General features: G+C 71.6%; 55 protein-coding genes (2 of these 55 only partly in view). 24 read left to right on the plus strand and 31 right to left on the minus strand.

Annotated elements, in window-relative coordinates; genetic code table 11:
- Together ASD90_RS13170 and ASD90_RS13175 are read right to left on the minus strand one after the other, a co-directional pair.
- Positions 1-172, minus strand: the start of a protein-coding gene (locus ASD90_RS13170) for a phosphatidylcholine/phosphatidylserine synthase (protein WP_056757114.1). Its footprint begins 785 nt before the window's first position; the window shows 172 of its 957 coding nt (coding positions 1-172); it begins with the start codon at positions 170-172; the stop codon falls past the left edge of the window.
- Complete coding sequence (locus tag ASD90_RS13175) at positions 169-834, minus strand: phosphatidylserine decarboxylase (RefSeq protein ID WP_056757117.1); 666 nt, start codon at positions 832-834, stop codon at positions 169-171. Before ASD90_RS13175 ends, ASD90_RS13170 begins: the two co-directional genes overlap by 4 nt.
- Before the next feature lie 128 nt (positions 835-962).
- On the opposite strand from ASD90_RS13175, the gene ASD90_RS13180 reads away from it, so the two are divergent.
- The 7 genes from ASD90_RS13180 (at position 963) to ASD90_RS13210 (ending at position 6,924) form a co-directional block, all read left to right on the plus strand.
- On the plus strand, positions 963-1,673 hold the full coding sequence (locus ASD90_RS13180; protein WP_056757120.1) for an ABC transporter ATP-binding protein: 711 nt from the start codon (positions 963-965) through the stop codon (positions 1,671-1,673).
- Positions 1,670-2,449 (plus strand): ABC transporter permease, encoded by a 780-nt coding sequence (locus tag ASD90_RS13185; RefSeq protein ID WP_056757122.1) that lies wholly within the window; start codon positions 1,670-1,672, stop codon positions 2,447-2,449. The genes ASD90_RS13180 and ASD90_RS13185 overlap by 4 nt, the downstream gene beginning before the upstream one ends.
- 78 nt (positions 2,450-2,527) lie before the next feature.
- Positions 2,528-3,010: a DUF2231 domain-containing protein gene (locus ASD90_RS13190; protein WP_056757124.1), complete on the plus strand. Its 483-nt coding sequence runs from the start codon at positions 2,528-2,530 to the stop codon at positions 3,008-3,010.
- Between the two features lie 143 nt (positions 3,011-3,153).
- Complete coding sequence (locus ASD90_RS13195; RefSeq protein ID WP_056757699.1) at positions 3,154-4,083, plus strand: heme A synthase; 930 nt, start codon at positions 3,154-3,156, stop codon at positions 4,081-4,083.
- A gap of 76 nt (positions 4,084-4,159) precedes the next feature.
- Positions 4,160-4,873, plus strand: a complete 714-nt coding sequence (locus ASD90_RS13200) for a response regulator transcription factor (RefSeq protein WP_056757127.1) — start codon at positions 4,160-4,162, stop codon at positions 4,871-4,873.
- The gene (locus tag ASD90_RS13205; protein ID WP_082588736.1) at positions 4,870-5,898 is read left to right on the plus strand and encodes a cell wall metabolism sensor histidine kinase WalK; all 1,029 of its coding nucleotides are present in this window, start codon (positions 4,870-4,872) and stop codon (positions 5,896-5,898) included. Before ASD90_RS13200 ends, ASD90_RS13205 begins: the two co-directional genes overlap by 4 nt.
- Positions 5,899-5,907: 9 nt before the next feature.
- Positions 5,908-6,924: an NUDIX hydrolase gene (locus tag ASD90_RS13210; protein WP_056757133.1), complete on the plus strand. Its 1,017-nt coding sequence runs from the start codon at positions 5,908-5,910 to the stop codon at positions 6,922-6,924.
- A gap of 40 nt (positions 6,925-6,964) precedes the next feature.
- On the opposite strand, the gene ASD90_RS13215 is transcribed toward ASD90_RS13210, so the two are convergent.
- The gene (locus tag ASD90_RS13215) at positions 6,965-7,939 is read right to left on the minus strand and encodes a heme o synthase (protein ID WP_369793603.1); all 975 of its coding nucleotides are present in this window, start codon (positions 7,937-7,939) and stop codon (positions 6,965-6,967) included.
- A 189-nt stretch (positions 7,940-8,128) separates the two neighbouring features.
- On the opposite strand from ASD90_RS13215, the gene tkt reads away from it, so the two are divergent.
- The 6 genes from tkt to pgl are packed head-to-tail and all read left to right on the plus strand — an operon-like array spanning position 8,129 to position 16,967.
- Positions 8,129-10,492: a transketolase gene (gene tkt / locus ASD90_RS13220; protein ID WP_056757138.1), complete on the plus strand. Its 2,364-nt coding sequence runs from the start codon at positions 8,129-8,131 to the stop codon at positions 10,490-10,492.
- Between the two features lie 5 nt (positions 10,493-10,497).
- On the plus strand, positions 10,498-11,610 hold the full coding sequence (gene tal, locus ASD90_RS13225; protein WP_056757702.1) for a transaldolase: 1,113 nt from the start codon (positions 10,498-10,500) through the stop codon (positions 11,608-11,610).
- Complete coding sequence (locus ASD90_RS13230; protein WP_056757141.1) at positions 11,607-13,247, plus strand: glucose-6-phosphate isomerase; 1,641 nt, start codon at positions 11,607-11,609, stop codon at positions 13,245-13,247. Before tal ends, ASD90_RS13230 begins: the two co-directional genes overlap by 4 nt.
- Positions 13,244-14,785, plus strand: a complete 1,542-nt coding sequence (gene zwf / locus ASD90_RS13235; RefSeq protein WP_056757144.1) for a glucose-6-phosphate dehydrogenase — start codon at positions 13,244-13,246, stop codon at positions 14,783-14,785. The genes ASD90_RS13230 and zwf overlap by 4 nt, the downstream gene beginning before the upstream one ends.
- A complete protein-coding gene (gene opcA, locus ASD90_RS13240; RefSeq protein ID WP_200958619.1) occupies positions 14,782-16,236 on the plus strand; it encodes a glucose-6-phosphate dehydrogenase assembly protein OpcA in 1,455 nt (484 codons plus the stop codon). Before zwf ends, opcA begins: the two co-directional genes overlap by 4 nt.
- On the plus strand, positions 16,233-16,967 hold the full coding sequence (gene pgl / locus ASD90_RS13245; protein ID WP_056757147.1) for a 6-phosphogluconolactonase: 735 nt from the start codon (positions 16,233-16,235) through the stop codon (positions 16,965-16,967). Before opcA ends, pgl begins: the two co-directional genes overlap by 4 nt.
- A 132-nt stretch (positions 16,968-17,099) precedes the next feature.
- On the opposite strand, the gene ASD90_RS13250 is transcribed toward pgl, so the two are convergent.
- The 11 genes from ASD90_RS13250 to uvrA all read right to left on the minus strand — a co-directional run bounded on the left by ASD90_RS13250 (position 17,100) and on the right by uvrA (position 30,038).
- Positions 17,100-17,450, minus strand: coding sequence for an RNA polymerase-binding protein RbpA (locus tag ASD90_RS13250; protein ID WP_081633871.1), 351 nt, complete (start codon positions 17,448-17,450; stop codon positions 17,100-17,102).
- A gap of 12 nt (positions 17,451-17,462) precedes the next feature.
- On the minus strand, positions 17,463-17,708 hold the full coding sequence (secG, locus tag ASD90_RS13255; protein WP_020144105.1) for a preprotein translocase subunit SecG: 246 nt from the start codon (positions 17,706-17,708) through the stop codon (positions 17,463-17,465).
- A gap of 148 nt (positions 17,709-17,856) precedes the next feature.
- Positions 17,857-18,669 (minus strand): triose-phosphate isomerase, encoded by an 813-nt coding sequence (tpiA, locus tag ASD90_RS13260; protein WP_056757150.1) that lies wholly within the window; start codon positions 18,667-18,669, stop codon positions 17,857-17,859.
- Positions 18,669-19,877 carry a phosphoglycerate kinase gene (gene pgk, locus ASD90_RS13265; protein ID WP_056757152.1) on the minus strand — a complete coding sequence of 403 codons (1,209 nt, stop codon included), beginning with the start codon at positions 19,875-19,877 and terminating at the stop codon, positions 18,669-18,671. The genes tpiA and pgk overlap by 1 nt, the downstream gene beginning before the upstream one ends.
- A 105-nt stretch (positions 19,878-19,982) precedes the next feature.
- The gene (gap, locus tag ASD90_RS13270; RefSeq protein WP_056757155.1) at positions 19,983-20,987 is read right to left on the minus strand and encodes a type I glyceraldehyde-3-phosphate dehydrogenase; all 1,005 of its coding nucleotides are present in this window, start codon (positions 20,985-20,987) and stop codon (positions 19,983-19,985) included.
- 208 nt (positions 20,988-21,195) lie between these two features.
- A complete protein-coding gene (gene whiA / locus ASD90_RS13275) occupies positions 21,196-22,176 on the minus strand; it encodes a DNA-binding protein WhiA (protein ID WP_056757158.1) in 981 nt (326 codons plus the stop codon).
- A 78-nt stretch (positions 22,177-22,254) separates the two neighbouring features.
- Complete coding sequence (gene yvcK / locus ASD90_RS13280; RefSeq protein WP_157610840.1) at positions 22,255-23,241, minus strand: uridine diphosphate-N-acetylglucosamine-binding protein YvcK; 987 nt, start codon at positions 23,239-23,241, stop codon at positions 22,255-22,257.
- Positions 23,238-24,155, minus strand: coding sequence for an RNase adapter RapZ (gene rapZ, locus ASD90_RS13285; protein ID WP_056757161.1), 918 nt, complete (start codon positions 24,153-24,155; stop codon positions 23,238-23,240). Before rapZ ends, yvcK begins: the two co-directional genes overlap by 4 nt.
- The gene (gene uvrC / locus ASD90_RS13290; protein WP_056757164.1) at positions 24,152-26,200 is read right to left on the minus strand and encodes an excinuclease ABC subunit UvrC; all 2,049 of its coding nucleotides are present in this window, start codon (positions 26,198-26,200) and stop codon (positions 24,152-24,154) included. Before uvrC ends, rapZ begins: the two co-directional genes overlap by 4 nt.
- Positions 26,201-26,364: 164 nt before the next feature.
- Positions 26,365-26,880: a Rieske (2Fe-2S) protein gene (locus ASD90_RS13295; protein ID WP_082588712.1), complete on the minus strand. Its 516-nt coding sequence runs from the start codon at positions 26,878-26,880 to the stop codon at positions 26,365-26,367.
- The gene (gene uvrA, locus ASD90_RS13300; protein WP_056757171.1) at positions 26,877-30,038 is read right to left on the minus strand and encodes an excinuclease ABC subunit UvrA; all 3,162 of its coding nucleotides are present in this window, start codon (positions 30,036-30,038) and stop codon (positions 26,877-26,879) included. Before uvrA ends, ASD90_RS13295 begins: the two co-directional genes overlap by 4 nt.
- Positions 30,039-30,166: 128 nt before the next feature.
- On the opposite strand from uvrA, the gene ASD90_RS13305 reads away from it, so the two are divergent.
- Genes ASD90_RS13305 through ASD90_RS13315 form a run of 3 tightly spaced genes read left to right on the plus strand, consistent with a single transcriptional unit; the run spans position 30,167 to position 33,398 of the window.
- Positions 30,167-32,017: a glycoside hydrolase family 15 protein gene (locus tag ASD90_RS13305; protein ID WP_056757173.1), complete on the plus strand. Its 1,851-nt coding sequence runs from the start codon at positions 30,167-30,169 to the stop codon at positions 32,015-32,017.
- A complete protein-coding gene (locus ASD90_RS13310) occupies positions 32,014-32,715 on the plus strand; it encodes a maleylpyruvate isomerase family mycothiol-dependent enzyme (protein ID WP_056757176.1) in 702 nt (233 codons plus the stop codon). The genes ASD90_RS13305 and ASD90_RS13310 overlap by 4 nt, the downstream gene beginning before the upstream one ends.
- A 2-nt stretch (positions 32,716-32,717) precedes the next feature.
- Positions 32,718-33,398 carry an MBL fold metallo-hydrolase gene (locus tag ASD90_RS13315; RefSeq protein WP_056757179.1) on the plus strand — a complete coding sequence of 227 codons (681 nt, stop codon included), beginning with the start codon at positions 32,718-32,720 and terminating at the stop codon, positions 33,396-33,398.
- A gap of 74 nt (positions 33,399-33,472) precedes the next feature.
- Here the strand turns inward: ASD90_RS13315 and ASD90_RS13320 are convergent, their stop codons facing one another.
- The 3 genes from ASD90_RS13320 to ASD90_RS13330 form a co-directional block, all read right to left on the minus strand.
- Entirely contained in the window at positions 33,473-34,876 is a 1,404-nt protein-coding gene (locus ASD90_RS13320) for an ATP-binding protein (RefSeq protein WP_056757182.1), read from the minus strand.
- 24 nt (positions 34,877-34,900) lie between these two features.
- Complete coding sequence (locus tag ASD90_RS13325; RefSeq protein WP_056757714.1) at positions 34,901-36,559, minus strand: FAD-dependent oxidoreductase; 1,659 nt, start codon at positions 36,557-36,559, stop codon at positions 34,901-34,903.
- A gap of 163 nt (positions 36,560-36,722) precedes the next feature.
- Positions 36,723-37,040, minus strand: a complete 318-nt coding sequence (locus tag ASD90_RS13330; protein ID WP_056757184.1) for a hypothetical protein — start codon at positions 37,038-37,040, stop codon at positions 36,723-36,725.
- A gap of 271 nt (positions 37,041-37,311) precedes the next feature.
- Here ASD90_RS13330 and ASD90_RS13335 point away from each other — a divergent pair, with 271 nt between their 5' ends.
- The 3 genes from ASD90_RS13335 (at position 37,312) to ASD90_RS13345 (ending at position 40,432) form a co-directional block, all read left to right on the plus strand.
- Entirely contained in the window at positions 37,312-38,115 is an 804-nt protein-coding gene (locus tag ASD90_RS13335; RefSeq protein WP_056757185.1) for a C40 family peptidase, read from the plus strand.
- Positions 38,112-38,987 carry a DMT family transporter gene (locus tag ASD90_RS13340; protein ID WP_056757187.1) on the plus strand — a complete coding sequence of 292 codons (876 nt, stop codon included), beginning with the start codon at positions 38,112-38,114 and terminating at the stop codon, positions 38,985-38,987. The genes ASD90_RS13335 and ASD90_RS13340 overlap by 4 nt, the downstream gene beginning before the upstream one ends.
- 71 nt (positions 38,988-39,058) lie before the next feature.
- On the plus strand, positions 39,059-40,432 hold the full coding sequence (locus ASD90_RS13345; protein ID WP_056757190.1) for an MFS transporter: 1,374 nt from the start codon (positions 39,059-39,061) through the stop codon (positions 40,430-40,432).
- A gap of 78 nt (positions 40,433-40,510) precedes the next feature.
- On the opposite strand, the gene ASD90_RS13350 is transcribed toward ASD90_RS13345, so the two are convergent.
- Both ASD90_RS13350 and ASD90_RS13355 read right to left on the minus strand, forming a co-directional pair.
- On the minus strand, positions 40,511-41,434 hold the full coding sequence (locus tag ASD90_RS13350) for a phosphotransferase family protein (RefSeq protein WP_056757191.1): 924 nt from the start codon (positions 41,432-41,434) through the stop codon (positions 40,511-40,513).
- 100 nt (positions 41,435-41,534) lie between these two features.
- Positions 41,535-42,410, minus strand: a complete 876-nt coding sequence (locus ASD90_RS13355) for a helix-turn-helix transcriptional regulator (RefSeq protein ID WP_056757194.1) — start codon at positions 42,408-42,410, stop codon at positions 41,535-41,537.
- 152 nt (positions 42,411-42,562) lie between these two features.
- On the opposite strand from ASD90_RS13355, the gene ASD90_RS13360 reads away from it, so the two are divergent.
- The 4 genes from ASD90_RS13360 to ASD90_RS13375 all read left to right on the plus strand — a co-directional run bounded on the left by ASD90_RS13360 (position 42,563) and on the right by ASD90_RS13375 (position 46,063).
- Entirely contained in the window at positions 42,563-43,441 is an 879-nt protein-coding gene (locus tag ASD90_RS13360) for an aldo/keto reductase (RefSeq protein WP_056757196.1), read from the plus strand.
- 42 nt (positions 43,442-43,483) lie between these two features.
- On the plus strand, positions 43,484-44,239 hold the full coding sequence (locus ASD90_RS13365; protein ID WP_056757198.1) for an SDR family oxidoreductase: 756 nt from the start codon (positions 43,484-43,486) through the stop codon (positions 44,237-44,239).
- Positions 44,240-44,282: 43 nt separating this feature from the next.
- Complete coding sequence (locus tag ASD90_RS13370) at positions 44,283-45,272, plus strand: aldo/keto reductase (RefSeq protein ID WP_056757201.1); 990 nt, start codon at positions 44,283-44,285, stop codon at positions 45,270-45,272.
- A 152-nt stretch (positions 45,273-45,424) separates the two neighbouring features.
- A complete protein-coding gene (locus tag ASD90_RS13375; protein ID WP_056757204.1) occupies positions 45,425-46,063 on the plus strand; it encodes a VOC family protein in 639 nt (212 codons plus the stop codon).
- 137 nt (positions 46,064-46,200) lie between these two features.
- Here ASD90_RS13375 and ASD90_RS13380 read toward each other — a convergent pair whose 3' ends face one another.
- From ASD90_RS13380 to ASD90_RS13390, 3 genes are all read right to left on the minus strand, one after another.
- Complete coding sequence (locus ASD90_RS13380; RefSeq protein ID WP_056757207.1) at positions 46,201-46,758, minus strand: DUF664 domain-containing protein; 558 nt, start codon at positions 46,756-46,758, stop codon at positions 46,201-46,203.
- Positions 46,759-46,802: 44 nt separating this feature from the next.
- A complete protein-coding gene (locus ASD90_RS13385; RefSeq protein WP_056757209.1) occupies positions 46,803-47,510 on the minus strand; it encodes a VOC family protein in 708 nt (235 codons plus the stop codon).
- Between the two features lie 64 nt (positions 47,511-47,574).
- A complete protein-coding gene (locus tag ASD90_RS13390) occupies positions 47,575-47,904 on the minus strand; it encodes a hypothetical protein (RefSeq protein WP_200958620.1) in 330 nt (109 codons plus the stop codon).
- Between the two features lie 57 nt (positions 47,905-47,961).
- Here ASD90_RS13390 and ASD90_RS13395 point away from each other — a divergent pair, with 57 nt between their 5' ends.
- Complete coding sequence (locus tag ASD90_RS13395) at positions 47,962-48,393, plus strand: DUF1801 domain-containing protein (protein ID WP_056757212.1); 432 nt, start codon at positions 47,962-47,964, stop codon at positions 48,391-48,393.
- A 48-nt stretch (positions 48,394-48,441) separates the two neighbouring features.
- Here the strand turns inward: ASD90_RS13395 and ASD90_RS13400 are convergent, their stop codons facing one another.
- The 9 genes from ASD90_RS13400 to ASD90_RS13440 form a co-directional block, all read right to left on the minus strand.
- Positions 48,442-48,975 (minus strand): GNAT family N-acetyltransferase, encoded by a 534-nt coding sequence (locus tag ASD90_RS13400; protein ID WP_056757215.1) that lies wholly within the window; start codon positions 48,973-48,975, stop codon positions 48,442-48,444.
- An 81-nt stretch (positions 48,976-49,056) separates the two neighbouring features.
- Entirely contained in the window at positions 49,057-50,256 is a 1,200-nt protein-coding gene (locus ASD90_RS13405; RefSeq protein ID WP_369793604.1) for a TerC family protein, read from the minus strand.
- A 222-nt stretch (positions 50,257-50,478) separates the two neighbouring features.
- The gene (locus tag ASD90_RS13410; RefSeq protein ID WP_235506629.1) at positions 50,479-50,853 is read right to left on the minus strand and encodes an MmcQ/YjbR family DNA-binding protein; all 375 of its coding nucleotides are present in this window, start codon (positions 50,851-50,853) and stop codon (positions 50,479-50,481) included.
- 29 nt (positions 50,854-50,882) lie between these two features.
- Positions 50,883-52,997, minus strand: coding sequence for an excinuclease ABC subunit UvrB (gene uvrB, locus ASD90_RS13415; protein WP_056757217.1), 2,115 nt, complete (start codon positions 52,995-52,997; stop codon positions 50,883-50,885).
- A 40-nt stretch (positions 52,998-53,037) separates the two neighbouring features.
- Complete coding sequence (locus ASD90_RS13420) at positions 53,038-53,421, minus strand: YciI family protein (RefSeq protein ID WP_056757220.1); 384 nt, start codon at positions 53,419-53,421, stop codon at positions 53,038-53,040.
- Positions 53,422-53,498: 77 nt separating this feature from the next.
- A complete protein-coding gene (locus ASD90_RS13425) occupies positions 53,499-54,548 on the minus strand; it encodes a biotin/lipoate A/B protein ligase family protein (RefSeq protein WP_056757223.1) in 1,050 nt (349 codons plus the stop codon).
- A gap of 43 nt (positions 54,549-54,591) precedes the next feature.
- Complete coding sequence (coaE, locus tag ASD90_RS13430) at positions 54,592-55,800, minus strand: dephospho-CoA kinase (RefSeq protein ID WP_056757225.1); 1,209 nt, start codon at positions 55,798-55,800, stop codon at positions 54,592-54,594.
- Positions 55,801-55,928: 128 nt separating this feature from the next.
- Complete coding sequence (locus ASD90_RS13435; RefSeq protein WP_056757228.1) at positions 55,929-56,390, minus strand: PPOX class F420-dependent oxidoreductase; 462 nt, start codon at positions 56,388-56,390, stop codon at positions 55,929-55,931.
- A gap of 2 nt (positions 56,391-56,392) precedes the next feature.
- A protein-coding gene (locus tag ASD90_RS13440; RefSeq protein ID WP_082588715.1) for a TetR/AcrR family transcriptional regulator crosses the window boundary here: on the minus strand, positions 56,393-56,607 show its final stretch. Its footprint extends 445 nt past the window's final position; the window shows 215 of its 660 coding nt (coding positions 446-660); its start codon lies off the right edge, out of view — the gene reads right to left on this strand; it ends in the stop codon at positions 56,393-56,395.

Consider the following 56,607-nt stretch of genomic DNA (forward strand, 5'->3'; position numbering starts at 1 on the left):
ACAGCATGTTGCCCAGCGTGAAGAGGCTCGGGAGGGTCGCCCGGGCTCGGACACGCGGGTTGAGCCGGTCGAGCGGGATGACCCTGGCCCCGGTGGCCGACACGAGCCGGATGCGCCGGCTCACGCGGTCGCGCCGCCGCGGGCGCTCGTCGGAGGCCGCGTCGCCGGTCACGATGCGTCCGCCGCCGGGAAGCGGCCCAGGACCGTCTCTCCCCCGATGGCGCGCTTGCCCTTGCTGACCTCGAGCTGCACCTCCGGCGGCACGAAGACGTCCATGCGCGAGCCGAACTTCATCAGGCCCATGCGCTCGCCCGTGGCGATCTCGTCGCCCGGCTCGATCCTGGTGACGATGCGGCGCGCCAGCTGGCCCACGAGCTGGCGGTAGACGATGCGACGCGGTCGGCCCGCGACGACGCGCTCGACGATGATCTCGCTGCGCTCGTTCTTCGTGGCGCTCTCGGCGCGGTAGGCGGCGAGGAAGCGGCCCGGCGTGTGCGTGACGTCGATGACGCGGCCACCGTAGGGCGAGCGGTTCATGTGCACGTCGAGCAGGGACAGGAAGATGCTGACCTGCTGCCACTCACCGGGCGGGGCGATGCCCGGCTGCGGCTCCCCCACGTGCATGACGATCCCGTCGGCCGGGGCGAGCACGACGTCGGGGTCGGTCACGGGCGTGCGGTCCGGGGTGCGGTCGGGGTCGCGGAAGAAGAGGGTCACCCCCGCCGTCAGCAGGCCGAGGGCGGCGGTCGTACGCGGTCGGCGGGCCAGCGCAGCGATCACCGTGGGCGCGGCGGCCATCGCGGTGAAGGGCTTGGCGGCTGGGTCGATCTTCACGGGTGGGGTCTCCGTCAGGGTCGAGTCGGGCGGCGGGCGGGGCGGAGCGGGGACGGCGAGGGGGTACGCCGGTGGCGACCGAGGTGCGGTGACCGGGGTCGTCGGGACCGAGCCTAGACTCATGGGCCATGACCGCTGCGGTGACACTGTCCGACCTCCACCGCACCTTCGGTCAGGTCGCCGCGCTCGACGGGCTGACGTGGACGGCACCGGCGGGACGCATCACCGCGGTACTCGGTCCCAACGGCGCGGGCAAGACGACGGCCATCGAGTGCGCCGTCGGGCTCGGCCGACCCGACAGCGGCACGGTGAGGGTGCTCGGCACCGACCCGTGGCAGGCGAGCGCCGACCACCGTGCCCGCGTGGGCGTCATGCTCCAGGCGGGGGGTCTGCCCAACGGCACGAAGCCGCTGCGCCTCCTCCACCACCTCTCCCGGCTCTACGCCGACCCCGTCGACGTCGATGCGGTGGCGCGTCGCCTCGGCGTCACCGACTTCGCGTCGACGACGGTGCGCCGCCTGTCGGGCGGCCAGAAGCAGCGCCTCGCGCTCGCGGCGTCGCTGCTCGGTCGGCCCGAGGTCCTCTTCCTCGACGAGCCCGCCGCCGGTCTGGACCCGCACGGCCGGCTCGACGTGTGGGACCTCGTGGCCGAGCAGCGCGACGCCGGCACCACCGTCGTCGTGACGACCCACTCCTTCGAGGAGGCCGAGCGGCTCGCCGACCACCTCGTCATCATGAACGCCGGACGCACCGTCGCGGAGGGGACGCCCGCCTCGGTGACCGCCGGTCGCTCCCTCGAGGACGTCTACTTCAGCCTGACCCGCAAGGGAGCCGCGTGAGCACCTCGGCCGCCCCGACGACGCCGGGCACCTCCCGCGCCGCCGCCTCCCGCCGGCGCGTCCTGGCCCAGTCCGGCTTCGAGGTGGGGAGCCTGCTCCGCAACGGCGAGCAGCTCCTCGTCTCCCTCGTGCTGCCCGCGATGGCACTCGTCGGGCTCAGCGTGACGACGACCCCGTCCCTCGGCCCGGGCACGCGCATCGACGTGGCGACGCCGGGCGTCATCGCCCTCTGCGTCATCTCCGCCGCGTTCACCGCCCAGGCGATCTCGACCGCGTTCGACCGGCGCTACGCCGTGCTGCGCTACCTCGGCGTCACCCCCCTCGGACGGGGCGGTCTCGTCGCGGCCAAGGTGATCGCGACCCTGGCCGTCGAGGTGCTCCAGATCGGCGTCATCGCCGTGCTGGGTCTCGCGCTCGGGTGGCGGCCGGAGGTCTCCGGGATCCCGTATGCCGTCCTCTTCGTCGTCCTCGGCACGTGGGCCTTCGTGGCCCTGGCCCTCCTGCTCGCGGGCACCCTGCGGGCCGAGGCCGTGCTCGCGATCGCCAACCTCGTGTGGGTGCTGCTGCTCGCCGTCGGCGGTGTCATCGTGCCGCGGACCGAGCTCCCCGCGGGCGTGTCGCACGTCGTGGCCTACCTCCCCTCGGCGGGCCTGGCCGACGGGCTCCGGTCGGCCCTCGTCGACGGTGTGCTGAACCTTCCCGCGCTCGCAGTCGTCGTCGCGTGGGGACTGGTGGCGACGGTCCTCGCGGCGCGTCTCTTCCGCTTCGACGACTGAACCGACGAGACTGGCCGCAGCACGACCACAGGGACCATCCGTACCACCCACCCCACGACCCGATCGGCCGGAGGCGACGTGTTCGACTACATCTTCGGTCTCCCGATGCATGCCCTCGTCATCCACGCCGTCATCGTCCTCGTGCCGCTGTCGGCGCTGTGCGCGATCGCCTACGCCGTCCGCCCCGCGTGGCGACGGGTGCTGCGCTGGCCCACCGCCGCAGGTGCCGTGATCTCGGGGGCCTCGGCCTTCGTCGCGGCCGAGAGCGGCGAGGCCCTGCAGCGCCGGGTGTCCGCCGTGCGAGCGAGCACGACGGACTTCGACCTGCTGCGCGAGCACGTCGAGTGGGGCGACCGCGCCAAGCTGTTCTGCCTGCTGTTCATGGGGATCACGCTCCTCGCTCTCTGGTTCGCCCGGCCCCCGGACGAGGAGTCGCCCCGCGGGCACGCCCTCGACGTCATCGTCAGCACTCTCGTCGTCCTCGCCGCCGTGGCGGCCGTCGTCACCGTCGTCCTCGCGGGCCACGCCGGCTCGCAGGTCGTGTGGAACGACGTGGCCTGAACCCGGTGGCGGGCTTCGCCCCACGGCGCGCGCGGGCCTGACTCACACAGCCCCCGGCAGCTCGGGGCGATGCGGGGAGACCGGGCCCGGCGGCATACCCTTGCGGGGTGTCCTCCACGCCAACCGTGACCGACGCCGTCCCCCTGACCGGCCAGAGCCGGCTCGCGCGGGCTGCAGGTCATCTCCCCGCCGTCCGCTCCCGCTGGGTGCGGCCGCTCCTGCTCGCCAACCTCGTCGGCGAGGTCGGCATCGTCGTCACCGGCGGCATCGTGCGCCTCACCGGCAGCGGGCTCGGGTGCAGCACGTGGCCGGAGTGCCAGCCGGGGTCGTTCACACCGGTGCGCACGCCCGAGAGCGAGTTCCACGACCTCGTCGAGTTCGGCAACCGCATGCTGACGGGCGTCGTCACCGTCCTCGCGCTGGCCTCGCTGTGGGTCGTGCTCACGCACTGGCCGCAGCGCCGCCGGCTCCACCGCGTCGCGATCGGCGTCCTCGCCGGCATCCCCGCCCAGGCGGTCCTCGGCGGCATCACCGTCCTGACCGGCCTCAACCCGTGGACCGTCATGTCGCACTTCCTGCTCTCGATGGTGCTCGTCGCGCTGTCGACGGCGCTCGTGCGCGGAGCCCGCGACGACGTCTCGGGCCCGGGCGAGCTCGTCGTCCACCCGCTCGCCCGGACGCTGGCCCTCGGCACGAGCGCCGTGGGCGCGGTCGTGCTGCTCCTCGGCACCATCGTCACCGGCTCGGGGCCGCACTCGGGCGACGCCGACCGGCCCGCCCGCACGGGCTTCGACCCGCGCTTCGTCTCGTGGATGCACGCCGACGCCGTCATGCTCTTCTGCGGTCTCGTCATCGCGACCCTCGTCGCGGTGCGCATCACGGCGACCACCGACGAGGCCCGCCGGGCCTGGACCATGGTGCTCGTCGTCACCCTCGCCCAGGGGCTCATCGGCTACATCCAGTACTTCACGAAGCTGCCCGAGCTGCTCGTCCTGCTGCACATGTTGGGGGCCAGCCTGCTCGTCGTCGCGCTGACGTTCGGCGTCCTGGCCACGAGACGCCATCCGGTCTGACGACCACGCGCCGACGTCACCGGACCACAAGGACTTTCGCCGCTCCGGAGGGCGCGCCGCTGCCTAGGCTGGTGGCGTGCCCACCGTCCTCGTCGTCGACGACGACCCCACCCTGCGCGAGGTCGTCTCGGGCTACCTGACCCGCGCCGGACTCGACGTGCTCGAGGCCGGCGACGGGCTCGACGCGCTGTCCGTGGCCCGGACCCGCTCCCCCGACCTCGTCGTGCTCGACCTGACGCTGCCCGGCCTCGACGGCCTGGAGGTGTTCCGCCGGCTGCGCTCGGAACGCGGCGACCTGCCCGTCGTCATGCTGACGGCCCGGGGTGAGGAGTCGGACCGCGTCCTCGGCCTCGAGATCGGCGCCGACGACTACGTGACGAAGCCGTTCAGCAGCCGCGAGCTCGTGCTGCGCATCCAGTCGATCCTGCGCAGGGCCGCACCGCCGACCGCGGTGGCGGAGCCGGCGGTGACGACCCTCGTGGACGACGACCTGCGCGTCGACACCCGACGCCACCAGGCCTGGCTCGGCAACGCACCCCTCGCGCTGACCAGCCGCGAGTTCGACCTGCTCGCCCACCTCATGGCCCACCCGGGCACGGCCTTCTCCCGGCGGGAGCTGATGGAGCAGGTGTGGGGCTGGGAGTACGGCGACGAGTCCACGGTGACCGTGCACGTACGCCGTCTGCGCGAGAAGGTCGAGACCGACCCCGCGCGGCCCGTCCGGCTCCAGACGGTGTGGGGTGTGGGCTACCGGTGGGACGGCGTCGCCCCCGCGGCGGCGGGCCCGTGATCGCCGAGGCGGCCCTGTTCGCCGCGCTCGCTGCCGTCGCGGTCGGGACCGTCGGCGCGCTCGTCGTCCGGGCGCTCGCCGCCCGCTCCCTCGTCGCCGCCGCGGTGGTGGCCCCCGTCGTCGTCATCCTCACCGTCGCCCTCGGGGTCGTCGTCACGGCGCGGGCGATGTTCATCAACGAGCACGACCAGCTCGTGGTCCTCGTCGTCACCGCCACCTCGCTCCCCATCGCGGCCGTCTTCGGCTGGCTCATCGCCCGACGGGTCCAGGAGCTGATGCGCGCCTCCGCGGAGGAGGCGGCCGAGCGCGACCGCGACCGACAGGTCGAGGAGAGCCGGCGCGAGCTCGTCGCCTGGGTGTCGCACGACCTGCGCACCCCGCTGGCGGGCATTCGGGCGATGGCGGAGGCGATCGAGGACGGCCACGCCCCCGCGGACGGGTCGTACCCGGCGCGCATCCGCTCGGAGGCCGACCGGATGTCCGACATGGTCGGCGGGCTCCTCGCACTCTCCCGCCTCCAGTCCGGCACGCTGCGACTCGACCGGGCACCCGTCGACCTCGGCGACCTCGTGTCCGACGCCCTCGCCTCCGCGCGCGTCCTCGCGGACGGACGCGGCGTCCACGTCGCAGGCTCGGCCCCGACCGGGTCCGTCACCGCCTCGGCCGACGCGGGTGAGCTCTCCCGCGCCCTGTCCAACCTCGTGACGAACGCTTTGACCCACACGGACGCCGGCGGCAGCGTCGACATCTCCCTCACGGCCGACCACGACGTGGCCCGCGTCGCCGTCGCGGACGGCTGCGGCGGCATCCCTGCCAGTGAGCTCGACCGGCTCTTCGAGCCGGGCTGGCGCGGCACGAGTTCGCGGACCCCGGCCGCGGGGGTGGGCGCCGGCCTCGGGCTCGCCGTCGCGCGTGGCATCGCCCGGGCCCACGGTGGCGACGTGACCGTGGCCAACGCCGGCCCCGGGTGCCGCTTCGAGCTGACCCTGCCCCTCACCGAGCCGACGCCGGGCGGTCATCCCTAGGCTGGGGCGGTGACCGACCAGCCGACGCTCCGCGAGGGCGAGCTCGTGCTCCGTCCGTGGACGCTCGACGACAGCGACGCCACCCGGACCCTGCACGACAGCGAGATCGCCCGCTGGTTCGACTTCCCCGTGGCGCCGCCGCCCGTCGAGGAGCACCGGGCCTGGATCGAGCGGACGCGCACCGAGTGGAGCGACCGGTCCAAGGTCACCTACCTCGTCGAGTGGCGCGGGCGAGCCGCCGGCACCGTCGACGTCCGGGTCCAGGAGCCACGCGTCGGCGTCCTGTCGTGGGCCGTCTTCGCGCCGTACCGCGGCCGGGGGCTCGCGTGGCGGGCCGTGCGACTGCTCGTCGAGTGGGCGTTCGAGGCGCTCGACCTCGAGCGGGTCGAGGCGCACGTCAACCCCGACAACCGGGCCTCCGTGCGCACGGCCCTGCGGGCCGGGCTGCGTCGCGAGGGCCACCTCCGCGGCAACGCCACCCTCGCCGGCGTGCGCCAGGACACCGTCGTGCTCGGCCGGCGCCGCGACGACGCCCACCCGGACACCCGCGAGGGCTTCACCGCCATGCTCGACTCGACCCTGCCGACCAAGCGCGCCATCGCCCAGGGCGTCCTGCGCTCGGGCTCGGGGCACCTGCTCCTCTGCGAGCTCGTCTACAAGCGCGAGTGGGACCTGCCCGGCGGTGTCGTGGACCGGCACGAGTCCCCCGCCGCCTGCGTCGTCCGCGAGGTCCGCGAGGAGCTCGACCTGACCGTCAGCGCCGGTCCGCTGCTCGCCGTCAACTGGCTCCCCGCGCTCCACGGCTGGGGCGACGCGACCGTCTTCGTCTTCGACCTCGGCACCGTCGAGGCCGACGTCGTCGAGCGGGCGCACCTGCAGCAGCGCGAGATCCGCGACGTGCACTGGACCGGGCCGGACGACTGGCCGGGCCGGGTCGCTCCCTACAACGAGCGGCTGCTCACCGCGCTGCACCGCCACGAGGGCGGCGGGACGCTCTACCTCGAGGACGGCACGCCGACCACGTGAGCGCGCCGGCCGGCAAACGGCCTCGGCGGGCGGGTGCGCGTCAGGAGTAGAACGGCAGCGGCAGGTGCCAGATCGGGTCGAGCGCGACACCCACGAAGAGGACCGTGAGGTACGTGATCGAGAAGTGGAACAGGCGCATGGGCTTGAGGACGTCCTCGGCCGCACCCGCACGCGCCTTCGCGAGGAGGCGGTGCGCCTCGGTGAGGAAGAGCGCCCCCGCGACCACGGCAGCCACGGTGTAGACCCACCCGACGTGTTGGACCGGCACGAGGGCCAGGGACGTCAGGACCATGGCCCACGAGTAGACGACGATCTGCCGTGCCACGACGACGAAGCGCTCGACGACCGGGAGCATCGGCACGTGCGCGGTGGCGTAGTCGTCCTTGTAGCGCATCGACAGCGGCCAGTAGTGCGGCGGCGTCCAGAAGAAGATGACCATGAAGAGGATGAACGCCGACCAGCTGAGCGAGTCGGTCACGGCCGACCATCCGATGAGCACCGGCATGCAGCCCGCGGCCCCGCCCCAGACGATGTTCTGGGCCGTGCGGCGCTTGAGCAGCAGCGTGTAGCCGAAGACGTAGAAGAGCAGTGCCCCGAGGGCGAGCCAGGCACTCAGCCAGTTGACGAGCAGGCCAAGCCACAGGGTCGACCCGACGGCGAGGGCCACCCCGAAGACGAGGGCTCCCCGCGGGCTGACCGTCCCGGTCACCAGCGGACGTCGGCTCGTGCGGTGCATGACCGCGTCGATGTCACGGTCGATGTAGCAGTTGAGGGTGTTGGCCGCGCCCGCCGACAGCGTGCCGCCGACGACGGTCGCGACGACGAGCCACAGGTCGGGCACACCCTGCTCGGCCAGGAACATCACGGGGATCGTCGTGATGAGGAGCAGCTCGATGATCCGGGGCTTCATCAGGGAGACGTACTGTCCGACGAGGAACTTCAGCCCACTGCCGTCCGGACCGTTCAGCGCCGAGAGGTCGGCGCGGGGGTCCACCGTTGTCACTGAGATCCTCACCGCTGGTACGTCGCTCCGACCCGATGGGTACGTGAGCATTGCGTCGCAAGTCTAGACCGTCACCGCCGACGGCCGGCACCGCACCGGCAGTACGCCGTACCGACCGTCGGGCGAGGTGTCGTCCCTCACAGCGCGGGCACTAGGCTCGTGGCCGTACGTGATCAACCTTTGTTGAAGGAGACCCGTTCCGTGCCCACTGCTGCGTCCAGCACCGCCACGAAGGCGAAGAAGCCCACCCGATCCGGCACCACGCGGACGGCGACGACGAAGGGCCTGCTGGCACAGCGCGACCCGGGTCTGCCGCTGCCCGTGGCGAAGAAGGCCGGCTGGAGCGACCTCGACGTCCGCGCGGTCGACACCACGCGCCTTCTCGCCGCCGACGCCGTGCAGAAGGTCGGCAACGGCCACCCTGGCACCGCGATGTCGCTCGCCCCGCTCGCGTACCTGCTCTACCAGAACGTCATGACGCACGACCCCTCCGACCCGGCCTGGCTGGGGCGCGACCGGTTCGTGCTCTCCTGCGGGCACTCGAGCCTGACGCAGTACATCCAGCTCTACCTCAGCGGCTACGGCCTCTCGCTCGACGACCTCAAGTCGCTGCGCACGTGGGGTTCGCTGACCCCCGGCCACCCCGAGGTGCACCACACCCCCGGCGTCGAGATCACGACCGGCCCGCTCGGCTCGGGCCTGGCGTCCGCCGTCGGCATGGCCATGGCCCAGCGCCGCCAGCGCGGCCTCTTCGACCCCGAGGCCGAGCCGGGCACGAGCCCCTTCGACCACCACGTTTACGTCATCGCCTCCGACGGCGACATGCAGGAGGGCGTCTCGCACGAGGCCTGCGCCCTCGCAGGCCACCAGGAGCTCGGCAACCTCACCGTCGTCTACGACGCCAACCAGATCTCCATCGAGGACGACACCGACATCGCGTTCAGCGAGGACGTCGCGGCGCGCTTCGAGGCCTACGGCTGGCACGTCGTGGAGGTCGACTGGCGCAAGGACGCCGACGGCGCCACCTACGTCGAGGACGTCGACGCCCTGCTCGCCGCGATCCGCTCCGGCGACACGGTGACGGACAAGCCGACGCTCGTCGTGCTGCACACCATCATCGCGTGGCCCGCACCGACGAAGCAGAACACCGGCAAGTCGCACGGCTCGGCCCTCGGCGACGAGGAGATCGGCGGCACGAAGGAGCTGCTCGGCTTCGACCCGAAGAAGACGTTCGTCGTCGAGCCCGCCGTCCTCAAGCACGCACGCGACGTCGTCAAGCGGGGCAAGGCCGCGCACCGCGAGTGGGACAAGACGTACAAGGCGTGGCGCAAGGCCAACCCCGACCGCGCGACGCTGCTCGACCGCATCCTCGCCGGGAAGGCCCCGGCCGGTCTGGCCAAGGCCATGCCCACCTTCCCCGCCGACGAGAAGGGCGTCGCGACCCGCGCCGCGTCCGGCAAGGTCCTCACGGCCATCGCCGACGTCATGCCCGAGCTCTGGGGCGGCTCGGCCGACCTCGCCGAGTCCAACAACACGACGATGGAGGGCCAGCCGTCCTTCATCCCCAGCTCGAAGCAGACGTCGACGTGGAAGGGCGGCCCGTTCGGCCGCACGCTGCACTTCGGCATCCGCGAGAACGGCATGGGCATGATCCTCAACGGGATCGCGCTCGAGGGCCTGACCCGTCCCTACGGCGGAACGTTCCTCGTCTTCTCCGACTACATGCGCCCGGCCGTGCGCCTCGCCGCGATCCAGCAGGCACCCGTCACGTACGTCTGGACGCACGACTCCATCGGCCTCGGCGAGGACGGCCCCACGCACCAGCCGATCGAGCACCTCGCCGCCCTGCGCGCCATCCCCGGTCTCGACGTCGTGCGACCCGCCGACGCCAACGAGACCGCGGCCGCCTGGGCGCAGATCCTCACGAACACCGACGGTCCGGCCGCGCTGTGCCTGACCCGCCAGCCCGTCCCGACGTGGGACCGCAAGACCTACGGCAAGGTGAGCGGCGTCGCCAAGGGCGCCTACGTCCTCGTCGAGGAGTCGCGGGCCGGCGACCCCGACGTCGTCATCGTCGCAACGGGTTCCGAGGTGCAGCTGGCGGTCCAGGCCGCCGAGCGCCTCGAGAAGTCCCGCATCGCGACGCGCGTCGTGTCGATGCCCTGCCGGGAATGGTTCGAGAAGCAGACCCGTTCCTACCAGGACAAGGTTCTGCCGCCGGCAGTCCGCGCCCGTGTCAGCGTCGAGGCGGGGATCTCGATGGGGTGGCACGACGTCGTCGGCGACGCCGGGCGCATCGTGAGCATCGAGCACTTCGGCGCGTCCGCCGACCAGGCCACCCTGTACCGCGAGTTCGGCATCACCGCCGACGCGGTCGTCAAGGCGGCGAAGGACTCCATCAAGGCAGCCAAGGGCTCCGCGACGAAGGCCCCGGGGGTCACCGAGACCAACCCGGCGCGCGCCGCCCAGAGCGCGTCCACCACCGTCATGGGTGACGACGCGACGACCGGCAGCGGCAAGGCCGCCGGTGCGGCAGCCGCATCCGCTACGAGCAAGGGGAAGTGACCAGCATGACCAACCCGAACACCCAGGCGCTCTCACAGGCAGGCGTCTCCATCTGGCTCGACGACCTCTCCCGCGAGCTCATCGAGACCGGCAGGATCTCCGAGCTCATCGAGGAGCGCAACGTCGTCGGTGTCACCTCGAACCCCTCGATCTTCCAGGCGGCGCTGTCGAAGGGCGACCGCTACAACGACGACCTGGCCGCCCTGACCAAGGCCGGCAAGGACGTCGAGGAGGTCGTCCACGAGCTGACGACGGAGGACGTCCGCGACGCGTGCGACCTCTTCCTGCCGCTCTACGAGTCGACGCGTGGCGTCGACGGCCGAGTCTCCATCGAGGTCGACCCGCGCCTGGCCCACGACACCGACAAGACGGTCGAGCAGGCGAAGCAGATGCACGGCGACGTGGACCGCCCGAACGTGCTCATCAAGATCCCCGCGACCAAGGCGGGTCTCCCGGCCATCACGGCGACCATCGCCGAGGGCATCAGCGTCAACGTGACCCTGATCTTCTCCCTCGAGCGCTACCGCGCCGTCATGAACGCCTATCTCGAGGGCCTCGAGAAGGCGCACGCGAACGGCCACGACCTGTCGACGATCCACTCGGTCGCCTCGTTCTTCGTCTCCCGCGTCGACACCGAGATCGACAAGCGCCTCGACACCATCGGCACCGACGAGGCCCGTGCCCTCAAGGGCAAGGCCGGACTGGCCAACGCGCGCCTCGCCTACCAGGCCTTCGAGGAGGTCTTCTCGACGCCGCGCTGGGGCTCGCTCGCCGAGGCGGGCGCGAACGTGCAGCGCCCGCTCTGGGCGTCCACCGGCGTCAAGGACCCGGCCTACCCCGACACGATGTACGTCACCGAGCTCGTGGCCGCCGACGTCGTCAACACGATGCCCGGCAAGACGCTCGAGGCGACGGCCGACCACGGCGACATCCACGGCGACACGGTGACCGGCGGCTACGAGCTGGCCGGCAACGTCCTCGACGACCTCGAGGGCGTCGGGGTCTCCTACACCGAGGTCGTCGACCTGCTCGAGACCGAGGGCGTCGACAAGTTCGAGAAGGCGTGGGGTGAGCTGTTGGACGGCGTCACCGCGGAGATGGAGAAGGTGACGGCATGAGCTCGCTGTCCGTCAGCGCATCAGGAGCAGCGGCGGACGCGATCGGGAGGCACGTGCCGAGCCTCGTCGACGACTCCGTCGCGAGCCGCCTCTTCGCCCAGGACCCCACGCTGTGGGGCCCTGACGCCGAGTCCGAGTCGAGCATCCGCCTGTCGTGGGTGGGCCTGCCGCGCTCGTCGCGCCCCCTCGTCGGAGAGATCGCCGCGCTGCGCGAGTCCTTCTCCGAGCAGGGCCTCGACCATGTCGTGCTCTGCGGCATGGGCGGCTCGTCGCTCGCCCCCGAGGTCATCTGCGCGACGGCCGGCAAGCCGCTCGTCGTGCTCGACTCGTCCGACCCCGACTACGTCCGCCGGGCCCTCGGAGACGACCTCGAGCACACCGTGGTCGTCGTCTCGAGCAAGTCCGGCTCCACCGTCGAGACCGACTCGCAGCGGCGCGCCTACGAGCAGGCGTTCACCGACGCCGGCATCGACCCGGCGTCGCGCATCGTCATCGTCACCGACCCCGGCAGCCCGCTCGACCAGGAGTCCCGCGGCAAGGGCTACCGCGTCGTCAACGCCGACCCGAACGTCGGCGGTCGCTACTCCGCGCTGACCGCCTTCGGTCTCGTGCCCAGCGGTCTCGCCGGCGTCGACGTCGAGGCGCTTCTCGACGAGGCCGAGTCCGTCGCCGACCTGCTGGCCGCCGACGACGACGCCAACCCCGGTCTGCGCCTCGGCGCCGCCATGGGGGGCACCGACCCGCTGCGCGACAAGCTCGTCCTCGTCGACGACGGTTCCGGCATCGTCGGGTTCGCCGACTGGGCCGAGCAGCTCATCGCCGAGTCCACGGGCAAGAACGGCACCGGCGTGCTTCCCGTCGTCGCCGGAGGCGAGCAGGACCCCGAGGTGGCCTGGCCTGCGGCCGACGTCACCGTGGTGCGCCTCGTGGCCGCCGACAACGAGTCCGGCCCGGGCGACGACGTCGCCTCGGAGGTACGCGTGGGCGGCGCCCTGGGTGCCCAGCTGCTCCTGTGGGAGGTGGCGACGGCCGTCGCCGGCCGGCTGCTCGGCATCAACCCGTTCGACCAGCCCGACGTCGAGAGCGCCAAGAAGGCCGCTCGGGCCCTGCTCGACCAGGGGACGGGCGCCGCCGCCGACCCTGCCGCGACGGACGGCTCCGTCGAGATCCGATCGCTCGGCGGCTCGGGCGACTGGCTCGGCGACGCGACGACCGTCCCGGCGGCCCTCGACGCGCTCTTCGCCCAGCTCGACCCGCAGCACGGCTACGTCGCCGTCATGGCCTACCTCGACCGGCTCGCCGACGCCGACCTCGCCGAGTGCCGCGTCCCGCTGGCCCGCCGCACCGAGCGTCCGACGACGTTCGGCTGGGGCCCGCGCTTCCTCCACTCGACGGGCCAGTTCCACAAGGGCGGCCCGGCCGTCGGCGTCTACCTCCAGGTGACCACGGCGCCCAAGGAGGACCTCTCGATCCCCGGTCGCGAGTTCACCTTCGGTGACTTCATCGCCTCCCAGGCCGGAGGCGACGCCGCCGTCCTCGCCGAGCACGGTCGCCCCGTCCTCCAGCTGCACCTCACCGACCACGACGCAGGACTCGCTCAGCTGCGCGAAGCGCTGCTGGCAGGAGGACGTGCATGACTCCGGCGCGCATCTCGCACGGGCACAACCCGCTGCGCACCGCCGAGGACAAGCGCCTCCCCCGCATCGCGGGACCGTGTGGTCTCGTGCTGTTCGGCGTGACCGGTGACCTCGCCCGCAAGAAGCTCATGCCGGCGATCTACGACCTCGCCAACCGTGGGCTGCTGCCGCCGGGCTTCTCGCTCGTCGGCTTCGCCCGAAGGGACTGGGCGGCGCAGGACTTCGGCCAGGTCGTCCACGACGCCGTGAAGCAGCACGCCCGCACGCCCTTCAGCGAGGACGTGTGGCGCAACCTCTCCGAGGGCTTCCGGTTCGTGCCCGGCACGTTCGACGACCCCGCGGCGTTCGACCTGCTCGCCAGGACCGTCGACGAGCTCGACATGGACCGCGGCACGGGGGGCAACCACGCCTTCTACCTGTCGATCCCCCCGGGCTTCTTCGCCACCGTGTGCGAGCAGCTCGAGCGGTGCGGCCTGACGACGGCCGAGGGCGACAGCTGGCGACGCGTCATCATCGAGAAGCCCTTCGGCCACGACCTCAAGAGCGCCCAGCAGCTCAACGAGATCGTCGAGGGGGTCTTCCCGCCCGACTCCGTCTTCCGCATCGACCACTACCTCGGCAAGGAGACGGTCCAGAACCTCCTCGCCCTGCGCTTCGCCAACCAGCTCTTCGAGCCGGTGTGGAACGCCAACTACGTCGACCACGTGCAGATCACGATGGCCGAGGACATCGGCATCGCGGGTCGCGCCGGCTACTACGACGGCATCGGCGCCGCGCGCGACGTCATCCAGAACCACCTGCTCCAGCTCCTCGCGCTCACGGCGATGGAGGAGCCGGTCTCCTTCGACGCCAAGGACCTTCGCGCCGAGAAGGAGAAGGTGCTCTCGGCGGTCCGCCTCCCCGCGGACCTCGACAAGGGCGCCGCACGTGGGCAGTACGCCGGTGGCTGGCAGGGTGCCGAGGAGGTCGTCGGCTACCTCCAGGAGGACGGCGTCGACCCGAAGTCGGTCACCGAGACCTTCGCCGCGGTGACCCTCGAGGTCGACACCCGCCGATGGGCCGGCGTCCCCTTCTACCTGCGCACCGGCAAGCGACTCGGCAAGCGCGTCACCGAGATCGCCGTCGTCTTCAAGCGCGCGCCGCACCTGCCCTTCGAGCACACGGCGACGGAGGAGCTCGGCCAGAACGCCATCGTCATCCGGGTCCAGCCCGACGAGGGCGTCACCATCCGCTTCGGCTCCAAGGTGCCCGGCGCGCAGATGGAGGTCCGCGACGTCACGATGGACTTCGGCTACGGCTCGTCGTTCACCGAGGCCTCGCCAGAGGCGTACGAACGCCTCATCCTCGACGTGCTGCTCGGTGAGCCGCCGCTCTTCCCGCGGCACGAGGAGGTCGAGTCGTCCTGGCGGATCCTCGACCCGCTCATGAAGCACTGGGCCAAGTCGGGCAAGCCCGAGCAGTACCCCGCGGGGACGTGGGGGCCGCCCTCGGCCGACGAGATGCTCGAACGCGACGGACGTACGTGGAGGATGCCGTGATCCGCGACCTGACCGACACCACGACCACCGGCATCAGCAAGATGCTGGTGCGCCTGCGCAACGAGGTCGGCGCGATGGCGCTGGGCCGGGTGCTGACGCTCGTCGTCGTCGTCGAGGACACCGACGCCGGCAACGCCATCGACATCGCCAACCAGGCCAGCCGCCAGCACCCGTGCCGCATCGTCGTCGTCATCTCGGGAGACCGTCGTGGCAAGAACCGCCTCGACGCCCAGATCCGCCTCGGCGGTGACGCCGGTGCGAGCGAGATCGTCGTGCTGCGGCTCTACGGCGCACTGGCCAACCACGGCCCGAGCGTCGTCGTGCCGCTGCTGCTGCCCGACTCCCCGATCGTGGCCTGGTGGCCCGGCGAGGCGCCGGCCGACGTCGCCAAGGACCCCATCGGGGCGATGGCGCAGCGCCGGATCACCGACGCCGCCGAGCACCGCAACCCGCGGCTCATGCTCAAGAAGCGTGCGGCGAACTACGCCCCCGGCGACACCGACCTCGCGTGGACACGCCTCACCCGGTGGCGCGGCCTGCTGGCCGCGGCGCTCGACCAGCCGCCCTACGAGCCGATCACCGGCGCCGTCGTCAGCGGCGCTCCGGACTCCCCGTCGTCCGACCTGCTGGCGGGCTGGCTCTCGCGACGGCTGCGGGTGCCCGTGCACCGGGTCTCCACCCCACGCGGTTCGGGCATCAGCTCGGTCCGTCTCGAGCGCAAGAGCGGCCCCATCGACCTCGTGCGCCCCGGCGACGTCGTCGCGACGCTCTCGCAGACCGGCCAGCCCGACCGTCGGATCAGCCTGCCCCGGCGCGAGCTTCCCGAGTGCCTCGCCGACGAGCTGCGACGCCTCGACCCCGACGACGCCTACGAGGACGCCCTGCTGCACGGCATCCAGGCGCTCCAGCCGGTGCGTCTCACCGCCGCCGCCGCGGCCAAGGCGGGCAAGGCCCCGGACCCCGCCGCGTCGCGTCGACTCGCTGCCCGGCTCGGCCGGGACGAGTCCGCGCAGGAGGCCAGCGCGATGATCACCGCTCCCCCGGCGCCCGAGCACGCCGAGACCGCCGACGTGCACGCGGCGACGGTCCGCAAGCTCGCCGGCAAGCGCACCCCCCGCGAGAAGCAGGCCGCCAAGGCCCGCAAGAACTCTGACGCGACGTCGTCGACCCCGACCGGCGGCGAGACGACCTCGGGCACGGCGGCGACGAAGAGCGCCCCGGCCACGTCGGGGTCCGCGGCGAAGCGGTCGACGGCCAAGCGGGCGAGCACCGGGCGTGCGGGGGCGAAGGCCGCCGCGACCAGGACCTCGGCGACCAAGGCCGTCGCGAAGAAGACCGCGACGCGCACCACCGCGGGCACGCGCAAGGCCTCGGCCAGGAAGTCCACCACGCCCACGGCCACGAAGGCCTCCGCCACGAACGCGACGGCGAGCGGGACGGCCACCTCGTGAGCGGCGAACCGCGGGTGGTCGTCCACCCGGACAAGCAGTCCCTGGCCGACGCTGCAGCCGCTCGGCTCGTCACGGCGGTGATCGACGCGCAGACCCGCAACCCCGAGGCCCAGGTGGCCCTGACCGGCGGGTCCATGGGCTCGGCGGTCATCGCCTCCGTCCTGAGGACCCCGGGTCGCACGGCCGTCGACTGGTCACGGGTCCGGGTCTGGTGGGGCGACGAGCGCTACCTCCCGGCCGGTGACCCCGACCGCAACGACACCCAGAACGACGAGGCCGGTCTCAGCGCGCTGGGACTCGACCCCGCGAAGGTGCACCGGGTGGCCGGCCCCGACGTCTCGCAGAGCGCCGAAGCCAGCGCGGAGGCCTACGGCCAGACCATCCGCGAGCACGGCCAGAAGACCTGGGACGTCGTGCTGTTCGGCGTGGGTCCGGACGGTCACGTGGCCTCGCTCTTCCCCCACCACCCCGCCCAGCGGCTCACCGACGCCATCGCCGTCGCCGTGCACGACTCGCCGAAACCGCCACCGGACCGGGTGAGCCTCACCTTCGAGTGCTTCGAGCGCTCGCACGAGGTGTGGTTCCTCGTCTCCGGGGCCGACAAGGCCGAGGCGGTCCGGGCCGCCCTGGCCCCCGGAGCGGACCGCTGGGACGTCCCGGCGGCCGGCCCGGTGGGCACCGACGCGACGCTGTGGCTGCTCGACGCAGACGCGGCGTCGGAACTCGACTGACCGACGGCCGCGGCAGGGCGTCAGCCCCGGCGACGGCATACGCCGGCGGACGGCACGCGACACGACGAAGGGCCCGGGAGGATCTCCCGGGCCCTTCGTCGTCAGGTCGCCCCAGTGGGGCGACCCGTCAGCTCACTGGATGAGGCCGCGCTCGCGCAGGGTGCTGAGGGCCTCGTCGAGGATGGCGGCACCGTCGGCGTCGCTGCGACGCTCCTTCACGTAGGCGAGGTGCGTCTTGTAGGGCTCGACCTTCGGCGGGGCCGGAGGGTTGTCCTTGTCCTGACCGGCAGGGAAGCCGCAGCGCGGGCAGTCCCACGTCTCGGGCAGGACCATGCCGGGCTCCTCGGCGAAGCTCGGACGCGTCTCGTGCCCGTTGGAGCACCAGTAGGAGATGTGGACCCGAGGGGCGGCGTCGCCGCGCTCGGCCTCGCCCATGGGGCCGGCGCCGACCCTGCTTCCACGAATGGCGTTACCGCTGGCCATCTGTCCGTCCTCTCAGCTCGCGAAACGGGCCAGGAGGCCCAGACCGATGATCGCCGTCGCCCACACGAGCGCCACGGCCACCGTGAAGCGGTCGAGGTTGCGCTCGGCGACCGATGAGCCACCGAGCGACGTGGACATGCCCCCGCCGAACATGTCGGACAGGCCGCCACCCTTGCCCTTGTGCAGCAGGATGAAGAGGGTCAGGACCATGCTGGACAGCACCAGCAGGACCTGAAGCACGATGCGAACCGCATCCACGTGGTCACTCCAAATCGTCGGGATCTCGGGGGTCGTCGGGCCGGTCGGCCACTCCCCCGCGTGTTCCGGGGCTCGGGCAAGGATACCTGCCCGAGTGCCCATCGGCCGAACGGCCCCGGTCGGGGTCCGCCCGGCCGGGGGGAACGGCTCAGGACGTGGCGAGGTGGTCGCGGTAGCGACAGATCGACGCGAACTCCGTCGGGTCGATCGACGCACCACCCACGAGGGCGCCGTCGACGTCCTCCTGGGCCATGATCGCCGCGATGTTGCCCGCCTTGACGCTGCCGCCGTAGAGCACGCGTACGCCGTCGGCGACGTCGCCGCTGTAGAGCTCGGCGAGCAGCGTGCGGATGGCTGCACACACCTCCTGCGCGTCGTCGGGGGTCGCGACCTCGCCGGTGCCGATGGCCCAGATCGGCTCGTAGGCGATGACGACCGACTCGGCCTGCTCCTTGGTCACCCCGTCGAGGTTCTCGCGCAGCTGGGCGAGCACGTGCTCGACCTGGCGACCCTCCTTGCGCACGTCGAGCGCCTCGCCGCAGCAGAGGATCGGCGTGAGGCCGTGGGCGTAGGCCGCCTTGACCTTGGCGCCCACGACGGCGTCGGTCTCGCCGTGGCCCTCGCGTCGCTCGCTGTGGCCGACGGCGACGTACGTGCACCCGAGCTTGGCGAGGAAGGCGCCGGAGATGTCACCGGTGTAGGCGCCCGACGTGTGCGGCGACAGGTCCTGCGCGCCGTACCTGAGGTCGAGCTTGTCGCCCTCGACGAGGGTCTGCACCGAGCGCAGGTCGGTGAACGGCGGCAGCACCGCGACCTCGACGGCCGCGTGGTCGTGCTTCGCGTCGCGCAGGGTCCAGTCGAGCTTCTGCACGAGGTGCGTCGCCTGGAGGTGGTCGAGGTTCATCTTCCAGTTGCCGGCCATGAGCGGCACGCGTCCGACCGGCTTGGTGTCCTTCGCCATCAGGCGTCGCCCTCCTCGAGCACGGTGAGTCCGGGCAGCTCCTTGCCCTCGAGGTACTCGAGGCTGGCGCCGCCACCGGTGGAGATGTGGCCGAAGTCGGAGTCGGCGAAACCGAGCTGTCGCACCGCGGCTGCCGAGTCGCCGCCGCCCACGACGGTCAGGGCTCCCTGGGCGGTGATCTCGACGAGCGCCTGCGCGAGGGCCTTGGTGCCGGCGGCGTAGGGCCCCATCTCGAAGGCACCCATCGGGCCGTTCCAGAAGACGGTGCGGCAGTCGGCGAGCTTCTCGGCGAAGAGCGCGCTCGACGCGGGCCCGATGTCGAGGCCCATGCGGTCGGCCGGGATCGCGTCGGCCGCGACGACCTCGTGGGCCGCGTCGGCGCTGAACGCGTCGGCCGCGACGACGTCGACGGGCAGGACGATCTCGACACCCTCCTTCTCGGCACGGTCGAGGTAGCCCTTGACGGTGTCGATCTGGTCAGCCTCGAGCAGGCTCTTGCCGACCTCGTGCCCCTGGGCGGCGAGGAAGGTGAAGACCATTCCGCCGCCGACGATGAGGCGGTCCGCGGTGCCGAGCAGGTTGCCGATGACGCCGAGCTTGTCGGACACCTTCGCGCCGCCGAGGACGACGGCATACGGCCGCTCGGGGTCCCGGGTCAGGCGACGCAGCACGTCCACCTCGGTCGACACGAGGTCGCCCGTGGCGTGCGGCAGCAGGCGCGCGACGTCATAGACCGACGCCTGCTTGCGGTGCACGACCCCGAAGCCGTCGGAGACGAAGACGTCTGCGAGAGAAGCGAGCTCGCCCGCGAACTCGGCTCGCTCGTCGTCGGTCTTGGCGGTCTCACCGGCATTGAAGCGGAGGTTCTCGAGGAGCAGGACCTGCCCGTCCTCCAGCGCAGCCGCCTTGGCCCTCGCGTCGTCGCCGACGGTGTCCTCGGCGAAGACGACGTCGCTGCCGAGCACCTCGCCGAGCCGCTTCGCGACCGGGGCGAGGGAGTACTTCGCCTCGGGGGCACCCTTGGGGCGTCCGAGGTGCGCGCAGACGATCACGCGGGCGCCGGCGTCGGCCAGACCCTTGATCGTCGGGGCCGAAGCGCGGATGCGGCCGTCGTCGGTGATCGTCGAGCCGTCGAGCGGCACGTTGAGGTCGGACCGGACGAGGACGCGCTTGCCGCGCAGGTCCCCGAGGTCGCTGGTGGTCTTCACGCGGGATGCCTCTTCGTCAGTTGGGAGTGGGGCCGGGCACGGGTGACATGGGTGCGGCCACCGCCCGGGCGCTCCGGAGAGCACCGAGGGCGGTGGCCGAGTGGCTCAGAGGGACTGACCGACGAGCGCGACGAGGTCGACGAGGCGGTTGGAGTAGCCCCACTCGTTGTCGTACCAGCCGACGACCTTGACCTGGTTGCCGATGACCTTGGTGAGGCCGGCGTCGAAGATGCAGGAGGCCGGGTCGGTCTCGATGTCCTTGGAGACGATCTCGTCCTCGGTGTAGACGAGGAAGCCCTTCATCGGGCCCTCGGCGGCGGCCTTGACGGCGGCGTTGACCTCTTCGACGGTTGTCTCGCGACCGGCCTCGAAGGTCAGGTCGGTGGCCGAGCCGGTCGGCACCGGGACGCGCAGCGCGTAGCCGTCTAGCTTGCCCTTGAGCTCGGGCAGCACGAGGGCGACGGCCTTGGCGGCACCGGTCGTGGTCGGGACGATGTTGAGGGCGGCGGCACGGGCCCGGCGGAGGTCCTTGTGCGGCGCGTCCTGGAGGTTCTGGTCCTGGGTGTAGGCGTGGATCGTCGTCATGAGGCCCTTGACGATGCCGAACTCGTCGTTGAGGGCCTTGGCCATCGGCGCGAGGCAGTTCGTCGTGCACGAGGCGTTGGAGATGACCGTGTGGGCGGCCGGGTCGTAGAGCTCGTGGTTGACGCCCATCACGATCGTGATGTCCTCGTTCTTGGCCGGGGCCGAGATGATGACCTTCTTGGCGCCACCGTCGATGTGCGCCTTGGCCTTCTGGGCGTCGGTGAAGAAGCCGGTGGACTCGACGATGATGTCGGCGCCGACGCCGGCCCAGTCGATGTTGGCGGGGTCGCGCTCCTCGAAGACCCGGATGGCCTTGCCGTCGACGATGATCGACGTGTCGTCGTAGGTGACCTCACCGGGGAAACGGCCCAGGATCGAGTCGTACTTGAGCAGGTGGGCGAGGGTCTTGTTGTCCATGAGGTCGTTGGTTGCCACGACCTCGATGTCGGCTCCGGACGCCACGATGGCGCGGAAGAAGTTGCGGCCGATGCGGCCAAAGCCGTTGATACCAACGCGAACGGTCACTGCTGTGCACCTCTTCGGTGAGACTGTGTATCGGACGAAATGCCAGACCTTGGGCCGCCCCGTTGCGACCTCGATCACACCACACCCTAGTGCGTCGCCCCAGACGCCCAAGCGGCAGTCTCAGGGCTTGGTGTGCACGCGCTCAGCACGCGCTCAGCGTGCTCAGGCCGACGGGCGAGCACCCGAACGGACCCCGGCAGGCGCGTGATCAGGTCTCGAGCATGTCGGGCGTGAGGTTCGCGTCGGTGCCGGCGACCCCGAGCTCCTCGGCCCGCTTGTCGGCCATGGCTAGCAGGCGACGGATGCGACCGGCCACGGCGTCCTTCGTCATGGGCGGCTTGGCCAGCTGGCCGAGCTCCTCGAGGCTGGCCTGCTTGTGCTCGAGGCGCAGCACCCCGGCCTCGCGCAGGTGGTCGGGGACGTCCTCGCCGAGCAGCTCCATCGCGCGCTCGACCCGGGCGCCGGCGGCGACGGCGGCGCGTGCCGAGCGGCGCAGGTTGGCGTCGTCGAAGTTGGCGAGCCGGTTGGCCGTCGCCCGGACCTCGCGGCGCATCCGCCGCTCCTCCCACGCCATCACGGCGTCGTGGGCGCCGAGACGGGTCAGCATCGCGCCGATGGCGTCGCCGTCACGGATGACGACGCGGTCGACGCCGCGGACCTCGCGGGCCTTGGCCTGGATGCCGAGACGGCGGGCGGCACCGACGAGGGCGAGTGCCGCCTCGGGCCCGGGGCAGGTCACCTCGAGCGCCGACGAGCGTCCCGGCTCGGTGAGGGAGCCGTGGGCGAGGAACGCGCCACGCCACGCGGCCTCGGAGTCGCACGTCGCGGCACTGACGACCTTGGGGGGCAGGCCCCGCACGGGACGGCCACGCGTGTCGATGAGCCCGGTCTGTCGGGCCAGGGTCGCGCCCTCCTCGACGACCCGCACGACGTAGCGCGAGCCGCGACGCAGGCCACCGGCGGCGAGGACGAGGACGTCGCTCTTGTGGCCGTAGACCTCGGCGATGTTGCGGCGCAGGCGGCGCGCGGCGTTCGCGGTGTCGAGCTCGGCCTCGACGACGATCTGTCCCCCGATGATGTGGAGGCCTCCGGCGAAGCGGAGCATCGTCGAGACCTCGGCCTTGCGACAGCACGGTTTGGTCACCTCGAGGCGTGAGAGCTCGTCCTTCACCTTTGCTGTCATGGCCATGGGCGACATCCTGCCACCCTGATCAAGCACCCTCGCGCCGGAGCCCCGGCGCGCTCTCCGGCCGGCGTCGGGACGAGCTCAGGAGATGACGTCGCGCAGCGCCGCCGCGAGCCGGAGCGGGTCGTGGACACCCGGCTCGCCCCGGGCCGCCACGGGGGCGACGACGAGCTCGGCCCCGAGCTCGGCGGCCGCCGCCCGCAGGGACGCCCCGTCGGGGACGACGCTCGGGTCGGCGAGGACGACGTCGAGCCGCAGGTCGGGGGCGTTGGCGGCAAAGGAGGCGAGGTGGTCCTCGGCCCGGAAGTCGCGGGTCTCGCCCTTGTGCACCTCGAGGTTGAGGTTGAGCAGTCGCTTGGCCGGCGTCGAGACGAGGGCGTCGACGAGGGCGGGGACGAGCAGGTGCGGCATGACGGACGTGAACCACGACCCGGGCCCGAGCATCACCCAGTCGGCGTCGCGGACGGCCGAGAGGGCCTCGTGGCACGGCTCGGGGCAGGTGGGCACGATGCCGATCGACGACACGATGCCCGGTGACGACGCGACGCGGTGCTGCCCCCGCACCTCGACGGTGTCGTCGGGACGGGCGGGGTCGTGGCCTCGGATCTCGGCCACGATCTCGAGCGGCTCGGCCGCCATCGGCAGCACCCGCCCCCGCGCGCCGAGCAGGCGACCCACGAGGTCGAGCCCCTGCACGGTGTCGCCGAGCAGCTCCCAGATCGAGACGATCATGAGGTTGCCGAGTGCATGACCCCTGAGGTCCCCGGTGCCGGCGAAACGGTGCTGCAGCACGTCGCGCCAGGTGTGGCCCCAGTCGCTGTCGTCGCACAGCGCGGACAGCGCCATCCGCAGGTCGCCGGGGGGCAGCACGTCGAACTCCTCGCGCAGCCGCCCGCTCGAGCCGCCGTCGTCGGCCACCGTGACGACGGCGGTGACGTTGTCGGTGAGCAGGCGCAGGGCGGTGAGCGCCGCGGCCAGGCCGTGGCCACCGCCGAGCGCGACGATGCGTCGGTGGTGCGGAGAGCCGAGGGGAAGGCGTGGGGTCGTCACCGCGTTGGTCCCGGTCACTCCCGACCCAGGTCGCGGTGGACGACGAACGTGTCGACGCGGTCGCGCCCGCCGAGCCGCTCGCTCAGCGCTTCGGCGATCGCGACGGACCGGTGCTTGCCGCCCGTGCAGCCGACGGCCACCGTGACGTAGCGACGCCCCTCGCGGACGTAGCCGTCGATCATCGTGTCGAGCAGGTCACCGGCGCGGTCGAGGAACTCGTCGGCGCCCTCCTGTTTCATGACGAACTCGCTGACGGGCGTGTCGCGTCCGGTCAGCGCCCGCAGCTCGGGAACCCAGTAGGGGTTGGGCAGGAAGCGCATGTCGAAGACGACGTCGGCGTCGAGCGGCAGGCCGTACTTGAAGCCGAAGGACATCACGGCGATGCGCAGCTGCACGCGCCGGTCACCGGCGAAGAGCGAGGAGAGCTTGGCGCTCAGCTGGTGGACGTTGAGTCCAGAGCTGTCGATGACGACGTCTGCGGACGAGCGCAGGTCGAGGAGCAGCTCGCGCTCGCGCTGGATGCCGTCGAGGAGTCGACCGTCGCCCTGGAGCGGGTGCGGTCGGCGCACGCTCTCGAAGCGGCGCACGAGGGCCTCGTCGGTCGCGTCGAGGAAGACGAGGCTCGGTCGCTCGCCGCGCTCTCGGGCCGCACCGATCGCCCCCTCGAGCTGGGCGAACCAGCCGCGCGAGCGGACGTCGACGACGACGGCGACCTGCTGGAGATGGGCCTCCGGGTGCTGGCCACGGGCCTCGTCGCGCAGCTCGGCGAGGTGCGTGAGCAGCTGCGGCGGCAGGTTGTCGACGACGAGCCAGCCGAGATCCTCGAGGACGTTGGCGGTGGTGCTGCGGCCGGCCCCGCTCATCCCGGTGACGATGACGATCGGAGCATCGGCCAAGGGCGTCTGCGGTGTGCGCCCGGTGTCGGCGGTCATTCGAGGACTTCTCCCGTCGTGAGGTTCACGGCTGGCTCCTGGGGTGCTCCCTCAGCCAAGTGGTTGACGACGGCCGAGGCAAGCGACCGGCCGAAGCCCGGTACGGCCATGATGTCCGTTGTGTCCGCCGAGCGAAGGCGTTTGACCGAACCGAAGTGGCGCAGCAGCGCCTTCTGTCGGCTGGCGCCGAGCCCGGGTATGCCGTCGAGCTGGGAGGTCGTCATCGCCTTCGACCGCCGCTGGCGGTGGAAGGTGATCGCGAAGCGGTGGGCCTCGTCGCGCAGACGCTGGAGCAGGTAGAGGCCTTCGCTCGTGCGCGGCAGGATGACCGGGTGGTCGTCGCGCGGGACCCACACCTCCTCGAGGCGCTTGGCGAGCCCGACGAGCGCGACCTCCTCGATGCCGAGCTCGTCGAGCACCGCCTGGGCGGCGTTGACCTGCGGGAGCCCGCCGTCGACGACGACGAGGCTCGGCGGGTAGGCGAAGCGTCGCGGGCGGCCCGTCTCGGGGTCGATGGGGCCGGAGGCGGACGGCTCGTCGTCGTCATCGGTGGACGACGCGGCCGGCGCGTCCGACGACCCGCCGACGACACCGGTCGACAGGTCGAGGTCGCCGGCACCCTCGGCGTCCTCGAGGTAGCGCCGGAAGCGACGCATGAGCACCTCGCGCATCGCGGCGGTGTCGTCGACCGTGACCGGCTCGCCGCCCTCGTCACCCGCCGTGGCTCCGCGGACGATGAACCGGCGGTACTCGCTCTTGCGCGCGAGGCCGTCCTCGAACACCACCATCGACGCGACGACGTTGGTGCCCTGCACGTGGCTGACGTCGTAGCACTCGATGCGCAGCGGCGCGTCGTCGAGCCCGAGGTAGTCCTGGAGCTCCTGCAGGGCCTTGCTGCGCAGGGTCAGGTCGCCGGCGCGGGCCACCTTGTGCCGGGCCAGCGACTGCTCGGCGTTGCGCCGGACGGTCTCCATCAGGGTGCGCTTGTCGCCGCGCTGCGGCACCCGGACGCTGACGGCCGAGCCGCGCACCGATGACAGCCACTCGGTGACGGCCTCGACGTCGACGGGGGCGGTCGGGACGAGGACCTCGCGGGGGATGGCGTCGCGCTCGGCGTCGCCGTAGACCTGCAGGAGGAGGTGCTCGACGAGGGTCGGGAGGTCCTCGCTCTCCTTCTCGACGACCCAGCCCCGCTGGCCTCGGATGCGTCCCCCACGGACGTGGAACACCTGGACCGCGGCCTCGAGGTCGTCGTCGGCGAGGGCGAAGACGTCGGCGTCCGTGGCGTCACCGAGCACCACCGCTTGCTTCTCGAGGGCCTTGGTCAGGGCACCGATGTCGTCGCGCAGGCGGGCGGCCTGCTCGAAGTCGAGCTCGGCGGCCGCCTCCTTCATCCGCGTCTCGAGTCGCTTGGCGAAGCGCGTGGTGTTGCCGGCCATGAAGTCGCAGAAGTCCTCGGCGATGGCCCGGTGCTCGTCGGGGGTGACCCGGCCGACGCACGGCGCCGAGCACTTGTCGATGTAGCCGAGCAGGCACGGACGGCCGCTCGCCGTGGCGCGCTTGAACACCCCGGAGGAGCAGGTGCGCACGGGGAAGACGCGCAGCAGCAGGTCGAGGGTCTCGCGGATCGCCCACGCGTGGCCGTAGGGCCCGAAGTAACGGGTGCCCTTGCGCTTGGCGCCGCGCATGACCTGGGCCCGCGGGAACTCCTCGCCCATCGTGACGGCGAGGAAGGGGTAGGACTTGTCGTCGCGGTACTTGACGTTGAAGCGCGGGTCGAACTCCTTGATCCAGGAGTACTCGAGCTGGAGGGCCTCGACCTCGGTGCGCACGACGGTCCACTCGACCGACGCGGCCGTGGTGACCATCGTCGCCGTGCGCGGGTGGAGCGCCGTGATGTCCTGGAAGTAGGACGACAACCGCGGGCGCAGCGACTTGGCCTTGCCGACGTAGATGACCCGGCCGTGCGCGTCGCGGAAACGGTAGACGCCCGGGTCGGTCGGGATCTCCCCCGGCTTCGGTCGGTAGGTCGTCGGGTCCGCCACGCTCCCACCCTATGTCGGGCCACCGACGCTCCCGCAGGGCCTCCTCGCGTATGCCGTGTGCCGGGGGACGCGGGACCCGCCCGCGTGGGCGTCGGGCGGGGACGCATGACGCCCGGCCGACGCCGAGGGGCGCCGACCGGGCGGCAGACGAGGGCGGACTGCTCTCAGCTGACGGTGAACGCGGTGCCGGTGACCGTGATCGTCTTGGCCGTGAGGCCGGTCGGCGCGGGACCGGAGACGCGGTCGCCGGTGGTCGCGTCGAAGTGGCTCTGGTGGCAGGGGCAGATGATCTGTCCGTTCTCGACGGAGCCGATGGTGCAGCCCTGGTGGGGGCACACCGCGTCGAACGCCTTGAAGGTGCCGGCCGTCGGCTGGGTGACGACGGTCATGGTGTCGGGGAAGACGGTGCCGCCGCCGACGGGCACCTCGGACGTCGGGGTGCCGCCCGCCGCAGCAGCACCGCCCGACGAGTCGGCGGAGGCCGTCGGGACGGGTGGGCTGCTGCAGGCCGCCAGTGCCCCGGCGCCGACGACGACGCCGGCGACCCGGAGGACGCCGCGCCGGTCGGTGAGGAGGGAGATGCGGTCACCGAGCCTCGGCTCGGGGCTGGTGGACGGGGTGTCGGAGGTGCTCGTGCTGCTGGTCGGCTCGGTGGTGCTGGAGTGCGTGCGCCGGGTCATGCGTTCCTCTTCCGGGTCGTGGTCGACCTCGTCTTGCTCACGGTGGTGCTCGACGTGGTCTTCTTCGCAGCGGCGGTGGTGGCACCTCCTCGTGCGCGACCGCTCGCCTTCGTCGCCGTCGATGCCTTCGTCGCCGTCGTCGCCGTCGATGCCTTCACGGTGCGCGTCGTCGATGTGCCCGCGCCGACAGTTCGCTGTGAGTCCGCAGAGCCCGCGGACGACGCGACGGCCTTCTTGCCGCGGCCGGTCACCGGCGTGCGGGCCGTCGTGCGAGCCGTGCGCTCGAGGATGGGCTTGAGGAACCGGCCGGTGTGGCTGGCGGCCACCTCGGCGACGTCCTCGGGCGTGCCCTCGGCGATGACGGTGCCACCGCCGGAGCCGCCCTCGGGCCCCATGTCGATGATCCAGTCGGCGTTCTTGATGACGTCGAGGTTGTGCTCGATGACGATGACGGTGTTGCCCTTGTCGACGAGGCCCTGGAGCACGTCGAGGAGCTTGCGGATGTCCTCGAAGTGCAGGCCGGTGGTCGGCTCGTCGAGGACGTAGATGGTGCGTCCGGTGGACCGCTTCTGCAGCTCGCTGGCGAGCTTGACGCGCTGGGCCTCACCACCGGAGAGGGTGGGCGCCGGCTGGCCGAGGCGCACGTAGCCCAGGCCGACGTCGTTGAGGGTCTTGAGGTGACGCGCGATCGCGGGGACCGCCTCGAAGAACGTGGCGGCCTCCTCGATCGGCATGTCGAGCACGTCTGCGATCGTCTTGCCCTTGAAGTGCACCTCCAGCGTCTCCCGGTTGTACCGGGCCCCGTGGCACACCTCGCACGGGACGTAGACGTCGGGCAGGAAGTTCATCTCGATCTTGATCGTGCCGTCGCCGGAGCACGCGTCACAGCGGCCGCCCTTGACGTTGAAGGAGAACCGGCCCGGCTGGTAGCCGCGCACCTTGGCCTCCGTCGTCTCGGCAAAGAGCTTGCGCATGTTGTCGAAGACGCCGGTGTAGGTCGCGGGGTTCGATCGGGGCGTGCGTCCGATCGGGCTCTGGTCGACGTGGACGACCTTGTCGAGGTGGTCGAGGCCGGTCACGGACTTGTGCCGACCGGGCACGTGGCGCGCTCCGTTGAGCTTGTTGGCGAGGACGTTGTAGAGGATGTCGTTGACGAGGGTCGACTTGCCCGAGCCCGACACCCCGGTGACGGCCACGAGGTTGCCGAGGGGGAAGTCGACCGACACGTTCTGGAGGTTGTTCTCGCGGGCGCCGTTGACGGTGATCTGTCGCCCGTCGTGGCCGCGGCGCACGTCGGGCGAGGGGATCTCACGGCGGCCCGAGAGGTACATGCCGGTGAGCGAGTCGGGGTGCTCGAGCAGCCCTTTGACCGTGCCGGAGTGCACGACGTGGCCACCGTGCTCACCCGCGCCCGGGCCGATGTCGACGACCCAGTCGGCCGTCGCGATGGTGTCCTCGTCGTGCTCGACGACGATGAGGGTGTTGCCGAGGTCCCGCAGGCGCGTCAGCGTCTCGATGAGGCGGTGGTTGTCGCGCTGGTGCAGCCCGATCGAGGGCTCGTCGAGGACGTAGAGCACGCCGACGAGGCCGGACCCGATCTGGGTCGCGAGCCGGATGCGCTGCGCCTCGCCGCCCGAGAGGGTGCCGGCCGGGCGGTCGAGCGAGAGGTAGTCGAGCCCGACGTCGAGCAGGAAGCCGAGCCGGGCGTCGATCTCCTTGATGACGCGCTCGGCGATCTGCTTCTCGCGCGAGGTGAAGTCGACGGTGTCGAGGAAGCCGGCCGCCTCGCTGATGGCGAGCCCGCAGACCTCGGAGATGTTCTTGCCGCCGACGAGCACGGCGAGCGACTCGGGCTTGAGCCGCGCCCCCTTGCAGACCGGGCACGGGACCTCGCGCATGAAGCCCTCGTAGCGGTCGCGGCTCCACTCGGAGTCGGTCTCGGAGTGACGGCGCTTGATGAACGGGACGACGCCCTCGAAGCCGGTCGTGTAGGAGCGGTCGCGGCCGTAGCGGTTCTTGTACTTGACGTGGACCTTGTAGTTCTGGCCGTGCAGCAGCGCCTCCTTGGCGCGGGCCGGCAGCGCCCGGAAGGGTGCGTCCATCGAGAACTTCATGTCCTCCCCGAGCGCCCCCATGACGCGCTGGAAGTACTCGGCCGAGCCGGACCCCTGGGCCCACGGCGCGATGGCGCCCTCGGCGAGCGACAGGTCGTCGTCGGGCACGACGAGCTCGGGGTCGACCTCGAGCTCGGTGCCGATGCCGGTGCACTCGGTGCACGCGCCGAACGGCGAGTTGAACGAGAAGGACCGCGGCTGGATCTCGTCCATGCCGAGCGGGTGGTTGTTGGGGCAGGCCATCTTCTCGGAGAAGCGGCGCTCGCGGTCCTTGTCCTTGGCGTCGCGGTCGACGAAGTCGATGATGACGACGCCGCCGGCCAGCCCGAGGGCGGTCTCGACGGAGTCCGTGAGGCGACGCTTGGAACCGCTGTCGTCACCCTTGGCCACGAGACGGTCGACGACGACCTCGATGGTGTGCTTCTTCTGCTTCTCGAGGGTGGGCGGCTCGGTGAGGGAGACCACCTCGCCGTCGACGCGGGCACGCGAGAAGCCCTTGGTCTGCAGCTCGGCGAAGAGGTCGACGAACTCACCCTTGCGGCCCTGCACGACGGGGGCGAGCACCTGGAAGCGCGTGCGGTCCTCGAGCGTGAGGAGCTGGTCGACGATCTGCTGCGGCGACTGCCGGGTCACGGGCTCACCGCACACCGGGCAGTGCGGCCGCCCGGCGCGGGCGAAGAGGAGACGCAGGTAGTCGTAGACCTCGGTGATGGTGCCGACCGTCGAGCGCGGGTTGCGGTTGGTCGACTTCTGGTCGATGGAGACCGCGGGCGAGAGGCCCTCGATGAAGTCGACGTCGGGCTTGTCCATCTGTCCGAGGAACTGCCGGGCGTAGGCCGACAGCGACTCGACGTAGCGACGCTGCCCCTCGGCGAAGATCGTGTCGAAGGCGAGGCTCGACTTGCCCGACCCCGAGAGCCCCGTGAAGACGATGAGGCTGTCGCGTGGGAGGTCGACGGACACGTCGCGCAGGTTGTGCTCGCGGGCGCCGCGGACGACGAGGGAATGGGCGTTGCCGGTGGGCGTAGCAGTCACGCGCAACATGCTAGGTGGGGTCACTGACAGTCCCCCCATCGGCGGCTCAAGGCTGGACACGACACCGGACGTACCCGCCCCGCCACGCCCTCGGGCGACAGGAGCGCCCGACCCGGCAGGACGGCATACTCGCAGTCATGAGTGAGCACGTGCCCACCCCGATCGAGGACTACGCCGTGCTCGGCGACCTCGGCACCGCCGCCCTCGTCAGCCTCAAGGGGTCGGTCGACTGGCTGTGCCTCCCCCGTTTCGACTCGCGCGCGTGCTTCTCGGCGCTGCTCGGCACGCCGGACCACGGCCGCTGGCTCATCACGCCGGTCGACCCGGACGCCGTGACGACCCGCCGCTACGTCGGCAACTCGTTCGTCCTCGAGACGATCCACGAGACGCCCACGGGCCGGGTCCGCGTCACCGACGTCATGCCCCTCGGCGACGGGCGGTCCGACCTCCTGCGCCGCATCGAGGGCGTCGACGGCACGGTCCGGATGGTCCACGAGTGGACGGTGCGCTTCAACTACGGCCGCACCCGCCCGTGGGTGATGCGCCACACCGAGGACCGCGAGGACCACACCGACGAGATCATCACGGCGATCGCCGGCCCCGACATGCTCGTCCTGCGCGGCGCGCGGCTCCCCCACGCCCAGGACGGCCACCACGTCGACGAGTTCGACGTCGTCGCCGGCCAGACCTTCACCTTCTCGACGACGTGGTTCCGCAGCCACGAGGAGATCCCGCCGCCGCTGCGCGTGCGCGCCCGAATCAACGAGACGATCGCGCTGAGCGAGGAGTACGCCTCCCGCAGCGACTACGTCGGCCCCTACGAGGAGGCGGTCACGCGCTCCCTGCTCGTGCTGCGCGGCCTGACCCACCAGTCGACCGGTGGGATCGTCGCCGCCGCCACGACGTCGCTGCCCGAGGAGCTCGGTGGCGAGCGCAACTGGGACTACCGCTTCTGCTGGCTGCGCGACGCCGCGCTGACGCTCGAGGCGCTGCTCGGCTGCGGCTACGTCGAAGAGACCGAGCTGTGGCGGGCGTGGCTGCTGCGCGCCGTCGCCGGTGACCCCGAGGACATGCAGATCATGTACCGCGTCGACGGCGGCCGTGACCTCCCGGAGCGGGTCCTCGAGCACCTGCCCGGGTATGCCGCGTCGCGTCCCGTGCGCGTCGGCAACGCGGCCGTCGAGCAGCGCCAGACCGACGTGCTCGGCGAGGTGATGATCTCGCTCGACCACGCGCGGTCGAAGGGACTCGAGGAGAACGACGACTCGTGGCACCTGCAGCGGGCGCTGGTCAACCACCTCGCCCAGCACTGGGAGGAGGCCGACAACGGCCTGTGGGAGATCCGGGGCCCGCTGCGGCACTTCACGCACTCGCGCGTCATGGTGTGGGCCGCCTTCGACCGTGCGATCCGCGCCGTCGAGCAGCACGGCGTCGAGGGTCCGGTCGACCACTGGCGCGAGCTGCGCGACCAGGTGCGCGAGGAGGTCACGACGAAGGGCTTCGACACCGAGCGCAACACCTTCGTCCAGCACTACGACACGACCGAGGTCGACGCGTCGCTGCTGACGCTGTCGTCGATCGGCTTCGTCGACGGTGACGACCCGCGGATGCTCGGCACCATCGCGGCCGTCGAGTCCGACCTGCTGCGCGAGGGTCTCGTCATGCGCTACCGCACCGACAGCGGCGTCGACGGCCTGGCCGGCGACGAGCACCCGTTCCTCGCGTGCTCCTTCTGGCTCGTGACCGCCTACGCGAAGGCGGGTATGACGACGGAGGCCACCGAGCTGATGGACCGGCTCGTGGGCCTGACCAACGACGTCGGACTGCTCTCGGAGGAGTACGACCCGATCGCGAAGCGCATGGTGGGCAACTTCCCGCAGGCGTTCTCGCACCTGACGCTCGTCGGCGCCGCCCTCGCTCTCGCGAAGGCGTCCGGCACGGCGTCCGAGACGGAGACCGAGAAGCAACCCGGGAGGGCAACGGCATGAGGCACGCCGACGTGACACCCGCGCTCGTCGCGGCCGCGACGGGCCGGCTGGTCGAGACGGCCGCCTGCTTCCGCAACGACGCGGTGCTCGGCCCGTCGCTCTGCGAGGGGTGGTCGCGCGGCCACGTGCTGGCGCACCTCGCACGCAACGCCGACGCCCTCGTGCGGGTGTGCGACGTCGCCCTGACCGGCACCGCCGACACGATGTACGACGACGTCGAGTCGCGGGACGCCGACATCGAGCGCGGCGCCCGACGCTCCGCACACGACCACGCGACCGACATCCGTGACTCGGCGGCGCGTCTGGCCGAGCGGCTCGACGCCCTGCGTCCCGAGCACGCCGACGTCCATGTCGAGCGCACCCCGGGCGGCTTCCCGATCCCCGTCCGGATGGTGCCGTTCATGCGGCTGCGCGAGGTCGTCTACCACCACGTCGACCTCGACGCGGGCTACACCTTCGCGAGCGCCCCGGACGAGGTCGTGGCGCTCCTCGTCCGCGACGCGGCGAACCGCCTCGCCCACCACGACGCCCCGCCGTCGCTCCACCTCGCCACGGCCGAGGGCGACGAGCACGTCGTCGGCGGTGGTGAGACGCGCGTGACCGGCGCCGCCGCCGACGTGCTGCTGTGGCTCGCCCGAGGGCGCACCGACGGCGTGCGCTTCGACGGTCCCGTCCCGACCCTGCCCTTCGGAGGCTGACCATGAGGCACGCACCCGACGACGCCTACACCGGGCACGTCACCGCCGCAGGCCCGGCGGGGGTGCGGGAGCTCCCCGCCCTGACGATCCGCAAGCTCGAGGTCGGCGACTTCGGCAACAACGCCTACCTGCTGACCTGCCGCGCCACGGGCGCGCAGCTGCTCGTCGACGCCGCCAGCGAGCCGGACCGCCTGCTCGAGCTCGTCTCCGCCGGAGGCGGCGGGCTCGACACCGTCGTCACGACCCACCTGCACCACGACCACGTCGGCGCGCTCGCCGAGGTCGTCGCCGCCACGGGCGCCCGCACCGTGGCCGGCGCCGACGACGCCGACGGCCTGCCCGTCCCCGTCGACGAGCGCGTCACCCAGGGCGACACGGTCACGGTCGGCGACGTCACCCTCGACGTCGTGCACCTGCGCGGCCACACGCCCGGCTCGATCGCGCTCGCCTACGCCGACCCCGCGGGCCACACGCACCTCTTCACCGGCGACAGCCTCTTCCCCGGTGGCATCGGCAACACGAAGAACCCCGGCCAGAGCTTCGAGTCGCTCATCGAGGACGTCACGACCCGCGTCTTCGACGTCTATGACGACGAGACGTGGTTCTACCCCGGCCACGGCGACGACTCGACCCTGGGCGCCGAGCGCCCGCACCTCGACGAGTGGCGCGCCCGCGGATGGTGACCGGCTGAGCCCGCGGGACGGCATACGTCCTCGGTGACGACCCGATGGTGTATGCCGTCCGGCGCGCCGGGTGCTCAGGGCGCGGGTGCGTCGGGGGCGCGGACGGGCAGGCGGACCCGCATGCGGGTGTCGCCCGGCCGGGACTCGATCTCGATCGACCCGCCGTGGCGCTCGACGACGATGCGGTGGGCGATGTCGAGGCCGAGCCCGGTGCCGCGGCCGACGTCCTTCGTCGTGTAGAACGCCTCGAAGGCCCGTTGCTGCACCTCCGGGCTCATGCCGGCACCGGTGTCCCTCACCTCGACGACGACGGCCTCCCCGTCCCGCCGTGTCGTCACCGTCAAGGTGCCGACGCCGTCCATCGCGTCGACGGCGTTGTCGACGAGGTTGGTCCAGACCTGGTTGAGCTCGCCCGGCATCCCGTCGACGAGCGGCACGTCGCTCCCCCAGTCGCGCACCACCGTGACGCCCGGACGAAGCCGTGGCCCCATGACGAGCAGCGTGCTCTCGAGACCCTCGCGGACGTCGACCCGCTGGTGCGAGGCGCGGTCCATCTGCGAGTAGGACTTGATGCCGGCGACGAGCTCGGACACGCGCCGGGTCGACTCGCGCACCTCCGTGAGCAGCGACGCCACGTCGATGGTGCGGGCCACCCAGCCGAGCGAGGCTCCGAGGCCGTCGACGCGTGACGCGGCCGCGGCGCGCTCCACCCAGCCGACGTCCGCGCCGGCCGAGACGAGGGACGCCGCGAGCTCCCACGGTCGGTCCACCCCCGCACGGTCCAGCCACTCCCCCAGCTCCTCCTCGAGGTCGGCCGTCTCGAGCGGGTCGGGCAGCGTCGTCGGCGGCTCGAGCTCGCGCCGCAGGGCGTCGAGCTCACCGAACTGGGCCGCGGTGACGCCGGCGGTCGCCATCTGGCGCAGCGCCTCGAGCAGACCGTCGCAGGCGCGCTCGAGCTCGGCGGACGAGCGGGCCGCGGCGGCGGCGGGGTTGTTGATCTCGTGGGCGAGGCCGGCTGCGAGCGTCCCGAGCGTCACGAGCCCGCTGCGCTGGCGGGCCGTCGCCTCGATCGACCGGGCCGTGCCGTAGAGGCCGGCGACGAGGTGTGCGGCGAAGGGGAACCAGACGTTGGCCAGCTCGTGCAGCCGCTCGGCCGGGACCCGCAGCAGCCGCCCGGGGGCGACGCCCCGCGCCGTCGCCAGGTAGACGCCGTGCTCGTCCCAGGCCCGGAAGCCCCCGGCCCAACGCCCCGGCACGTCCATCCGGCCGACGACGACGTCCTCGCGACCGATGTGGCGCGAGAGGTCGAGCGTCCCGTCGACGACGACCCACCAGAAGTCGGCACGGTCCCCCTCGAGCCAGACCACCTCCCCGGGGACGATCGGCACCTCGGCGCCACCGTCGAGCAGCTCCGCGAGCTGGGCGTCGTCCAGCCCGTCGAAGAGCGGCACCGTCCGGAGGTCGGAGAGCTCGAGCATCGGGTGTCCCGTCTGTGCGGCCGGTCAGATCGTGGCGAGGTAGCGGTGGACGAAGTAGACGGACATCGAGCCCTCACCGACGGCGGAGGCCACCCGCTTCATCGAGTCCGAGCGCACGTCGCCGGCGGCGAAGACTCCCGGCAGGCTCGTCTCGAGCGCGAACGGCGGGCGCGTGAGCGTCCACCCGTGCGCGCGGGGTCCGGTGACGAGGTCGTGACCGGTGACCACGAAGCCGTGGTCGTCGCGCATGACGTCGCCACCGAGCCAGTCGGTGCGGGGCGATGCGCCGATGTAGACGAAGAGCCAGTCGGCAGCGACCTCCGTCGGGGCTCCGGTGTGCCGGTCCGAGAGCGTCAGCCGCTCGAGGTGGCCGTCGCCGTCCGCGGCGACGACCTCGGTGCGGCACAGGACGCGGATGCGCTCGTCGGCACGGATCCTCTCGACGAGGTACTGGGACATGCTCGCCTCGAGCGACTCGCCACGGACGACGAGCGTGACGCGGCGGGCATGACGCGCGAGGTTGAGGACCGCCTGTCCCGCGGAGTTGGCGGCACCGACGACGTAGACCTCGTCACCGGCGCAGGCCGCGGCCTGGCCGGCGTTGGACCCGTAGTGCACGCCGCGCCCGGCGAGCGCGTCGATGCCCGCAGCCTCCAGCCGCCGGTAGGACACACCGGTCGCGAGCACGACGCTGCGCGCCTCGATGTCGTCGGCGCCGTCGAGCCGGACCGCCCGGACGGGACCCCGCTGCTCGAGCGCCACGACGTCACGCGCGAGGACCATCTCGGCCCCGAAGCGGCGGGCCTGGGCGATCGCACGCTGCGCGAGGTCGGCGCCGGACAGACCTCGCGGGAAGCCGAGGTAGTTCTCGATCGCGGCGCTCTGCCCCGCCTGGCCGCCGGGCGCGTCGTGCTCGACGATGACGGTGCTGAGGCCCTCGGACGCGGCGTAGACCGCGGCGGCGAGGCCGGCCGGACCGCCCCCGACGATGCAGAGGTCGTAGAGGTCGCGCTCGGCGCGGGTGCGCAGTCCGAGGGCTGTCGCGACAGCCACCGGTGTCGGGGCGCGGAGCGTGTCGCCGTCGGGCACGAGCACGAGCGGCAGGTCCTCGGGCCCGGCGTCCGCGAGGTCGCGCAGGCGCGCGCCCTCCTCGTCCCGCTCGACGTCGAGCCAGACGTACGGCACGTGGTTGTTGGCGAGGAAGGTCTTGACGAGGTCGCTGGCGTCGGACCACCGGTGCCCCACGACACGGACCTCGTTCGTCTCCTCCGGGTGGGCGTTGTGCCAGTCGGAGAGCAGGTCGTCGACGACGGGGTAGAGCCGGTCCTCGGGAGGGTCCCACGGCTTGAGGAGGTAGTGGTCGAGCCCGATGTCGTTGATCGCCGAGATCGCGACGTCGGTGTCCGCGTAGGCTGTGAGCAGCAGCAGCTTGGCGTCCGGGAGGTCGAGGCGCACCCTGGCCAGCAGCTCGATACCGGTCATCCCCGGCATGCGCTGGTCGGACGCGACGAGCGCGAGGGGCTGGCCGCGCAGGACGAGACGGGCCACGAGGTCGAGCGCCTCGGCGCCGGACGAGGCGCGCAGGATGCGGTGCTCGGCGCCGTACCTGGCCCGCAGGTCCCTCGCGATCGCCGCCGAGACCGGCGCGTCGTCGTCCACGGTGATGATCGCCGGTCTGGCCACGCGCCCAGCGTACGAGCGGGACCCGGCCTTCGGGAGGGAGTCGCCGTGGTTCAACCGAGCGGGGTGAGAGCCACGAAACGGGCGCGTCGGGGCATGCCGTGACGAAAGGGACCGTCAGCCTGACGCCGCTCCCGCGCGACCTCCGGCTGCTGGAGCCCTCGGGCTACTGGGCGTCCTCGAGGTCCGACGTCGCGTCCGGGTCGAACTCCGCGATGAGCGACTCGAGCTCGGACCGGAGGAAGTCGATGTCGGCCGGCACGTTGGTCATGAGGATGTGACGCCTCGGGTTGCCGGCGACCGAGAGGCCGACGCCGAGCCGTGACCGACCGTGGCGGTCGCGCCACGCGCGCTCGAGCCGGGGCCCACCGGTCCAGTCGACGGGCGCGTGCAGCCAGCCCTGGACGTCGACGAGGTCGCCGTCTGGGCTGTGACGTCGGTTCTTCGGGGGATCGAATCCCTCCAGGGTGATTCGCTCTTCCATAGTCCTGACGGTACGGGTCCGGGGGCCCGCGGACCAGTACCTCGCGCAGGTCCACACCGATTCCTGAGGGAAGTGACAGCGAGGTGTCAGGCAGCGCGACACCGGGCACAGACCGGCAACCGTGCGAAGCAGCCAGCCGGTCCTCACGTCGGAGCGGTCCACGGCGCACCTCTGCGGCAGGTGACGGTGGGCGGCCGGTCCGTGCACGTCGCGGGGCCCAGTGCCTGGCCGGCCTGAGCGAGCGCCGGAGCGTGGTGCGAGGATGACGGGCGTGAGCTCGTCCGCCGCCGCCAACGCCCTCAACGCCGTCAGTGCCACCCACCTCGTCCGCGTCCCCGTGACGACCGTCTGGACCGGTCCCGGGAGCCCGCGCCCCGTCGACGGCCCCGCCGTCGCCGACGAGCCCGACGTCGCGGCGTGGCTGGCCGCCCTCGACACGCATGCCGCCGACGACGAGTCAGGCCGAGGCCGCCTCGGCCTGCACGGGCGCGTCGAGTCGCAGCTGCTCGCCGGTGAGCCCGTCGAGGTGACGGAGACCGACGAGTCCGGTGCCTGGTCCCACGTCGTCGCCCCGTGGCAGCTCTCTCCCGAGGACGCCCGCGGCTACCCCGGCTGGGTGCGCTCGGCCCACCTGTCGCCCGTGACCGACGACGTGGTGCAGGGACCCGTGCCGACGCTCGACCCGGCCGACCCCCGCGAGGGCGGAGCGACCCACCCCGCGGTCGCCGAGGCGCGTCGCCACCTCGGCCTGCCCTACCTGTGGTCGGGCGTCTCCCCGCTCGGCTTCGACTGCTCGGGTCTCGTGCTGCACACGTGGCGCCTCCTCGGCGTCGTCGTGGCGCGCGACGCGTACGCCCAGGCGGAGTTCGCATCGCCCGTCGAGCTCGACGCGGTGCAGGCGGGCGACCTCTACTTCTTCGCGCGACCCGGTCGACGCATCCACCACGTCGGCATCGTCGTGCGCCCCGGTCGCATGGTCCACGCCTCCGAGACTGGCGGCGTCCTCGTCGAGGAGGACCTGCCCGCCGACCGCGTCGCCACCCTCGTCGCCGCCGGGCGCCTGCCGATGCCGTGAGCGTCGACCACCGCACCGCTCCCCTGCTCGTCCTCGGCGGCGTCGTCTCCGTCCAGTTCGGTGGCGCCTTCGCCGCCACCCTCGTGCCACGGATCGGCGCACCCGGCTCCGTGCTGCTGCGCCTGTTCTTCGCGATGGTCATCCTCTATGCCGTCGCGCGGCCCTCGTGGCGCGGACGCAGCCGGTCCGACTGGGGCACCGTCGTGCTCTTCGGGCTCGCGCTCGCCGCGATGAACACCTCGTTCTACGCCTCGCTGGCGCACCTGCCCATCGGCGTCGCCGTGACGATCGAGTTCCTCGGGCCCCTCGGCCTCGCCGCCGCCCTCAGCCGTCGCCCGCGTGACATCCTCGCCGTCGCCGCTGCGGCCCTCGGCGTCGTGCTCGTCTCCGGGGTGCTGCACACGTCGTGGGACCGGCTCGACCTCGTCGGTGTCGGGTTCGCGGCGCTCGCCGGAGTCATGTGGGCGGCCTACATCGTCCTCAGCCAGCGCACCGGCAAGGCGTTCGGAGGGCTCGACGGGCTCGCCCTCGCCCTCATCGTGTCGACGGTCGCGGTCGCCCCGCTCGGGCTCACGTCCATCGACCTCTGGACGCCCCGGGACGTCGCCCTGGGCCTCGGCATCGCCGTGCTGTCGTCGGTGCTGCCCTACTCCCTCGAGCTCGTCGCCCTGCGCCACCTCGCGCAGCGGGTGTTCGGCATCCTGCTCAGCCTCGAGCCGGTCGTCGCCGCGCTCGCCGGGTTCGTCGTCCTCGACCAGGTGCTCGACCGTGGGCAGGTGGCCGGCATGGCGCTCGTCGTGCTCGCCAGCGTCATCGTGCTAGGTGCCCAGACCCGTCCCGAGTCGCCGGACGCCGCGATGGGCCCGGGCTGATGGAGGCGGGTCGATGACGCGTGGTCCCGGGGGCTTGACCTCCAGTCCGCATGAGGTCCTACGGTCGCCGGATGACCTCGAGCACGATGCGTCCTGACGCCGGCGCGACCGTCCCCGACGCGGGGGGCGGCATCCTGGCCCCGGCGCTGCGGGCCACGACCATCGGCGTGATCGCCCTCGTGTCCCTGCACGCCTTCGAGGCGCTCGCGCTGACGACGGTCATGCCGACGATCGCCCGCGACCTCGACGGCGCCTCGCTCTACGCGATGGCCTTCACGGCGACGCTCGCGTCGGGGATCGTCAGCATCGTCTGGTCCGGCAACCTCGCCGACCGCCGTGGACCACGGCCTCCCCTGCTCCTCGGACTCGTGCTCTTCGCCACCGGCCTCGTGGTCGCGGGACTCGCGCCATCGATGGGCGTCCTCGTCGCGGCGCGCGTCGTACAGGGCCTCGGCGCGGGCATGACGAGCACCGCGCTCTACGTCCTCGTGACCCGCGTCTACCCGCAGCGCCTGCACACGGCGATCCTCGCCGGCTTCTCGGCAGCGTGGGTCGTGCCGTCGATCGCGGGACCGTTCGTCGCCGGCCTCATCACCCAGACGATCGGATGGCGCTGGGTCTTCGGGCTGGCGCTCGTCGTCCTCGTCGTCGCGGCCGTGCTGCTCGGCCGCATCATCACCGGGCTGCGGCAGGACCTCGTCGACGTGCCGTGGCGGTGGCGGTCGATCGTCGCGTCCGTCGTGCTGGCCCTCGCCGTCCTCGGCCTCAACGCGGTCGCCGACCGGCTCGACCCCCTCGGCGTCACCCTCGCGGTGCTCGCCCTCGTCGTCGTGGGCCTCACCCTGCTGCCGCTCACACCGCGCGGTACGTTGCGGGCCGCGCGTGGGCTGCCGACCGACATCGCGCTGCGCGCGCTCGCCTTCGCGGCCTTCAGCGGTGCCGAGGTCTATCTGCCACGCCTGCTCACCGAACGCGACGGGCTGAGTCCCAGCCTCGCCGGGGTCGCCCTCACGGTCACCGGTGTCACCTGGTTCGCCGGCTCGTGGGTCCAGGGGCGGTGGGACCGCCACTTCGAGATCGGTCGCACGGCGGCGTTCTCGCTCGCCGCGATCGCGCTGACGCTGGTGGCGCTCGCCGCCGCGGTGGCGCTCGCCGCACCCACGTGGGTCGTCATCGCGCTCTTCCCCGTCGTGGGCCTCGGGATCGGGACGCTCTACCCTCGCGTCACCGCCCAGGCGCTCTCACGGGCCGGAGCCACCGAGCAGGGCTTCGTCAGCTCGGCCCTGCAGATCGGCGACTCGTCGGGCGCCGCGACCGCGATCGCCGTGTCGGCCATCGTCTTCGCCGGGGCAGGATCAGCCGTACCGAACGCGTATGCCGCCGTCTTCGCGGTCATGGCCGTCCCCGCCCTGCTCGGCTGGGTGGTCGCCCACCGCGTCCGCTGACACCCCGTCCTGCCGTGTTGGTCCGAGGGCTGCAGACCCGCGAAGCGCACGCCCGTGGGGCAGCAGGACGGGCCGTCGTCATGGGACTGACGGGTGCCAGCGCCGACCCGTGACGAGCTGTTCGAGGCTGGCCAGCCTCCGCGTGAGCAGCTGCCCGGGGAGGTTCGACTCGTCGCCGGTGAGGGCGAGCAGGATGTCGGAGACGAGGAAGGTCGCCTGCCGGACCTCGCACTCCCTCCGGAGAGCTGAACCCGAGATTCCAGCCGCCTCGGCGACCACGTCCATGACGGCCGCCTCGTGCTCGCCGCTGAACGAGACGAGGAAGAAGTAGTCGTCCAGCGGGTCGCCGAACCTCGCCCACTCGAAGTCGAGCAGGGCGGTGAGGTCGCCGTCGCTGGCGAGCCAGTTCTCCCAGTAGCAGTCGGCGTGCACGGGCACATCGGTGCGAGCTGCTCGAGGCGCCCCTTCGGCGACCGACACGAGTCCGTGGACGAGTGCCCGGTCGACGACGCGGTGGCGATCGGCCGCGACGAGCTGCTCGACCAGACCGAGGAGCTCGTCTCGCGTCGTGAAACCACCGTGGTCGAGTGGCTGCCGCAGGATCTCGGCCACGTCATCGGGAGGTCGCCAACGGTGCAGGACAGCGAGCCGCTCCATGGCTTGCTCGGCCAGTGACCGAGCGGTCGCGACGTCGACGCCCGGCAGTCCCGCACCGGGGGTGACACCCGGCGCTCGGGGGTAGCAGGCGAACTGGACGGAACGTCCGTCGAACGAGCGGGCTCCGCCGGCGAGCAGCTGGGGGGTGAGGCCCGGAGACAGATGGCCGGCCAGACGGATCTCCCGGTCCAGCCGCGAGTGCTCCGCCAGCTTCACGACGACGTCCCGTCCGACGAACACCCGGCTCGACTGGCTCTCGACGGGGATCAGCGGCCCTGCGGGGCGCCCCAGCTCGGTCTCGACGATCGACTCAGCCATCTCGCGCGGATCGAGACGTTGGGTCATCCGGCGTCCTTCCGACGGCGTCGGTCCAGGACTCCCCGGAGGCTCCAGTGGACGACACGCCCGTCAGCATGCCGACTGCGGCCGGTGGGCTGGTGCCGGGTCACTCCGTCCTCTCGGGTGTGCGGTGCGGAGCGTCCTGGCTCGTGGCCCAGCTGATGAGGAACTGCAGGGCTTCGGCAGAGACCGTGCCGGGTTCCACGGTGTAGGTGATGATCGTGAGGCCGTCGTCGCCGGGCAGCTCCAGCGCCTCACCGGTGAGCTCCAGGTCTCCGACGATCGGGTGGTGCATCCGTTTCGTCGACGTGCGGTGGAGCCGGACGGTGTGGCTGGCCCACCAGGTGCGAAACTCCTCACTGCGAGTGGAGAGCTCACCGACGAGGTCCGTCAGCCCGCGGTCATACGGGTTGTGGCCCGCCTGCAGCCGCAGGGAGGCGACGACGTCCTTGGCGACCGCCGACCAGTCGGCGTAGAAGTCCCGTGAGCGGTCGTCGAGGAACAGGTAGCGCGCGAGGTTGGGGTGCGTGGCGTCGGCGGTATAGAGGTCGGACAGCAGGGCTCGTCCGAACTGGTTGACACCGAGCAGGTCGAGGCGGTTGTTGCGGACGTACGCCGGCGCCGAGAGCGAGTCGAGGATGCGCTGGACGCCCGGCCGCAGCTGCTGCTTGGTGGTGGGGCGACGGCGCCGGCTGCCGCTGTTGGCCGCCCGTGCGAGGTCGAACAGATGCACGCGCTCGGACTCGTCGAGCTTGAGCGCTGCCGCCACGGCCTCCAGGACCGACTCGGACACCCCGGAGAGGTTGCCCCGCTCGAGCCGCGTGTAGTAGTCGGTGCTGACGTCGGCGAGCATGGCGACCTCCTCGCGTCGCAGGCCCTTGACCCGACGGTTGCTCCCGTAGAGCGTCAGGCCGGCCTGGTCGGGGGTGAGACGCGCCCGGCGTGAGGTCAGGAAGTCGCGCACTTCGGCCCTGTTGTCCATGCCTCGACCGTACGGTGCCGGCCCGCGCCCGAGGAGGGTCTGGCGTTACCTGTGACGGGCAGTGCTCGGAGCGGGAAACCGCGCACCAGCGCGACGAGAGGGGTAACACCAGCCCCTCCCTCGCGCAGAGCCCCACGCCTACGGTCGGTCACATGACCACTCTGCAGCTGAACAACCAGGTCGAGATGCCCGCCATCGGGCTGGGGGTCTTCCAGACACCTCCGGAGGAGACCCGTGCCGCCGTCGCGGCTGCGCTGGAGACGGGCTACCGCCACATCGACACTGCCGCCGCCTACGGCAACGAGCGCGAGGTCGGCAACGCCGTCCGCAGCTCCGGTGTGCCCCGCGACGACATCGTCATCGAGACGAAGATCTGGATCAGCGACTACGGCTACGACGAGACCCTGCACGGCTTCGACAAGAGCGCCCGCAAGCTGGGCGTCGAGCAGATCGACCTGCTCATCCTGCACCAGGCCCTCCCCTCGGCATTCGACCAGACGCTCGAGGCGTACCGGGCGTTGGAGACGCTCCTCGCGGACGGCAAGGTGCGCGCCATCGGCGTCAGCAACTTCATGGTCGAGCACCTCACCGCCCTTCTCGAGAAGGCGACGGTCGTGCCCGCGGTCAACCAGATCGAGCTGCACCCCTACTTCCAGCAGAATCCGGTCCAGGAGCTCGGCGCGCAGCACGGGATCCTCACGCAGGCGTGGTCCCCCATCGGTGGCATCACGTTCTACCGCGACGGCAAGCACGGCAGCACCCTCCAGGACCCGGTCATCGGCGGCATCGCCGAAGCGCACGACAAGACGCCCGCCCAGGTGATGCTGCGATGGCACCTGCAGCAGGGCCGCTCCGCCATTCCCAAGTCCACCAAGCCCCAGCGGATCGCGGAGAACTTCGACGTCTTCGACTTCGACCTGACCCCCGACGAGCTCGCGGCCATCGACGCCCTCGACACCGGTCAGCGGGGCGGCCCCGAACCGGCCGACATCACCCTGGAGTCCTTCGGGCGCCCCATCCCCGAGGCCTGAGCCCCCGGACATCCTGCGACCACGAACGAGAAAGCACCACGCATGACCACGACACCCCAGTCCACCCAGACCGGCAGGGTCGCCGTCGTCACCGGCGCCTCCTCCGGCATCGGCGCCGCCACCGCCCGCACCCTCGCCGCAGCCGGCTACCGCGTGGCCCTGCTGGCCCGGCGCACCGACCGGATCGACGCCCTCGCCCGCGAGCTCGGCTCCGCCGCCCTCGCCATCCAGGCCGACGTGACCGATCGCGCCAGCCTGCTCGCAGCAGCGGACCGGGTGCAGGACGAGCTCGGCGGCGCAGCCGTGCTCGTCAACAACGCCGGGGTCATGCTGCTCGGCCCGTTCAGCGCCGACCAGCGCGACGACTACCGCCAGATGGTCGAGGTCAACCTGCTCGGCGCCATCACCGCCACCGAGGTGTTCCTCGACCAGCTCACGACCGCCGGCTCGAGCAGTGCGGGCGGCGACATCATCAACATCTCCTCCGTCGCCGGACGCACCGCCCGCGCCGGCAACGGCGTCTACGCAGCCACGAAGTGGGGCCTCAACGGGTGGTCCGAGTCCCTCCGCCAGGAGCTGCTGCCCGACGTGCGCGTCACGCTCATCGAGCCCGGCGTCGTCGCCACCGAGCTGCCCACGCACATCACGCACGCGGAGACCCGCGAGGGGGTCGGCAGGCTCTACGACCAGGCCGAGGTCACGGCCGAGGACATCGCGGAGGTCATCGCGTTCGCTCTCAGCCGGCCGCGGCGCCTCGCCATCAACGAGATCCTCGTACGACCCGCCGGCCAGCTCTGAAGGCCGACGACCCCACACGCCTGACCCGACCAAGGAGAACCACATGCAGACACGCACTCTCGGCACCCGAGGCCTCGAGGTCTCCGCACTCGGTCTCGGGTGCATGGGCATGAGCCAGTCATTCGGTCCGCGACCGCCACGGGACGAGATGATCACGTTCCTCCGTGCCGCGGTCGACCGCGGCGTCACCCTCTTCGACACGGCCGAGGTCTACGGTCCCTTCCACAACGAGGAGCTCGTCGGCGAGGCGCTCCAACCGGTGCGCAATGACGTCGTCATCGCCACCAAGTTCGGGTTCGCGTTCGACGAGAACGGCAGGCAGACCGGCGTGACCAGCAGGCCCGACCACATCCGCACCACCGTCGACGGCTCCCTGCGGCGCCTGCGCACCGACGCGATCGACCTGCTCTACCAGCACCGGGTCGACCCGGAGGTCCCCATCGAAGAGGTCGCCGGAGCCGTCAAGGAGCTCATCGAGGCCGGCAAGGTGCACCACTTCGGCCTGTCCGAGGCGGGTGTCCAGACGATCCGGCGCGCCCACGCCGTGCAACCCGTCACGGCGCTGGAGAGTGAGTACTCGCTCTTCTGGCGCGAGCCCGAGGACGCGATCCTGCCTGCCTTGGACGAGCTCGGCATCGGCTTCGTCCCCTTCAGCCCCCTCGGACGCGGCTTCCTCACCGGTCAGGTCACCGCTGGGACCGAGTTCGGCGAGGGGGACATCCGCGCGACGCTTCCACGCTTCGAGCGAGAGGCGCTGCAGGCCAACCTCGCCCTCGTCGACCTCGTCAGGACGGTCGCCGAACGCAGGAGCGCGACGGTCGGGCAGATCGCCCTCGCGTGGCTCCTTGCGCAGCGACCGTGGATCACGCCGATCCCCGGGACGCGACGCCTCGAGCGGCTCGACGAGAACCTGGCATCCGCCGACCTCGAGCTCACCGCGTCGGACCTCGCTGAGCTCGACCGCGCGTCAGCGACCGTCCAGGTCCAGGGAGACCGATATCCCGAAGCCATGCAACGGATGATCGACCGCTGACCGCGGCTCTGGGCGTCGACCGTCTCGCCACCCTGCGAGAAGGGCGGCGAACGGGTCACCGCCGCGCACGTCGTGACGGCCTACGGCTCGCCATCGTCACCTGAGCCAGTGTGGGTAGGTTGTCGGGCAGGTGTCGAGTCGTGGGAGGCAGCATGGCCATCGGGGCGGACGAGTTCTACGCGGTCGCGTCCAGCGATGAGTGGCGGCTGACCTTCGAGGGTGCGTTGGCGCACTACGTGTGTCCCGACGCGCGGAGACGAGTCGAGTTCGCCGGGCGGGTGGTGGATCTGGAGCCGGGGGGCTACGGGCCCGATCTGGAGCTGCGGGCGACCGGCGTCACGGTGCGGCTGGCGTCCTCGTTCGACGCCGGTGGCCTGCCCGAGGCGGCCGCTGGTCTGGCGGCTTCGGTCTCCGAGATCGCGGAGGAGCTCGGCCTGCCCGCGGACGTCGAGCACCTGCAGGCGATGCAGATCGCGGTGGACGGCGGGATGGACGCCATTCCGTTCTGGCAGGCCGTCACGGGATACGACCAGGTTGGCGACGCCGACCTCGTCGACCCGCTCGGCCGCGCTCCGGGCGTGTGGAACCAGGCCGTGAACGACGGCCGGGACGCACCGGCACGCATCCACCTCGACGTCAGCGTGTCGGCCGACGAGGCTGCCCGGCGCATCGACGCCGCCTTGAGGGCGGGTGGTCGCGTCGCGGACGACTCGCACGCCCCGCACTGGATCACGTTGGCCGACCCGTCAGGGAACCTCGTCGACATCGCGGCCTGGCCCGACCTGCCGTGACTGCGGCCTGACCGCGGCTTGATCGGAGGCGATGACACGTTCGACCCATGGTCGGGCGTGCCCGTCCTCACCGCGCGGCACCGTGAGTGCCACCCCCCCGCTCGCACCAGGCTTCCACGCGCCTGCTTCCGGTTGGGTCACTCGCCCGCGAGCTCGGCCGCGATGTCGACATGGCCCGCGTGCCGGGAGTACTCGACGAGTACGTGGAAGCAGATCCACTCGAGCGTCGGCGGATCCTGCCCGAAGCGCCCTCCCGCGGCTGCGCGCTCGTCCAACGGGTGGTCCCGGATGATGGCGCTGGTCCGCCGGCCGAGCGCCCGAAGCCGGTCCGCCAGGTCTTCCGCGGTCACGTCGTCGGCTACGCGCCAGCGCGCGGCGACCTTGGTCTCGTCGCTGTCGTCCGCGGTCCACGGCTCGGGCAGGTTCCAGTCGCCCCAGGGCTGTTGGACGTCCTCGCCGAGGAACCCCCACACGAACCACCGCCGCTCCATGTGCAGCACGTGACTGAGCAGCTCGATCGGCGTCCAGCCGCTCGCCACGCGTGAGGTGCGCTGCTCCTGCGCGGACAGCGACAGGACCGAGGCGATGACCTCCTCGCGGACCCACGCGAGGTAGTCCGCCCACCGTTGCCCACCAGGCGGTCCGCTCTTCGTCGGCTCAGAAGGACTCGCGCTCGCCGCCTCGCCATTGCTCACGCTGCCGAGGCTAGACGCCGCCGCAGGTCGCGCGAGGGCGCGGTTCAGTCCTTCTTCGCTGGGGACTCGGCCACGCAGAGGACTCCCGTGTTGCCGTCCTGGTCGGCGATGACGGTGAGCGACGGTGCGTCGCTGTCATCGACGACAGTCCCACCCGCCGCGACGGCGGCGGCGACTCGTTGCTCGGCCACCTCGGGCGCGACGTAGACCTCGACGTGGAACCGCTGACGCAGGGCCTCGTGCTCGTCGGGGTCACCGAACCACAGGTTCGGCACCCGCCCGGTGGCGTCCCGGATCTCGTCGCTCGGGGACCCGTGGCCCCGGGCCTCGGCGCTCCCGGTCAGCAGGGCGGCCCACACCGGGGCGATGGTGGCGGAGCGCGCCGTGTCGAGGCCGAGCTCGAGGACGCTGACCGAGGCCGGGTCGGCGTCGACCTTGTGCTCGGCGGCGATCTCGGTGATCCGTCGGGCAAGCTCGACGTCCTGCTGGGTCACCCATTCGACGACGTGCTCGGCGCCTTCGTCGTCGCGGTAGATGGCGTCGGCGCTGACCAGCTTGAGGTCGACGTACCCGGTGCCGATCGACACGCTCGGATGGTGCCCGAGCCCGTCACCCGCTTCCCCAACGGCGACGACGAACCGTGCGCCGGTGCCGAAGTCGTCGACCAGGTAGCGCGCATGCAGTCCTTGGGCCAGCTTGCGCCAGTCGGCCAGCCTGGCCTCGGCGATCTCGTCGCCCTTGAGCATGTCCATGCTCGGGGACCCTATCCGGAATCACCCGGGGCGCCGAAGCCAGCGGACCCACGATCCAGAAAGATCACAGGCCGAGCAGCACCGGCGTGCCCGGGACGTCACCGGCGATCAGCGCCGCCAGCGGTGTCGCGATGTCGCGGGGGGAGAACAGGTCGGTTCCGCCGTATGCGGCGATGTCTGCGTGCCGCCACCATCGCATCGCGCTGATGTGCTCGGCGGCGAGCTCGTCATCGGACAGGGCGCCACGGGGATCGAAGCGCGTGGCGCGGACGAGGAAGTAGTCGTTCACCACCCCGTCGTGGCCGTCCGCCAGGCCGGGACCGGTGACTTCCTGGTGCCAGACGTGAGGCGGGTCGGCGTCGACGCCAACGGCGCGGCCGCAACCCCTCGTCACTCCAGGACCGCTCGCCCCTGTTCGGCACCATCTCCACGTTGCTAGCATCTGGCCGAGATGGAGATCCCTGAGCTCGTCGAGGCCTACCTCGCCGGTCAGCCAGAGCCCAAGCAGACCGACCTGCGACTGCTGCATGCGCGGATGCTGGCGGAGTTTCCGGGGTGCAGGCTGTGGTTCACCGACGGCACGGACGAGCGCGGCAAGGTCGTGGCCAACCCCAACGTCGGCTACGGCGTGCGCACCCTCACCTACGCCGACGGGTCGTCGCGAGAGTTCTATCGCGTCGGCCTGAGCGCCAACACGACGGGCATCTCCGTCTATGTCCTCGGCCTCGCAGACCAGGGCTACCTGGCGCGCACCTTTGGCGACTCGATCGGCAAGGCCAGCGTCACGGGCTACTGCATCAAGTTCAGACGCCTTGCAGTCATCGACGCCGAGGCTCTTCAGGCGGCGATCCGCCACGGCATGACCGTCGACCAGACCGGTTGAGCGCGGCTCGGCACGGGTCGCAGCACCCGGCCCGTGCGGCCGTGGCGCTCAGCGCTCGTCGGTCCACTCGAACAGCTCGCAGGAGGTGTCCATGTACCGGGTCGTCAGGCCCACGTAGCGCATGCCGAGGCGCCGGCAGACGGCCTGGGACGCGTGGTTGTCGGGGTGGGTGACAGCGATGACTCGGCTTTGCCCGCGTGCCAAGGCGTCGGCCGACGCAGCGACGGCGGCCTCGGTCGCGTAGCCGTGGCCCCAGGCGTCGGGGTGCACGTGCCATCCGATCTCCACCTCGGCCGGGTCCGATGGCTCTTCGCCTGCCGACAGCGTGATGGGCTTGAGGAGGAGGTTCCCGAGCCGTGCGCCGGCGTGGTCGGTGATGATCCAGATGCCGTGGATGGGGTGCTCGCTGACGGCCCGGCGGCGTGCGACGGAGGCGAGCGCCTCGTCGCGGGAGGTCATGGGTGTGGGGTCGGCTCCCAGGTAGCGCACGACCTCCCATCGGCCCTCGAGGTCGAGGAGGAAATCGGTGTCGTCAGCGTCCCACGGCCTGAGAGTCAGTCGCTGTGACGTGATGGTTCGCATGGACGCAACCTAGCGATCGGCGGGAAAGCGAGCCGCCCACCGACCGGGCGGTCGGCGGGCGGCTCGTGACGGCATACGCCCTCAGTGCTGGTCGCGCGAGACGGGGGGCGCGGTGACGCCGTCGCGCTCGGTGACGCCGTCGCGCTCGGTGACGCCGTCGTGCTCGGTGACGCCGTCGTGCTCGGTGACGCCGTCGTGCTCGGTGACGCCTTCGTGCTCGGCGGCGTCGGTCGAGGCGTCGGACTCGGCAGACGCGTCCGGCGCGACATCCGTGCGCGTGGTGTCGGCTGCGCCGCCCGCGGCCTCGAGCTTCGCGTCTCGGCTGGACTTCCAGAGGCTCGCGACGGTGGTGACGCCGAGGATGAGGACAATCGCACCGAGCGAGACGATGATCGGGATGTCGGGGACGCCCTCGATCGGCTGGCCGCCGTTGATGAACGGCAGGTTGTTCTCGTGCATCGCGTGCATGAAGAGCTTGACGCCGATGAACGCGAGCAGGACCGCGAGGCCGATGCTGAGGTAGACGAGCTTCTTGAGCAGGCCGCCGATGAGGAAGTAGAGCTGACGAAGTCCCATGAGGGCGAAGATGTTGGCCGTCAGGACGAGGTACGGCTCGTTGGTCAGGCCGTAGATCGCCGGGATCGAGTCGAGCGCGAAGAGCAGGTCGGTCGTGCCCAGGGCGAGGATGACGATGAGCATCGGCGTGATCAGGCGCTTGCCGTTCTCGATCACCGTCAGGCTCGTGCCGTGCCACTCCTTCGTAGCCGGGAAGCGCTTCTCGACCCAGAGCAGGAAACGGTTCTCGTGGTACTGGTCGTCGTCGCTCTCGCCACCCGTCGCGAGCTTGATCGCCGTGTAGACGAGGAAGGCGCCGAAGATGTAGAAGACCCACGCGTAGGCGTTGATGACGACCGCGCCGAGCCCGATGAAGATGCCGCGCAGGATGATCGCGATGACGATGCCGACCATGAGGGCCGACTGCTGGAGCTTCTTCGGCACCTTGAAGCTGCCCATGATGAGCAGGAAGACAAAGAGGTTGTCGACGGACAACGAGTACTCGGTGAGCCACCCGGCGTAGAACTCACCGGCATACTGCCCGCCCCACTCGAACCAGATGAAGAGTCCGAAGAGCACGGCGAGGCCGACGAAGAAGGCCAGGTGCCTCCCGGCCTCGGCCATCGACGGGACGTGGGGCCGCCGTGCGATGACGAAGACGTCGACGGCGAGGAACACGGTCATCAGACCGATGGTGAGGAACCAACCCCACACGGGAACGTTCATGGGCACAACCTTCCGGTCACCAGATCAGTAACCGGAGGTCTCTCCCGCCCGGCGTGGTGCCGGACCGACGGGACCGGGAGCGGCGGTGAGACCCACTCCGTGATGACGAGCCCGTCGTGTCGGGGATACTCCCCTCCGTGAACGCCTGAGTCTTTCACTCCGAGCGGCGCGCCTCAAATCGGTCCCGCCCCGTGAGCACGACGTCGGCCGGTCGCGCCGCGCTCAGCCGGCCGTCCCGGGTCGCTTGCCGCGCGGCAACCCGGAGACGACGATCTCGTAGGAGGTCTCTATCGCCTCGAGCAGCTCGTCCGGCTCGATGGCCCCGGTCGTGCGCAGGGTGTTCCAGCCGTGACGGCCGATGTAGGCCATGACGCTCGCGTCGTCGGGGTAGCGGTGCAGCCACTCGTCTGCCTCCGTGCGGCTCCGGGCACACTTGACCCCCACCGACTCGGGTCCGAGGAAGACGAAGATCTTGTCGCCCACCTTGGCGACGGTGTCGCCGTCCCACGGCGAGTCCTCCCACGCACCGGGCAGCGCCAGCGCGGCAGCGCGAAGGCGGGCAGCCACGCCACCGCGCCCCGAGCCCTTCGCCGTCACGACGTCCTCACCGCGTCCTCACCGGGTCCTCACCGCGTCGCGGCACTCATCTGCCGCAGCTCCTTCTTCAGGTCGCCGATCTCGTCGCGCAGACGTGCTGCGAGCTCGAAGTGGAGCTCGGCCGCGGCCTGGTGCATCTGGGTCGTGAGCTCCTGGATGAGACCGGCGAGGTCGGCCGCCGCCATGTCGGCCGGGCGGTTGGTCGCACCGCCTGCGGAGACGCCGACGTCGGCGGCCATGGCGCCACGTCCCGCGCCGCTCTTGCCCCGGGACTGCATGCGCCCCGAGCCGAGCAGCTCCTGGGTGTCGGCGTCCTCGCGCTCGAGCAGGTCGGTGATGTCGGCGATCTTCTTGCGCAGCGGGGTCGGGTCGATGCCGTGCTCGGTGTTGTAGGCGATCTGCTTCTCGCGGCGCCGGTTGGTCTCGTCGAGCGCCTGCTCCATCGAGGGCGTGATCTTGTCGGCGTACATGTGGACCTGACCCGAGACGTTGCGAGCCGCACGACCGATCGTCTGGATGAGCGACCGGGCCGACCGGAGGAAGCCCTCCTTGTCGGCGTCGAGGATGGACACGAGCGACACCTCGGGCAGGTCGAGACCCTCGCGCAGCAGGTTGATGCCGACGAGGACGTCGAAGACGCCGGTGCGCAGCTCGCGGAGCAGCTCGACCCGGCGCAGGGTGTCGATGTCGCTGTGGAGGTAGCGGACCCGGATGCCCTTGTCGAGGAGGTAGTCGGTGAGGTCCTCGGCCATCTTCTTCGTCAGGGTGGTGACGAGGACGCGCTCGTTGCGCTCGGTGCGCTCCTGGATCTCGTGCATGAGGTCGTCGATCTGGCCCTTGGTCGGCTTGAGCACGACCTCGGGGTCGATGAGCCCGGTGGGTCGGATGATCTGCTCGACGGGCGGACCGGACTTGGCCAGCTCGTACTCCCCCGGCGTCGCCGAGAGGTAGACGGTCTGCCCGATGCGCTCGAGGAACTCCTCCCACTTCAGCGGACGGTTGTCCATGGCGCTCGGCAGTCGGAAGCCGTGCTCGACGAGCATCCGCTTGCGGGACATGTCGCCCTCGTACATCGCGCCGATCTGCGGGACCGTCTGGTGCGACTCGTCGAGCACGAGGAGGAAGTCCTCGGGGAAGTAGTCGATGAGGCAGTTCGGGGCCGAGCCGGACGTGCGGCCGTCGATGTGGCGGCTGTAGTTCTCGATGCCGTTGCAGAAGCCGACCTGACGCATCATCTCGAGGTCGTAGGTCGTGCGCATGCGCAGGCGCTGGGCCTCGAGGAGCTTGCCCTGCTTCTCGAAGAGCGCCAGCTGGTCCTCGAGCTCGAGCTCGATGCCGCGGATGGCGCGCTCCATGCGCTCGGGGCCGGCGACGTAGTGCGAGGCCGGGAAGACGTACATCTCCTGCTCCTCGTTGACGACCTCGCCCGTCACGGGGTGCAGCGTGTAGATGCGCTCGATCTCGTCGCCGAAGAACTCGATGCGGATCGCGAGCTCCTCGTAGACCGGGATGATCTCGACGGTGTCGCCGCGGACCCGGAAGGTGCCCCGCGTGAAGGCGAGGTCGTTGCGGGTGTACTGCATCTCGACGAAGCGGCGCAGCAGGTCGTCGCGCACGACCTCCTGGCCGACCTTGAGACGGGCCATCCGGTCGACGTACTCCTGTGGCGTGCCGAGGCCGTAGATGCACGACACCGAGGCGACGACGATGACGTCGCGCCGGGTCAGCAGGGAGTTGGTGGCCGAGTGCCGCAGCCGCTCGACCTCGTCGTTGACCGAGCTGTCCTTCTCGATGTAGGTGTCGGTCTGCGGGATGTACGCCTCGGGCTGGTAGTAGTCGTAGTAGCTGACGAAGTACTCGACGGCGTTGTTGGGCAGCAGCTCGCGGAACTCGTTGGCCAGCTGCGCGGCGAGCGTCTTGTTGGGCGCCATGACGAGCGTCGGCCGCTGCACCTGCTCGATGAGCCAGGCGGTCGTGGCCGACTTGCCGGTGCCGGTGGCGCCGAGCAGCACGGTGTCGGTGTCTCCCGCCCGGACCCGCCGCGCGAGCTCGGCGATCGCCGTGGGCTGGTCACCGCTCGGGGTGTACTCGGAGATCACCTCGAAGGGGGCCACCGTGCGCTGGAGGTCGGTCGTGGGACGCATGGCTCAACCGTACGTCGCACGACCGACAGCGCCCACTCGCCTACTCCTCCCACACGTACGCGGGGCGCAGCTCGACGGTGTCGCCGGGCCCCGCGAACGTCACGGCGAGCTCCTCCGCCCGCTCCCGGGAGTCGACGTCGAGCAGGAAGAAGCCGGCGAGGTGCTCCTTGCTCTCGGCGTACGGTCCGTCCGTCGCGACCGTGCCGCTCACGTCCCACCGGTACAGCCGGGCCTCTGCCGGGTCGCCCAGGGCCTCGCCACCCTTGAGCTCGCCGCTCTTCGAGAGCTCCTCGAGCATCGCGTCGAAGGCGGCGGCTCCGGCGTCGCGCTCCTCCTGCGGTCGCGCGAGCGCCTCGGCGACGAAGTTCCCGGTCGGGTGACCCCAGGGCTGGGGGTTGGAGTGGATGAGGATGACGTACTTCATGGTCGGTCCCTTCGGTTCGCGGGCGGCCAGTCTGCCGCCTCGCAGGGGACGTCGGAGCCGACACGCCGTCCTCGACATCACGGCACGCGGTGGGTCCACTCCGGGGTCGCGAACTTGTCGTCGACGAGCCGCTGCGCCTGCTCCAGCTCGTCGGCCGTGTAGTCGGAGAGGGTCGTCCGGTAGCGACGGGCGAACGTCGCGGAAAACGACTCGAGGATCGCGTCGCGGGTCATGCCCGTCTGCGAGCGCATCGGGTCGACCCGCTTGTTGGCCGACTTCGTGCCCTTGTCGCTCATCTTCTCCCGACCGATCCGCAGCACCTCGAGCATCTTGTCGGCGTCGATGTCGTAGGCCATCGTCACGTGGTGGAGCACGGCGCCGGACACGAAGCGCTTCTGCGCGGCGCCGCCGATCTTGCCGCGGTCGCTCGCGATGTCGTTGAGGGGCACGAAGTGGGCGGTGACACCGATCTCGGCGAGCGCCTCGATGACCCACTCGTCGAGGAAGGAGTAGGACCGCTCGAAGCTCAGGCCCTCGACGAGCGAGGTCGGCACGACGAGCGAGTAGGTGATGGTGTTGCCCGGCTCCATGAACATGGCTCCCCCGCCCGAGATGCGGCGCACGACGTCGATGCCGTGGCGCTCGGCACCCTCCGGGTCCACTTCGTTGCGGACGGACTGGAACGAGCCGATGACGACGAGCGGGCTGTCCCAGTCCCAGAACCGCAGGGTCGGGGGCCGCTCCCCCGCCGCGACCTCGCGGGCGATGACCTCGTCGAGCGCGACGTGGAGGGCCGGGTCGAGCACGCGTGCCGGGATGACGTCGAAGTCGTGGTCGTCCCACCCGGTCGCCTTGCCGAGGGCACGCCGGATCGCGATGCCGATCGACTCCGCGGTGAAGCCGATGAGCGAGACGTCGTCGGCGAGCGCGCCGTTCACCGCTCCGGCCAGCTGCTCGACACCGGCGTCGACCGGCATGCCCGTCAGCGCCGCGTTGATGTCGCCGAGCGCCTCGTCGGGCTCGAGGAAGAAGTCGCCCGAGACGCTGACCTGCGCCAGCCGTCCGCCGTCCTCCTCGAGGTCGACCGCCACGAGCTTGCCACCGGGAACCTTGTACTCACCACGCATGTCACGCTCAACACCGCACACCGCGCGCGTATGCCGCAAGCTCCTACCGCGGCTGCCACCCCGTGCGCTCGGCCCAGTCGGTCGCGCGCAGCCACGCGCCCTCGAACCACGCCTCCTTGGCCACGACGTAGTCGGAGGTGCTCTCGTGCAGGCCGAGCAGTCGGTGCTTCTCCGCGGCGTACGCGTCGCGCTCGGCGGGCTCGTGGCGCAGCCAGTCACGGAAGAGAAGCGCGAAGCGCCAGCCGGCGGAGCCGTGCTCGCGCACGTGGACGTGCACGTGGTTCGCGGGGTCGCAGCCGCCGAGGAAGCGCTTGACCCAGGCAGCAGGGTCCGAGCCGAGTGGGTGGGGGGTGTCGCTGTGGACCCCGTGGGAAGACACGTAGCCGGCGTCCCGCAGGACCTGCCGGACGTCGTCCCGGTCGGCGTCGTCGAGGTGGTGGACCCCGACCTGGACGTCGATGACGTCCTTGGCGATCAGCCCGGGCACGGAGGTCGACCCGATGTGCGACACCTCCGTGGCCACACCCGTGGGCGCGAGTGCTGCCGCGAGGCGTGCCACGACGCGCTCGGCCCGGGGCTCCCAGTCCGGTCGCGGCTCGACGACGCAGTCACGTGCGAGGTCGGGGCGTCGTGCTCGGGTGCCGGACCCGAGGTTCGCCTCGTAGGGCACGAGCCGCTCGTGCCAGAGGGCCTCGACGGCGCGGACGAGATCGTCCGGGGTGCCGGAGTTGTCGAGCACGACGTCGGCCACCGCGCGCCGTTGCTCGTCGGTGGCCTGGGCGGCGATGCGGTGCCGGGCGTCGTCCGCGGAGAGGCCACGCTGCTCGACGAGCCGCCGCACGCGTGTCTCGGCATCGGCCTCGACGACGACCGTGAGGTGCTCGTGCACCCAGAGCCCGCGCTCGACGAGGAGCGGCATGTCGTAGACGGAGACGACCCCGTCGGGCACGGCCGCCCGCTGCTGCGCCACCCGGGCGGCGATGGCCGGCCCGGTGATCGCGTCGAGCGCGTCGAGCGCGTCGCGGTCGGGGAAGACGATCGCGGCCAGGGCGGCCCGGTCGAGGCTCCCGTCGTCGCGGAGGACGTGGACGCCGAAGCGCTCGCGGATGCGCTCGAGCGTCGGCTCCCCCGGCTCGACGACCTCGCGCGCGACGGCGTCGGCGTCGACGACGTGCGCGCCGAGCTCGGCCAGCCGTCGCGAGACCGTGGACTTGCCCGACCCGATCCCACCGGTGACTCCCACGCGCAGCACGGGCGCCAGCCTACGTGCGGGTCCCGGCGCCCGCCCGAGCGGGAGCGAGCACCGAACGCTGCGTTCGGTCTCGAAAGCCGTGCTGTGACACTGCGCTCGGCGTCGAACGCTGGTTCAGGAAGGGATGCTCAGGCGAGGCGGGCGGGGAAGCCGCCGGTGGCCACCGGGCCCCACCGGGTGGGCGTGACGCGGAGCAGGGACTTGCCCTGGTCGCGCATCGCCTGGCGGTACTCGTCCCAGTCCGGGTGCTCGCCGGAGATGGCCCGGAAGTAGTCGACGAGCGGCTCGACGGAGTCGGGGAGGTCGATGACCTCGCAGTCCCCGTCGACCTGCACCCACTCGCCGCCGAAGTCGTCGGACAGCACGAGGACGCTGACCTGGGGACTCCGGCGCGCGTTCGTCGTCTTGGCGCGCTCGGGATAGGTCGAGATCACGATGCGTCCCTGCTCGTCGACGCCGCCGGTGACTGGCGAGGCCTGCGGCCGACCGTCGGCACGCTGCGTCATGAGCACCATGGAGTGGCGCGGACGCACGAAGTCGAGCAGCGCGTCGAGGTCGACGTGGGTGTTGGTCGCGATCTGGCGGGGCATGCTCAGTCCTCCTGGTGGGTGCTGGCGCGGTCGAAGACCGCGACGACCGCCTCGGCCAGCCAGGCGGCATACATCGTGTGGGTCCACCCGCACCGTCGCACGAAGCGGTCGTAGATCTCTGGAGCCGTGACGGTCCAGACGATGTCGATGAACCGCTCACGGTCGAGGTGCGGAGGTATGCCGTGGGCCGCGTCGAGCGCGTTGAGGGCGTTCGTGT

Origin of the sequence: Terrabacter sp. Root181 (genome assembly GCF_001428505.1) — a bacterium.
Taxonomy (GTDB): Bacteria; Actinomycetota; Actinomycetes; order Actinomycetales; family Dermatophilaceae; genus Terrabacter.

Excerpts from the sequence above, each read along its gene's own strand:
- uvrA (WP_056757171.1), bottom strand. The coding sequence starts at position 30,038 with ATGTTGCGCGTGACTGCTACGCCCACCGGCAACGCCCATTCCCTCGTC.
- ASD90_RS13295 (WP_082588712.1), bottom strand. The coding sequence starts at position 26,880 with ATGACCCGGCGCACGCACTCCAGCACCACCGAGCCGACCAGCAGCACG.
- whiA (WP_056757158.1), bottom strand. The coding sequence starts at position 22,176 with ATGGCCATGACAGCAAAGGTGAAGGACGAGCTCTCACGCCTCGAGGTG.
- ASD90_RS13350 (WP_056757191.1), bottom strand. The coding sequence starts at position 41,434 with ATGACCCAACGTCTCGATCCGCGCGAGATGGCTGAGTCGATCGTCGAG.
- uvrB (WP_056757217.1), bottom strand. The coding sequence starts at position 52,997 with ATGCGTCCCACGACCGACCTCCAGCGCACGGTGGCCCCCTTCGAGGTG.
- ASD90_RS13425 (WP_056757223.1), bottom strand. The coding sequence starts at position 54,548 with ATGCGTGGTGAGTACAAGGTTCCCGGTGGCAAGCTCGTGGCGGTCGAC.
- ASD90_RS13420 (WP_056757220.1), bottom strand. The coding sequence starts at position 53,421 with ATGAAGTACGTCATCCTCATCCACTCCAACCCCCAGCCCTGGGGTCAC.
- tal (WP_056757702.1), top strand. The coding sequence starts at position 10,498 with ATGACCAACCCGAACACCCAGGCGCTCTCACAGGCAGGCGTCTCCATC.
- ASD90_RS13230 (WP_056757141.1), top strand. The coding sequence starts at position 11,607 with ATGAGCTCGCTGTCCGTCAGCGCATCAGGAGCAGCGGCGGACGCGATC.
- ASD90_RS13250 (WP_081633871.1), bottom strand. The coding sequence starts at position 17,450 with ATGGCCAGCGGTAACGCCATTCGTGGAAGCAGGGTCGGCGCCGGCCCC.
- ASD90_RS13315 (WP_056757179.1), top strand. The coding sequence starts at position 32,718 with ATGAGGCACGCACCCGACGACGCCTACACCGGGCACGTCACCGCCGCA.
- ASD90_RS13385 (WP_056757209.1), bottom strand. The coding sequence starts at position 47,510 with ATGGACATGCTCAAGGGCGACGAGATCGCCGAGGCCAGGCTGGCCGAC.
- ASD90_RS13330 (WP_056757184.1), bottom strand. The coding sequence starts at position 37,040 with ATGGAAGAGCGAATCACCCTGGAGGGATTCGATCCCCCGAAGAACCGA.
- ASD90_RS13310 (WP_056757176.1), top strand. The coding sequence starts at position 32,014 with ATGAGGCACGCCGACGTGACACCCGCGCTCGTCGCGGCCGCGACGGGC.
- ASD90_RS13180 (WP_056757120.1), top strand. The coding sequence starts at position 963 with ATGACCGCTGCGGTGACACTGTCCGACCTCCACCGCACCTTCGGTCAG.
- ASD90_RS13355 (WP_056757194.1), bottom strand. The coding sequence starts at position 42,410 with ATGGACAACAGGGCCGAAGTGCGCGACTTCCTGACCTCACGCCGGGCG.
- ASD90_RS13400 (WP_056757215.1), bottom strand. The coding sequence starts at position 48,975 with ATGCGAACCATCACGTCACAGCGACTGACTCTCAGGCCGTGGGACGCT.
- zwf (WP_056757144.1), top strand. The coding sequence starts at position 13,244 with ATGACTCCGGCGCGCATCTCGCACGGGCACAACCCGCTGCGCACCGCC.
- ASD90_RS13395 (WP_056757212.1), top strand. The coding sequence starts at position 47,962 with ATGGAGATCCCTGAGCTCGTCGAGGCCTACCTCGCCGGTCAGCCAGAG.
- ASD90_RS13320 (WP_056757182.1), bottom strand. The coding sequence starts at position 34,876 with ATGCTCGAGCTCTCCGACCTCCGGACGGTGCCGCTCTTCGACGGGCTG.
- ASD90_RS13435 (WP_056757228.1), bottom strand. The coding sequence starts at position 56,390 with ATGCCCCGCCAGATCGCGACCAACACCCACGTCGACCTCGACGCGCTG.
- ASD90_RS13360 (WP_056757196.1), top strand. The coding sequence starts at position 42,563 with ATGACCACTCTGCAGCTGAACAACCAGGTCGAGATGCCCGCCATCGGG.
- ASD90_RS13365 (WP_056757198.1), top strand. The coding sequence starts at position 43,484 with ATGACCACGACACCCCAGTCCACCCAGACCGGCAGGGTCGCCGTCGTC.
- rapZ (WP_056757161.1), bottom strand. The coding sequence starts at position 24,155 with ATGACCGCCGACACCGGGCGCACACCGCAGACGCCCTTGGCCGATGCT.
- ASD90_RS13305 (WP_056757173.1), top strand. The coding sequence starts at position 30,167 with ATGAGTGAGCACGTGCCCACCCCGATCGAGGACTACGCCGTGCTCGGC.
- tpiA (WP_056757150.1), bottom strand. The coding sequence starts at position 18,669 with ATGGCGAAGGACACCAAGCCGGTCGGACGCGTGCCGCTCATGGCCGGC.
- ASD90_RS13370 (WP_056757201.1), top strand. The coding sequence starts at position 44,283 with ATGCAGACACGCACTCTCGGCACCCGAGGCCTCGAGGTCTCCGCACTC.
- ASD90_RS13375 (WP_056757204.1), top strand. The coding sequence starts at position 45,425 with ATGGCCATCGGGGCGGACGAGTTCTACGCGGTCGCGTCCAGCGATGAG.
- ASD90_RS13345 (WP_056757190.1), top strand. The coding sequence starts at position 39,059 with ATGACCTCGAGCACGATGCGTCCTGACGCCGGCGCGACCGTCCCCGAC.
- ASD90_RS13405 (WP_369793604.1), bottom strand. The coding sequence starts at position 50,256 with ATGAACGTTCCCGTGTGGGGTTGGTTCCTCACCATCGGTCTGATGACC.